Here is a 57,671-nt window from a genome sequence, read left to right on the forward strand (position 1 = left end):
CCTTGCCCGGCAGCGTCTCCGGGTTAATAAGACCATTGATTACGTCCTTTATTTTTCGCCTGGTACAGCGCACTGTCCGCCCGGGCGATCAGCGTCTCCATCGGGACCGTGCCATCGGAATCGACGATCCCGATACTGACGGTCACCACCGACGCCACCTCTGATGCCTCATGAGGAAGCGCCGCCTCGTGAATTTTCTGCTGAATGCGCTCGGCAATCGCGGTGGCATGCACCAGGGGAACCCTAGGCAACGCCACCACAAATTCCTCGCCGCCATAGCGAGCCACCAGATCATCTTCGGCCCGGACCGCCATTTTCAGCACCTGCGCGACAGAAGATAAGCACTCGTCACCAGCCTGATGACCATAGCGATCGTTATAGCGTTTAAAGTAATCGACATCGATCATCATCAGCGACAACGGCGTGTTTTGCTGCCAGATCTCCGCCAGATACGCATTCAGCGCCCGGCGGTTAGCGGTCCCGGTTAATGCATCCTGGTTGGCAATACTTTCCAGCCGCTGAATAAGCTGCATATTTTCCTGATGCGTATCCCAGGCTTCATCGTACCAGCGCTGGAGAATACGTCGTCCATACAGCAAAATCGCCGTAAAGATGGTCCACAGGATCAAAAAGCGAATTTCAGCGTGATAGTGGATCTGAATTCCCGCTAGCAAGGCCGTCCCCCATAGCGGCAGCATAAAAGCGATAATGCCCGGCCAATGGTGATACAACGCAGTGAGGCCAGTGGTCAACAATATAACCAGCAGCGGCCAGGCGAAGGGCAAAGCCCAGAAAAAGATAAAACAGTAATTACTCAGGGACCAGCACAGGCTGAGCACCAGCAGCAGCGCGGTGATGATATTCAGCGTATAACGCCCCTGCGCCAGACGCGGCGTGATGGCAATAATCACTAAAATGGCCGAAATAATAATAACCGCAATCAGCGCTATTTCGATATAAGGAATAACCGCCTGGTGAGTCAGGAGCTTCTTATCAAAATAGGTAAAAATAAAGTTGCGGGAGAAAATCATTAACGCAAACGCGATATTTACAAAAGCCAGCCAGGGCAGACTCATTGACAGCGCATGGCGCTGGACATCATCTCTGGTGGCCCACAACGCGGTTCGCTGCTGCCGGGCGCGCTCTCGCTTATTTGTTAACATCTTATCTCCCTGGTGACCTGCATGACCATAGGCGCAGCCCCTGCTTGTCTATATGATAAACTATGTTTCCGGGAATGTCTGTCCGCGCGCTGTCTCCCCTGCCCCGGCCTCTTAAGCTGATTTTCAGCTAATGTCAGTAGAAATTGGTATGCTCCGTTCACGATGTGTAAACGGCAAAAAAAAGCAAGCATTATCAATGCGAATTCTGTCATCTTTTCTTTAAAAAAGAGTTAACTAGCCGTCATAAAATTGCAGTATTTTGCTTGAAAAAAAAGCAGTGTTAGTACAATCTGAAATCGCTCATTGGTGAGTTAAAACAAGAGCATGATGATAGCAAGATAAACAATGGAGTCTAAAAATATGAAATATGCAGCTTTAGTGGCAGGTGCGGCATTGTTTTTAACGGCGAACGCCTTCTCCGCTGAGATTTTATCGAAAGAAGCTTTTGATAAGGTCCATACGCAATACACCAAGATCGGCACCATTTCTTCTACCGGCCAGACCGCACCGAGCGACGCTCGTGAAGAGCTGATTAAAAAAGCTGATGAAAAAGGCGCGGATGTTATCGTGCTCTCTTCCGGGAACACGGATAAAAAACTGCACATTTCCGCTAATATCTATAAGAAGAAATAACTAATCTTATCTCTCAAGAAACACTACCCTGTTTCCGGGGTAGTGTTTCTTGTTTATGCAAAGCCATAATTTATTTTTATCCCGCCGTGATTTTTTCTGCCTGAAAACCGCCGTCATCCCCCTGCTGATTTCCAGCCCTAAGGCTGTAGCCACATCAAGGTCTTAGCTCTTTGCGTCAAGTACAATCCGCACGCTATACGCTATGCTTTAACGGAAACTGAAAACGTAGTTCGCTTATAAGGAAATCATCATGCGCTACAAACTTCTTGCAGCACTTCTCCCTTGCGCGCTGGCGCTCAGCGCCTGTACGACCGTCACCCCGGCCTATAAAGATAATGGCACCCGCAGCGGCCCTTGTGTCGAAGGCGGCCCTGACGACGTAGCGCAAAAATTCTACGACATTCAGATCCAGAACCGTACTCAGGATGCGGCGGCGCTGCGCCCCTATCTCAGCGACGGCCTGGCGAAGTTACTCAATGACGCCCGTCAGGATCCGGCCAACAGCAAGCTGCTGCAGGCTAACCCGTTCTCCAGCAGCAGCACCCCCGCGGACAGCGCCGTCGTCGCCAGCGCCTCAACCATCCCTAATCGCGATGCGCGCAACATTCCGCTGCGCGTGGAGCTGAAACAGGGAACCCAGAACTGGAAAGACGAAGTGCTGATGATCCAGGAAGGCCAGTGCTGGGCCGTCGATGACGTTCGCTATCTCGGCAACAACAGCCACGCGCCGGCCGGAACGTTGCGACAGAGTCTGGAGAAACGCTAGTTCGGGAGTTGAAGCGACGCCGCTGAAACGATAACCCCGGTAAAATGTCGGTATTCGCCCCGAGAATGCCGACATTTACGCCCCCCTCACCCACCAGGCAATATTTTGTGCTAACTTTAAAGCTAAACGTGGTTTAGATTTAACTTTTAACGCATAAATATTGCATAACTATTCTGCCAAAGGTACTATTTGCGGCCTCAATAGCTATTCGTATCAGACTGCCCAGATGAGTATTAAACTAAACGGCATTAATTGCTTCTACGGCGCGCACCAGGCGCTGTTCGACATCACGCTGGATTGCCCGCAGGGGGAAACGCTGGTGCTGCTCGGCCCCAGCGGTGCCGGGAAGAGCTCGCTGCTGCGCGTACTCAACCTGCTGGAGATGCCGCGTTCCGGTTCGTTAACCATCGCCGGTAACCATTTCGACTTCACCAGAGCGCCGTCCGATAAAGCGATTCGCGAACTGCGGCAGAACGTCGGCATGGTTTTTCAGCAGTACAACCTGTGGCCGCACCTGACGGTACAGCAGAACCTGATCGAAGCCCCCTGTCGCGTACTGGGGTTAAGCAAGGATCAGGCGCTGGCTCGCGCCGAGAAGCTGCTGGAGCGCCTGCGTCTGAAGCCCTACAGCGATCGTTACCCGCTGCATTTATCCGGCGGCCAGCAGCAGCGTGTGGCGATCGCCCGCGCGCTCATGATGGAGCCGCAGGTTCTGCTGTTCGATGAGCCTACCGCGGCGCTCGACCCGGAAATCACCGCCCAGATCGTTAGCATCATCCGCGAGCTGGCTGAAACCGGCATCACCCAAGTTATCGTCACCCATGAAGTTGAAGTGGCGCGCAAGACGGCCAGCCGGGTGGTGTATATGGAAAATGGCCATGTCGTCGAGCAAGGGGATGCCTCCTGCTTCACGCATCCGCAAACTGACGCGTTTAAAAACTATCTTTCACATTGATGTTTTTCGGGGAAATGACGATGAAAAAAGTACTGATTGCCGCCCTGCTCGCAGGCATGAGCCTCTCCGCTTCCGCCGCGCAGACCATTCGTTTCGCCACCGAGGCCTCCTACCCTCCGTTTGAGCTGGTGGACGCCAACAACCAGATCGTCGGTTTCGATGTGGATCTGGCTAACGCGCTGTGTAAAGAGATCGATGCCACCTGTACCTTCACCAACCAGGCCTTTGACAGCCTGATCCCGGGGCTGAAATTCCGCCGTTTCGACGCGGTCATGGCCGGGATGGACATCACGCCTGAGCGTGAAAAGCAGGTACTGTTCTCCACCCCGTATTATGACAACTCGGCGCTGTTCGTCGGTCAGCAGGGCAAGTTCACCAGCATTGATCAGCTGAAGGGCAAAAAAGTGGGCGTACAGAACGGTACCACGCACCAGAAATTTATCACCGATAAACATCCGGAAATCACTACCGTCCCTTACGACAGCTACCAGAATGCGAAGCTGGATCTGCAGAACGGTCGTATTGACGCGGTCTTTGGTGATACCGCCGTGGTCACCGAATGGCTGAAGAGCAATCCGAAGCTGGCGGCCGTGGGCGATAAAGTGACCGACAAAGCCTATTTCGGCACCGGGCTGGGCATTGCCGTGCGTCAGGGCAACACCGACCTGCAGCAGAAATTTAACGCTGCGCTGGAAAAAGTGAAGAAAGACGGCACTTACCAGACCATCTATAACAAATGGTTCCAGAAGTAAGACTGAATGAACGAAATTTTTCCATTAGCAAGCGCCGCCGGGATGACCGTCGGCCTTGCCGTTTGCGCGCTCGCCATCGGCCTCGTCCTGGCGATGCTCTTCGCGGTACTGGAGTCAGTGAAATGGCGCCCGGTAGCCTGGCTTGCAACCGGCATTGTGACCATCCTGCGCGGACTACCTGAAATTCTGGTGGTGCTGTTTATCTATTTTGGCTCGTCCCAGCTGCTGCTGACGCTCTCTGACGGTTTTACCATCCCGCTCGGGTTCATCCAGATCCCGGTGCAGATGCAGATTGAGAACTTTGACGTCAGTCCGTTCCTCTGCGGGGCGATCGCCTTGTCGCTGCTGTATGCCGCCTACGCCTCGCAAACGCTGCGCGGCGCGCTGAAAGCCGTTCCGCAGGGTCAGTGGGAGTCCGGCCAGGCGCTCGGGCTGTCGAAAGCGGCCATTTTCTTCCGCCTGGTGATGCCTCAGATGTGGCGCCATGCGCTGCCCGGTCTCGGCAACCAGTGGCTGGTGCTGCTGAAGGACACCGCGCTGGTGAGCCTTATCAGCGTCAACGATCTGATGCTGCAGACTAAAAGCATCGCCACCCGCACTCAGGAGCCCTTTAACTGGTATATCATTGCCGCGGCAATCTATCTCGTCATCACCCTGTTGAGTCAATACATCCTTAAGCGGATTGACCAGCGTGCGACGCGCTTCGAACGGAGACCAGGCTGATGCTCGACTACTTACCCGAACTGCTGAAAGGACTGCATACCAGCCTGACGCTGACCGTGGCGTCGATTATCGTGGCGCTGATCCTGTCGCTGATCTTTACCATTATCCTGACGCTGAAGACGCCGGGGCTGGTGTGGATAGTGCGCGGCTACATCACCCTGTTTACCGGTACGCCGCTGCTGGTGCAGATCTTCCTGATCTACTACGGCCCAGGACAGTTTCCTTCGCTACAGGAATATCCCTGGCTCTGGCACCTTATCTCCGAGCCGTGGCTGTGCGCCCTGATCGCCCTGTCGCTCAACAGCGCCGCCTATACCACCCAGCTGTTTTATGGCGCCATCCGGGCGATCCCCGACGGGCAATGGCAGTCGTGCAGCGCGCTGGGGATGAGTAAAAAGGATACCCTGGCGATCCTGCTGCCGTATGCCTTTAAGCGCGCGCTGTCGTCCTATTCCAACGAAGTGGTGCTGGTCTTTAAGAGTACCTCTCTGGCCTACACCATCACCCTGATGGAAGTGATGGGCCACGGCCAGCTGCTGTACGGACGGACCTACGACGTGATGGTGTTCGGCGCCGCCGGGATTATCTATCTCATCGTCAACGGGCTGCTGACGCTGCTGATGCGGCTGGTGGAGCGCAAAGCGCTAGCCTTCGAGCGGCGTAATTAGCGCCTGGCGTATTTTGCATAATAAGTGAACAACAAGACGGACAAGTCTAATACCTGTCCGTCTTTTTTTATATCAAATAAAATACTTAATCATTTTTATTGCATACAAATTCATTTAATGGCATTGTCACCCTATGCCGCAGACACGGCGAATAATCATAAGATTGACAGACGGGAGTTCCACGATGAAAAAGTTAGTTCTGGCTGCACTGCTCACCACGTTCACCTTCGGCGCCGCCGCCGCGGAGAAAATCAGCTTCGGCGTGTCCGCGACCTATCCGCCGTTTGAATCGATGGACGCTAATAACCAGATTGTCGGCTTTGATATCGATCTGGCCCATGCGCTGTGCAAACAAATGCAGGCAGAATGCACCTTTACCAACCACGCGTTTGACAGCCTGATCCCGGCGCTGAAGTTTAAGAAGTATGACGCGGTGATTTCCGGAATGGATATTACGCCGGAGCGCAGCAAGCAGGTCGCCTTCACCGACCCGTACTACGCCAACTCCGCGCTGGTGATCGCCAAAAAAGACGCATTCCACTCGTTCGATGATTTGAAAGGCAAACGGATCGGCATGGAAAACGGCACCACCCACCAGAAATATCTGCAGGATAAACATCCTGAGGTGAAGACCGTCGCCTATGACAGCTACCAGAACGCGATTATCGATCTGAAAAATGGCCGTATCGACGGCGTGTTCGGCGACACGGCGGTGGTCAACGAGTGGCTGAAAACTAACCCGCAGCTGGGGGCAGCCACGCCGAAAGTGACCGACCCGCAATACTTCGGCACCGGCCTTGGGATTGCCGTGCGCCCGGATAACAAGGCGCTGCTGGAGAAACTGAACGCGGCGCTGAAGGCGATTAAAGCCGACGGTACCTACCAGAAAATCAGCAACCAGTGGTTCCCGGAGTAACTTTTTTGCCGGGTGGCGCTGCGCTGACCCGGCCTACACTTTCCCCGTAGCCGGGTAAGGCGTAGCCGCCACCCGGCAATTTCTCAAAGTGGCACGAAGAACCTGAACCGCGCCCCGCTTACCGACTCCACCAGCCTGATCCCGCCCCCGTGCAGCTCCAGCATTCGTTTCACAATCAGCAGCCCTAACCCGCCGCGATCCTCCCGCGACGCCTGGGCAGACAACGCCGACGGCCGCTGGAACAGATCGTCGCGCAGCGCGGCATCGACGCCCGTTCCGTTGTCAGCCACTTCGACCTGGATCTGTTGATTCTCCTGCCAGACCGCCAGACGAATCTCCCCGCCGACGGGAGTATGCCGCATGGCGTTGTCGAGCAGATTGGTCACCACCCTCTCAATCATCGACACATCGGCGTTAACCAGCGGCAGCGGCCCCGGCACATCAATTTGCAGGTTCACCTCGCGCGTGCGGGCGGTTAATTCAAACTTCTGCGCCACGTCGGAAATCAGCTCCCCCATCGCGAAACGCTCGCGCTGCGGCTTAATGCCCCCGTGCTCCAGTCGCGCCAGCTCAAACAGCTGCTGCGAAAGATGGCGCACTTTGTTGCCCTGGCGCAGGGCGATGGTGAGATACTGCCTGCGCTCCTCGGCGGTCAGCCGTTCGTCCTTCAGGGTCAGCGTTTCCAGATACCCCAGCAGCGAGGTGAGCGGCGTACGTAAATCGTGGGAAATATTGGCCACAAATTCGCGGCGCTGGCGGTCGCTGTCGGCCAGCCGATCCCACTGACCGGCTATCTGCCGGGCAAGGTCAATAAAGCGATTTTCGAGCACCGCCACCTCGTTACCGGGATGGGGCTCCGGCGTGCGGGCCGCCAGGGTTTTGATGGCGCTGATGCTGTCCCGATCGTTCGCCGCCACCTGGGCGGTGAGCTGGCGGACCGGCCGGGTCACCCAGAACCATGCCAGGCCTCCCGCCAGCAGGCCAAACAGAGTCACCAGCAGCAGGGTCCACAGAACAATGCTCCACAGCGTTTTTTGCCAGGCGTCGGCCGCCAGCTGATTAAAGGTCTCCCCCTGCAAAATGATATACAGGTAACCGCGCAGCTGGCCGTCGACGCGCAGCGGGGCGGCGCTGAAGACTTTTCGCCCGTCAAGGCTGCGGGGATCGTCGCCATACACCGGCGACGTACTGCCGGTGAGAAAAACCTGCACCGGCGCCATGTCGATCCGCTGGCGTTGGATATGTCCCGGCGGCGCCGCATCGGCCAACAGGTCGCCATCCGGCGACAGCAGATAGAGCTCCACGCTGGGATTAAAGGTCATCAGACGGTCAAACAGCGACTTCAGGGTTTGCCGGTTGACCTCGCCGTGGGCGTCCAGCAGCGGTTCGCGGGCCACAATTTGCTGAGCCAGCCCGGCGGAGAGGCGCTGCACCATGGCGTTGCCATACTGCGCGCTGCTATGTAACTGAACGACGCACACCGCCGCCGCGCACAGTATCAGCAGGGAGACCACCACCAGCGCCAGCCGCTGGCTGAGGCTCAGGCGGCGGATCACGGGGCGGCCTCTTGCGTCACCGGGGCGAACTTATAGCCTTTGCCCCAGACGGTCAGAATGATGTCCGGCTCGGCCGGGTCACGTTCGATTTTGCTGCGCAGGCGGTTGATATGGGTATTGACCGTGTGCTCATAGCCCTCGTGCTGATATCCCCAGACCTGCTCCAGCAGCGCCAGCCGCGAAAACACCTCCCCGGGATGGCGGGCAAAGTAATACAGCAGCTCGAATTCGCGCGGCGTGAGGTCCACCAACTCGCCGCGCAGCCTCACTTCGCGGGACAGCGGATCGATGCTCAGACCATGGCAGGACAGGCGCCCGGCGTCCATCAACAGGTTCTGCCCCATCGCCTCCTGGCGACGAAACAGCGCTTTAACGCGGGCGATAAGCTCCAGCAACGAAAAGGGTTTCGCCAGATAGTCGTCGGCGCCCATCTCCAGGCCCAGCACGCGGTGCATTTCGCTGGTGCGAGCGCTGATGATGATCACCGGCAGATAGCGGGTCATCTGGCGGATACGCCGGCAGATCTCCAGGCCATCGACGCCGGGCAGCATCAAATCGAGGATCACCGCATCCCAGACCCGCGTTTCCAGCCGGGCGAGAGCCTGGCCGCCGTCGGCCTCATGCACAATCTGATAGCCCTCATCCTGAAGATTGAGCCGCAGCAGCGTGGCAATATCCTCATCATCTTCCACCAGCAGAATGGTTTTGGCCATTAGATTCCCCCCACCAATAACAAAACATGCTGCGTCAAGCTTACCCGATCTCTGCGACGCAAAGCCTTCACATTTTGTTTAAACTTCGCGGACCAGCAGGGTCAGCACTTCGTAGTGGGCGGTGTGGGGGAACATATCAAATAGCTGGACCCGCTCGACGCGATAGCCGCTAAGAAGAGCAATGTCGGTCGCCATGGTGCGGGCGTTACAGCTGGAATAGATAATATAGGGCGGCGCCATGCGGCTTAAATAGTCGCACAGTTCGGCGCCAATGCCGCGACGCGGCGGGTTGACCAGCACCAGCTGCGGGATATCCGCTTCATGCGTGGCGAACTGCGTGGAGTCCAGCGCCTGAAAATGCAGATTGCTGAGCCCCAGCTGCGCGGCAGACTGCCTGGCGCAGGCGATCGCCTCCGGGGCAATCTCTATACCGGTCAGGCGCATCGCCGGCGTCGCGCAGTGCAGGCCAAAACCCCCGACGCCGCAAAACAGATCCCACATATGCTGGACCGGCAGCGCGCGCACCCAGTCGCGGGCGGTGGCGTACAGCCGGCTGGCTACCGTCGGGTTAGTTTGAAAGAAGCTTTGCGGACGGATCCACAGCGGCACCTCATTAAAGACCTCCCCCAGCGCCTGCTGTTCAGTGAAGAAGATCTCCTGCTCGCCTTCCATAATAGCCATATGCACTGGCTGGATATTCGCCGTGATCACCTTAAGCTGCGGCAACTGTGCCTGTAACCAGGGCAGCGCGGCGCGCAGCTGGGCCAACTTGGCCTCTGAGCGCAGCACGAAGCGCAGCATCATCTCCCCTTGCTGGCTGGCGGTTAGCAGCAGATATTTCAGCTCCCCGCGCTTGCGCGCGACGTTGTAGGGGGTTAACCCGGCGCGGGCGATAAAGGGCTTCAGGACGGCAAACACCGGCGCAAACTCGGCGGGATAGAGCGGGCAGTCGGTGAGATCCACCGGGGTGCCGTCGCGGTGCAGCATCCCCAGCAGCGGACGCTCAACGCTGCCGCTGACCACCATTTTGGCCTTGTTACGGAATGCCGCCTCCGGCCCGCTGACCGGCTCGCCCCAGTCGGCGACGGGGATCGCTGCCAGCAGCGTGCGCAGGTCGGCCATTTTATCGGCGAGCTGTTGCGGAACCGACCGTTCCAGCCATTGACAGGAGCGGCAGCGGCCGGCGTCGTAGAGTGCGCAATGCATAATTGACCTTCAAAATTCCAGGGGCGGGGATTGTATCACCGTTATTGCAGGCGGAAAAACCGGCGGCAGTTCGCAGGCACAAACAGCAGCGTCAGGACCAGCAGATCCGGCAGTTTTTGCATCACCAGCGAGTGGAAGATCTCCCGTTTGGATTCGCCGGGAATGCTGAACAACTCCGGATACCCGTAACCCAGCGACGCCGCCCACAGGTAGCCGGCGGCTATCATCTGCGTCAGCAGATAGACCCAGCGCGCCCAGTTGCGCCCTTTCACCAGCGAGAAGGCGCACCAGATTTCGATAAACACCAGCGCCAGGCTGCCGAGGAAGACCAGCGTCAGGTTCCAGGTCTGGACGCTACGGTGTATGAATTCGTTCAGCCCCTGCAGGCCCAACAGATTGAGGATCATCAGCAGATCCAAACCGCGAATCAAAATAATCGCAAAGGCCGCCACCTGCACCAGCGCAGGGACGTTAAGGCGGGCATGCGATGAGCGAGTTTTCGTAAACAATCCCAACGTAATGTCTTCCATGAAAACGGCGCCACAGGGTGGCGCCGACCGGAGGCTGCTGTACCGATTTTAGGTGGTTCAGCCTTGTCTTGCACGCTGGATATCGCGCACTCGCTGCTTTTCTGCGCGGGCCATCAAATACCAGGCGATAAAACCAACAATACCGACCACGCCGAGGATGAGCGTCGCCAGGGCGTTGATCTCCGGGTTGACCCCCATGCGCACGCTGGAGAAGACCAGCATCGGCAAGGTCGTGGCCCCGGGACCGGAGACAAAGCTGGCGATCACCAGGTCATCCAGCGACAGCGTGAAGGCCAGCAGCCAGCCGGAGATCACCGCCGGCATAATCATCGGCAGCGTGATGACGAAGAAGACCTTCAGCGGAGCGGCGCCCAGATCCATCGCCGCCTCTTCGATCGAGTGGTCCAGCTCACGCAGGCGCGAGGAGATCACCACCGCCACGTAGGCGGTACAGAAGGTGACGTGCGCCAGCCAGATGGTCAACATCCCGCGATCCGACGGCCAGCCGATGGCGTGACCCAGCGCCACGAACAGCAGCAGCAGCGAGAGCCCGGTGATCACGTCCGGCATGACCAGCGGCGCGGTGATCATAAACGCGAAGCCGTTGGAGCCGCGAAAACGCCCAAAGCGCACCATCACCACCGCGGCGATGGTGCCCAGGATCGCCGCCGCCGTCGCCGCGCAGGCGGCGATAGTCAAGCTCAGCCCCACCGCGCTCATCATCGCGTCATCGTGGAACAGTTCGCTATACCAGCGCGTCGACCACCCGGCCCAGACCGTCACCAGCTTCGAGCTGTTGAACGAGTAGATCACCAGCATCAGCATCGGGGCATAAAGGAAGGTGAATCCGAGCACGAGGATCAGAATGCGCCACGGCGAGCGTACTACAGGCAAGTCGTTCATCCCTGCTCCCCCATCTGTTTTTGCTGGTGCTTGTGGAACCACATGATCGGCACAATCAGCAACAGCAGCATAACAATCGCCACCGCCGAGGCGACCGGCCAGTCGCGGTTGTTAAAGAACTCCTGCCACAGCACGCGGCCAATCATAATGCTGTCCGGCCCGCCCAGCAGCTCCGGGATCACGAACTCCCCCACCGCCGGGATAAACACCAGCATGGAGCCAGCGATAATCCCCCCTTTGGTGAGCGGAACGATCACCTGAAAGAAGGTCTTCAGGGGCCGGGCGCCGAGGTCCAGCGAGGCCTCCACCAGCGAATAGTCGATGCGGGTCAGCGCGGTATAGATAGGCAGCACCATAAACGGCAGATAGGCATAGACGATACCGATATACACCGCCAGGTTGGTGTGCAGGATCTCCAGCGGCTGATCGATAACCCCTAGCCACAGCAGGAAGTTATTCAACACCCCGTTGCTCTTCAACAGCCCCATCCAGGCATAGACGCGGATCAAAAACGACGTCCACGACGGAAGGATCACCAGCAGCAGCAGAATATTGCGCGTCGATGGCTTGCTGTGCGCCACCGCCCAGGCCAGCGGATAGCCCAGCAGCAGGCAGCAGAGCGTCGAGATGCCCGCCACCTGCAGCGACTGGAGATAAGCCTCGAAATAGAGCGGATCGTCGGTCAGCTGCAGGAAGTTGGCAAAGTTAAGCGTCAGCGTCAGCTGGCCATCCGCCCACTCCATCAGATCGGTGTAGGGAGGGATCGCCCGCGCCATCTCGGCAAGACTTATCTTGAACACGATCAGGAACGGCAGCATAAACAGCAGGATCAGCCACAGATAGGGCAGCGCGATCACCAGCTTGCGGCCATGTGCCATCTGCAGGCGCGCCGCCCACAGCGCGAAGCCGCCCGGTTTTTTCGCCCCTGACGGGGATTCAACGGTACTCATCGCCCTCTCCTTACACCGTCAGTACAACGCAGCTGTCCGCATCCCAGCATAAACGCACCTCGTCACCCCAGGTGGGCGTCCCTTTCCGATGGCGGTGCTCATTCTGCAGCTGGGCGCTGATCATCTGCCCGCTTTGCAGGCGCACATGATAGATAGAGAGATCCCCCAGATAGGCGATATGAATCACCTCGCCGACGGCAAAATTGTAGCCATCCGCCGGCGGCTCATCGCACAGCATGATCTTCTCCGGACGCAGCGCCACCCATACCGGCACGTTGTCCACCACCGAGGCGTCGGGGTCAACCTTCAGCGGATGCACCAGGCCCGGCGAGCTCAGCACCAGGCCATCTTCGAGGCGCTCTTTCACCAGTCCTTCAAAGACGTTCACCGAGCCGATGAACTCGGCGCTGTAGCGGGTGGTCGGGTGTTCGTAAATCTCTTCCGGTTCGCCAATCTGCACAAACTTGCCGCGGTTCATGATGGCGATACGGCCCGCCATGGTCATGGCCTCTTCCTGATCGTGGGTCACCATCACGCAGGTCACGCCAACGCGCTCAAGAATATCCACCACCTCCAGCTGCATGCGATCGCGCAGCTTTTTATCCAGCGCCCCCATCGGTTCGTCGAGCAGCAGCAGCTTAGGTCGTTTCGCCAGACTGCGCGCCAGCGCGACACGCTGGCGCTGGCCGCCAGAGAGCTGGTGCGGCTTACGTTTAGCGAACTCCTGCATGTGCACCAGAGCCAGCATCTCCTTCACCCGGGCGGTGATTTCCGCCTTCGGCAGACGATCCTGTTTCAGGCCGAAGGCGATATTCTGCTCAACGGTCATATGGGGAAACAGGGCGTAGGACTGGAACATCATATTGATAGGCCGCTGATAGGGCGGCACGCGCGCCAGATCCACGCCGTCGAGCATAATCTGTCCGGCGGTCGGTTGCTCAAAGCCCGCCAGCATGCGCAGCAGGGTCGATTTCCCGCAGCCTGATGCGCCCAGCAGAGCAAAAATTTCGCCTTTGTAAATAGTGAGACTGACATCGTCGACAGCATGCTGGCCGTCAAACGACTTGGTTAAGTTACGGATTTCCAGCAGCGGGGTCAGCGCTTTGGGGGCTTTCGCCTGTGGGCGGGGCGTTACGTCGTTCAATCGGGTGCTCTCCGGCAAAAAAACGATCACCATATGGTCCGGTGCCATACTTCGTGCTTAACAGTGCATGTGCACCATCCTGGTGCTTCTGCTCGCCGGGCGCGCTGCCATTTCCCGGCGAGTGCCGTTCTGATTCGGCCCGCTTACCGGGCCGTCAGAGTTTATTTACCGCTCTTCACTTTGGTCCACGCGCGGGTACGCACGCGGTCGATCTTCGGATCCTGCACCTTCAGCGTGAACAGTTTGGCGAACACATCCGCTGGCGGATAAATCGCCGGGTTGTTACGGATAGTCTCGCTGACCAGCGGCGTGGAAGCCTTGTTGCCGTTGGCGTAGAACACCTGGTCGCTGATTTTGGCGATCACATCCGGGCGCATCAGATAGTTAAGGAACTGATAGGCCTCATCTTTATTTTTGGCGTCGGCCGGCATGGCAAAGACGTCAAAGAACGCCAGCGCGCCCTCTTTCGGAATAAAGTAAGAGACGTTGACGCCGTTCTTGGCCTCTTTCGCACGGTTTGCCGCCTGCCAGACGTCCCCTGCCCAGCCGATCGCCACGCAGATGTCGCCATTGGCGAGGTCGTTAATATATTGCGAAGAGTGGAAGTAGCGGATGTTCGGCCGCAGCTTCAGCAGCAGATCGGTAGCCGGACCGGTGTAATCATTCGCTTTGCTGCTGTTCGGATCCTTGCCAAGGTAGTTCAGCACAGTGGCGAAAATCTCTTCCGGCGCGTCGAGGAAGGAGACGCCGCAGCTTTTCAGTTTTTCAAGATTCTCCGGCTTCAGCACCAGATCCCAGCTGTCCACCGGCGCATCTTTGCCGAGGACGGCTTTCACTTTATCCACGTTATAGCCAATGCCCGTCGTCGCCCACAGGTAAGGCATAGCGTATTTATTATCCGGGTCATGCTTGGCGACCAGCTTCAGCACTTCGGGATCAAGGTTCTTCCAGTTCGGCAGCTTGCTCTTATCCAGCGGCTGGAACACCCCCGCCGCCAGCTGGCGCTCAAGGAAGCTTGCCGACGGCACCACCAGATCGAAACCGGTGCTGCCGGCCATTAATTTGCCTTCCAGCACTTCATTGGAATCAAAAACGTCATACACGACTTTAATCCCGGTCTCTTTTTCGAAATTGGCCACAGTGTCCGGCGCAATATAATCAGACCAGTTATAGACATGCAGGGTTTTTTGTTCGGCGGCGAGCGAACCGGCAGAGACGGCCATCAGCGCACCCGTAACCAGACCTGTTAACCATTTTTTACCAAAGGCGGTCATATCTCTTTTCCTTCTCAACGCCCGTTAACTTACGGGCTCAAATATACGCATTTCTACGCATGCAAAAATCATGCATATTTTTTCATTGCCTGAGAAAAGGAGAGCGGATCTCTCCCGGAGTGGTTGCTCGCAACTGGAAGCATCGCCAGAATAACTGTAGCCAGAATAAGAGGCTATAGCCCAGGTAAAAAAACGCCTTTTATCAAATTTTTATGCAGTAACGGTCTACGTGATAAGCCAAAACGGCCTGAATGGCGGTGAATAATGCTTTAAAGAAAGGTTAAATACAGAATAAAAGCGGGTAATACGCAGCCGCTGCGGTAGTGGCTGCGCTAATTTTAGGCAGGTTTAGTGAAGAAAATGGTATTGCACGTTTTCCGCGGCCGGCTCTTCTTCTTCGCCTTTGTACAGCAGCTGATTGGCGCCGGCTTCGAGGATCACCATCGAGATCTGCTCCTCGCTTTGGCGGAAGAACCAGGCGAACTGCTCCATGGTCACCCCAGGACCGATAGACAGCGACTGGCAGACCACCAGCTTGGGCAAATTATCGTCCTGAATGTCGATAAACGCCTTCACGGTTAACGAGCTGGCGTTGATGGCCGAGAGATCCGCTGACAGCGCCAACAGAGCAGTCGGCTTCACCTCCGCCAGGGCGGAAAAGAGCACCACGTTGTCCACCAGGTCAATTTTGGCATCAAAAATACCGTCGAAATTCTGCATATGCGGCAGGTGCAATGCCTGGCAGGAATCGCACTCAAAAAAGCTGATGCCGATCTCATCCAGCCAGCGACGTAGCGTATCCAGACCCGGTACGACCAGTGAATCCATAGTGCCTGTGACCTCTTACAGTGGAAAAACGACGCCATAGCTTACGCAAAAAAAGCGCCGCATACCATGACAGTCTTGCATCCGGCGGTTAGCCGCCTATTTTCAAACAGAATTCCGGTGTCGCCTGGCGCTCGATCCAGGAGATCATCCTGCTGGCGATGTCCACACCGGAGGTGGTTTCCACCCCTTCCAGCCCGGGCGAGGCATTTACCTCCATCACCAGCGGCCCGCGGGTGGCGCGTAAAATATCGACACCGGCGACGTCCAGCCCCAGGGTTTGCGTCGCCTTGATGGCGATGGCCCGCTCCTCGTCGCTAATCTGCGCCACCGAGGCCATGCCGCCGCGGTGCAGGTTAGAGCGAAAATCGCCCTCTTTCGCCCGCCGTTCGATCGCCGCCACCACCTCATTGCCGACCACCAGGCAGCGAATATCGCAGCCTTTTGCCTCGGCAATGTACTCCTGCACCAGGATGTGGGCGTTCAGCCCGCGAAAGGCGTCTATCACGCTCTCCGCCGCCTGACGGGTCTCCGCCAGCACCACGCCGATCCCCTGGGTGCCCTCCACCAGCTTCACCACCAGCGGCGCGCCGCCGACCATGGCGATCAGATCGCTGGTGTCATCGGGGGAGTGAGCGATGCCGGTCAGCGGCAGATCGATGCCCTGGCGCGCCAGCAGCTGCAGCGAGCGAAGCTTATCGCGAGCGCGGGTAATAGCGACCGATTCGTTCAGCGGATAGCTTCCCAGGAGCTCAAACTGTCGCAGGGCCGCGGTGCCATAGTAAGTGATCGCTGAGCCAATGCGCGGGATCACCGCATCAAAGTGCGGCAGCTGGCGACCTTTGTAGTGGATCGACGAGGCCACCGGACTGACGTTCATATAACAGGAAAGCGGATCGAGGATCTCGACCTGATGCCCGCGCTGTTGCGCCGCTTCGCGCAGGCGTCGACATGAATAAAGCGTTCCATCCCGGGATAATATGGCAATTTTCATCCTGCACCTCTGCAAAAAGACCCGCTCTGGCGGGCCTCAGCTATCGAACACATTTTCACCTTTCCTGCCGCCAGCGGTGGATACCGCCTGGCCGGAGCAGCAGTGTACACGTAATCAGCGCGTTGCCCACCCCTGCTTATGCAGATAGTCGAGAATAAACGGACGACTCTCTTTCACGATAGTGCGACGGATATGATCGCTCCAGGTATCGCGGCGGGCGTTGCTGCCGCGCGACAGATAATAGTGCGCCAACTGGTCGTCATACTCCGCCAACAGCGCGTTATCCAGCGGCTGATAGCGGTTCTCATGCACCAGCATGGCGGCCGGCATCCGCGGCTTGATGTCCGGGTTATCCGCCGGCCAGCCAAGGCAAAGGCCGAACAGCGGCAGGACGTGCTTTGGCAGCTCCAGCAGCTCGGTCACCGCCTCGATGCTGTTGCGCAACCCGCCGATATAGACGCCGCCCAGCCCGAGGGACTCGGCGGCGGTCAGCGCGTTCTGCGCCAGCAGCGCCGTATCGACAACGCCGATCAGCAGCTGTTCCGCCAGCCCCAGCTCCGCCTGCGGGCAGATCTGCAGGTGGCGATTAAAGTCGGCGCAGAAGACCCAAAACTCCGCCGCCTGGGCGACATGCTGCTGGCCGCCAGTCAGCGGGACCAGACGTTCACGCAGGGCCGGGTCAGTAATACGGATGATGGAGGTGCACTGTAAAAAACTCGAGGTAGATGCCGCTTGCGCGCTGGCGATAATCGCCGCGCGCTGTTCGTCGCTCACGGGCGCATCGGTGAAGTGGCGGATAGAACGGTGGCTGCGCAGCAGCTCAATGGTCGGCGTCATTTCGTTTTTCTCTGTCAGACAAGGATTCAGGCTCAGGAGAGTGGGTTAACTGCGGGGCCACGATCTGCGCCATCCGCCACATCACGACGATGGCGGCGGGGATCATCAGCACGATCCCGACAAAGAGCATCACCAGCGCCGCGGTCGGGCTGGCAATGGACGCAGGCAGCTGGACATACTGGTTAAGTGAGAGCCAGGCAAGGGTTAACAGCCCCATCCCGAGGATCTCAACCAGCAGAATGCTTTTCGGCAACGGGGCAAATTTTCGCATCACGCCTCTCCGGTTGATAAACGCAACGCGCCAGCCAATGCCGCCGCGCCGCCGGGTCAGTATACGGGTTTTGATAGTAAGACATTTATCAAACATAGCCGTAAACCATCGAAGCAAAAGGCAGAACCTGCTTTCCCTCACCGACCAATGCAGGCATCATAAGCGCCATTCGCCATCCGGCTGAGGTTTAAGGAGAGAAGCAATGTTTACCGTTATTTTTGGTCGTCCAGGCTGCCCTTACTGTGTTCGCGCCAAAGAGCTGGCCGAAAAACTGACCAACGAGCGTGATGATTTTAACTACCGTTACGTGGATATTCACGCCGAAGGCATCAGCAAAGCTGACCTGGAAAAAACCGTCGGCAAACCGGTTGAAACCGTACCGCAGATTTTCGTCGACCAGAAACACATCGGCGGTTGCACCGATTTCGAAGCCTGGGCGAAAGAGAACCTTGGCCTGTTTGCCTGAGTAAATTTATTTGCTCGATGAATGACTGCGCCAGGTATCAAGCCAGGCGCAGATAAACAAAAAGCACAACGCCCCCAGCGCACACCAGAACACCGCGCTCAGTACCCACGCCATCTCCTGCCAGAACGTCCGGTGCGTGACGAAAAACAGCCGCATCGTCACCATACAGACCGGCGCCGCCAGCATCGCGCCGAGCAAAGGACGCAGCACCCGCCGACCGGGAGAGAGACAGCTCGCCGCCGCTCCTGGCAGCAAAAAGAAGAGCAGGCCCAGCTCCGGGTTGCCGCTGGCGCGAAAGGCCCCTTTCATATGTAACAACAACGATAAGCACACCACAATGAACAGAACGAAGCCACAGATAATGCCGGCCCAACTACGCTCAGATTTCACCGTATCCTCCTGATGTTGCCTCTAACTCACGTCCACGTCGCCCAGTCAGATAAAGCATTTCGGCAATCCATGCCAATAACTCCCCTGCCAGCCTGAAAACGATTGTCACTAGCCGCCGCATCCAGGAAGGATTAAACTAGCGGGTATATTTTTGCTGGTTATAACAGGGTGCCAGAATAGGTTCGCGACAACGCGAACGCCTGAGCAACCTTAGACCAAATAACCATTTCCTTCAACAACTTACTAGTAAACGAGAAGTTGGCTTTCGTGAATATAAACGTCGCAGATTTGTTAAACGGGAATTACATCCTGTTATTATTCGTTGTACTTGCATTAGGACTATGCCTGGGAAAACTGCGTCTCGGCTCAGTACAACTTGGTAATTCCATTGGCGTTTTAGTCGTTTCTCTATTATTAGGTCAGCAGCATTTCGCGATTAACACCGATGCCCTTAATCTCGGCTTTATGCTGTTTATTTTTTGCGTCGGCGTGGAAGCCGGTCCTAACTTTTTTTCGATTTTTTTCCGTGACGGGAAAAACTATCTGATGCTGGCGCTGGTGATGGTCGGCAGCGCGATGCTGATCGCCATGGTGTTGGGTAAAGTGTTCGGCTGGGATATCGGGCTCACCGCCGGTATGCTGGCGGGGGCGATGACCTCCACCCCGGTGCTGGTGGGCGCGGGGGACACTCTGCGCCATTTCGGCCTGCCCAGCGATCAGCTGGCGCAGTCGCTTGACCATCTGAGCCTCGGCTATGCCCTGACCTACCTGGTTGGTCTGGTGAGCCTCATCGTCGGCGCCCGCTATATGCCCAAGCTGCAGCATCAGGATCTGCAGACCAGCGCCCAGCAAATCGCCCGCGAGCGCGGCCTCGATACCGATTCCAAACGTAAAGTTTACCTGCCGGTGATCCGCGCCTATCGCGTCGGCCCGGAACTGGTGGCGTGGGCGGATGGCAAAAATCTGCGCGAGCTGGGCATTTATCGCCAGACCGGCTGCTATATCGAACGCATCCGCCGCAACGGCATTCTGGCCAACCCGGACGGCGACGCGGTGCTGCAGATGGGCGACGATATTGCGCTGGTGGGCTACCCGGACGCGCACGCTCGCCTCGACCCGAGCTTCCGCAACGGTAAAGAGGTGTTCGACCGCGATCTGCTCGACATGCGCATCGTCACCGAAGAGATTGTGGTTAAGAATCACAACGCCGTCGGCCGCCGCCTGGCGCAGCTCAAGCTCACCGACCACGGCTGCTTCCTGAACCGGGTTATTCGCAGCCAGATCGAGATGCCTATCGACGACAACGTGGTGCTGAACAAAGGCGACGTGCTGCAGGTCAGCGGCGACGCCCGCCGCGTGAAGACCGTAGCCGACCGCATCGGCTTTATCTCCATTCACAGCCAGGTGACCGACCTGCTGGCCTTCTGCGCCTTCTTTATCGTCGGCCTGATGATCGGCATGATCACCTTCCAGTTCAGCTCCTTCAGCTTCGGCATCGGCAACGCCGCCGGCCTGCTGTTCGCCGGCATCATGCTTGGCTTCCTGCGCGCCAACCACCCAACCTTCGGCTATATCCCGCAGGGGGCGCTGAACATGGTGAAAGAGTTTGGCCTGATGGTGTTTATGGCCGGGGTCGGGCTCAGCGCCGGGGCCGGGATCAATAACGGGCTGGGCGCCGTCGGCGGCCAGATGCTGGCGGCAGGGCTTATCGTCAGCCTGGTGCCGGTGGTGATCTGCTTCCTGTTCGGCGCCTACGTGCTGCGCATGAACCGGGCGATGCTGTTCGGCGCCATGATGGGGGCCCGCACCTGCGCCCCGGCGATGGAGATCATCAGCGATACCGCGCGCAGCAACATCCCGGCGCTCGGCTATGCGGGCACCTACGCCATCGCCAACGTGCTGCTCACCCTCGCCGGGACGCTCATCGTGATCATCTGGCCAGGGCTACAATAAATTTTTTGCGAAAAAAGCCGCCACAGGCAGAACTTTTTCTCAGGGCATCAGTCATAAGTAATGCCACTGCTTTTCTTTGATGTCCCCATTTTGTGGAGCCCATCAACCCCGCCACTTCGGTTCAAGGTTGATGGGTTTTTTGTTGCCTGCGTTTAGCCATTCCGGGTGAAACGCCGCCTCAGCACTCCTCTTCCTGCGCCCTCTCCCCCGCCAGCTGCCCGACCATCAGGCGGATCGCCGCCTTCGATAGCGGCGCGCGGTCGGTGACAAAGTGCAGGGTCATCCCTTCAATAAAGGCGTCGAGGCCGCGGGCGGTGTCAGGGGCAAACCACTGCTCCAGCGTCTGCTGGCTGCGCCGCATCCAGTTCTGCATCACCGCCTTCAGCGCTGGCTGGCTGCTACAGAACGCATACAGCTGGTACATCAGCTCCATATTGCGCGCCGTGGTCACCTGGGCGCTGAAGATCAGCTCCGCGATGGCATCGCAGGCTTGTTGCCGGTTCGCTACCCCGGCGAAGCTTTGCTGATACTGCGCCGACATCTCGGCGGTAAACAGGCTGAACGCCTCCTCGATCAGCGCCTCGATGCCGCTGAAATAGTAGGTCAGCGACCCCAGCGGCACATTCGCGCAGGTGGCGATTTTACGGTGCGTCACCGCATGGACGCCGTGCGCCGCGATGGTGTCCAGCGTCGCCTGCAGGATGCGCTCGCGGCGCTGCGGATCGTTCGGTCTACGGGCCATGATTTTCCTCTTCCGGTTTATGTACAAATGTACACATGCTTGCTACTGTTGTCTTCATTCTTCTCCTTTAAGGCGTTTACGGATGACGACGCAATCTTCGCGCAGAGCGCTCCAGCTTCGACTGTGGGCGCTGTTTATGTTCTTTTTCATCCCTGGCTTATTAATGGCCTCCTGGGCCACCCGCACGCCGGCGATCCGCGATCTGCTGGCGCTTTCTACCGCAGAGATGGGCGTCGTGCTGTTTGGCCTGTCGGTGGGGTCGATGAGCGGTATTCTCTGCTCGGCGTGGCTGGTGAAGCGCTTTGGCACCCGCAAGGTCATCCGCACCACCATGTCCTTCGCCGTACTCGGCATGCTGGTGCTCAGCCTGGCGCTGTGGCTTGCCTCCGCCCCGCTGTTCGCCTTCGGTCTGGCCATCTTTGGCGCCAGCTTTGGCTCGGCAGAGGTCGCCATTAACGTCGAAGGCGCGGCGGTTGAGCGGGAGATGAATAAAACGGTGCTGCCGATGATGCACGGCTTCTACAGCTTTGGCACCCTGTTCGGCGCCGGGGTGGGCATGGCGGTGACCGGGTTCGGCCTTCCCGCCGCCCCGCATATCCTGGCGGCCGCGCTGGTGGCCATCCTGCCCATCGCCATTGCTATCCGTGCCATTCCGGAGGGTACCGGTAAAAATGCCGCCGAAGCCGCCCACGGCGAGGCGAAAGGTCTGCCGGTATGGCGCGATGCGCAGCTGCTGCTTATCGGGGTTATCGTCCTGGCGATGGCCTTCGCCGAAGGCTCAGCCAATGACTGGCTGCCGCTGCTGATGGTGGACGGCCACGGCTTTAGCCCCACCTCCGGCTCGCTGATCTATGCCGGCTTCACCCTCGGCATGACGCTGGGCCGCTTTACCGGCGGCTGGTTTATCGATCGCTACAGCCGGGTGACGGTGGTTCGTGGCAGCGCGGTGATGGGCGCTCTGGGCATTGGCCTGATTATCTTCGTCGACAACCCCTGGGTGGCGGGCATTTCGGTGCTGCTGTGGGGCATTGGCGCCTCGCTCGGCTTCCCGTTGACCATCTCCGCCGCCAGCGATACCGGTCCGGATGCCCCTAAGCGCGTCAGCGTGGTGGCGATTACCGGGTATCTTGCTTTCCTCGTCGGGCCGCCGCTGCTGGGCTTCCTCGGCGAGCATTTCGGCCTGCGCAGCGCCATGATGGTGGTGCTGGGCCTGGTGATGGTGGCGGCGCTGGTCGCCCGCGCGGTGGCTAAGCCACAGTCTGAACCCGTTATGGAGAACAGCTAATGAGCATCAAACTGATTGCGGTGGATATGGACGGCACCTTTTTAAGCGATGCCAAAACTTACAACCGGCCGCGCTTCCTCGCCCAGTATCAGCGAATGCGCGAGCAAAACATTCGCTTCGTGGTCGCCAGCGGCAACCAGTACTACCAGCTGATCTCCTTCTTCCCGGAGATCGCCCACCAGATCGCCTTCGTGGCGGAAAACGGCGGCTGGGTGGTGAGCGACAATGAAGACGTCTTCAACTGCCAGCTGCCGGTTCACCATTTCAACGCCGTGGTCGACCATCTGCAGACGCTGCCGAATATCGAAATCATCGCATGCGGGAAGCGCAGCGCCTACACCCTCAACCGCTACAACGACGCGCTGAAGACGGTGGCGGCGAAGTATTATCACCGCCTTGAACTGGTGGATGATTTTAACCATCTCGATGACACCATCCTCAAATTTGGTCTCAACGTGCCGGACCGCCTGATCCCGGAAATTCAGCCGAAGCTGCACGCGGCGCTGGGGGACATGGTGACAGCGGTAGCCACCGGCTACGGTAGCATCGACTTAATTATCCCGGGGGTGCACAAAGCCAACGGCCTGCGTATTTTGCAACAGCGCTGGGGTATTGAAGATCACGAGGTGGTAGCGTTCGGCGACAGCGGCAACGATATCGAAATGCTGCAGCACGCCGGATTTGGCTTCGCCATGGCCAACGCCCGGGAAGACGTCAAAGCCGTCGCCCGCTATCACGCGCCGCACAATAACGAAGAGGGTGTTCTGCAGATTATCGATAAGGTATTGGATCGCGAAGCGCCATTCGCCTGATAAGACCCGGATGCGAGCGCATCCGGGTTTTCAACCGGTTATCCCTGCTGCGAATTGCCGACGCTTTTATCTTTCAGGAAGTAGATCATCAGCCCCAGCCACAGTACCCCGCCCAACAGGTTAAACAGGCTGAACAGCCCGTTGCCGCCGAGCTCGTAAGCATGTTTGCTGAGCTCGATGCCGACGGTGAAGATCAGCATCTGCAGCATCCCCATCGCCGCCGAAACCGTGCCTTTGCTCATCTCGCTGGCGAACAGGGTTAAGCGCACCAGGCCGGCGTTCGCCAGGCCAATCCCGAAGGCGTAGAAGCTCAGACCGGCGGTCATCCACAGATAGGCGTGGGAAGAGACCACCGTCGCCACCGCGGAGAGGAGCAGGCCAAACACGATAGGCCAGCCGCCCATGATAATCAGCGAGCGCACGGTACGGCGCGAAGTCAGGCGCGCCAGCACCAGGTTGCCGGCAATCAGCGCGCCGAAAATCGGCACCTGCAGCATGCCATACTCATAGCTTGTCGCCTGTTCGCCGCTGATAATAATCACCGGCGACTGGGCGATCCACGCCAGCAGCGGCAGGCTGACAAAGCCGGTAGCCAGCGCGCCGGCGACGAAGCGCAGGTTCTTTAGCACCAGCCGATAGTCGCGGCCCAGCTCTTTGACCGACAGCTTTTCACCCAGTCGCGTCGCGGTTTCCGGCATCGCCCGCTGCAGGCCGACAAACGAGATAGCCGCCAGCACGGCGAACAGCACGAACATCATCTCCCACGGCAGGATATGCACCCAGGCGGCGCCCACCAGCGGCCCCAGCAGCGGGGCAATCAGCGCCACGTTGGCCATCAGGGCGGTGATTTTAATACACACCGCCTCCTCAAAGGACTCCTGGATCGCCGCGTAGCCGACCGCGCCGATAAAACACAGGCTGATCCCCTGCAGGAAGCGCAGCAGGGTGAACTGTTCAATGGTCTGCGCCAGCAACGTCGCCAGGCAGGTGACGATAAACCACACCACCCCGGTCAACATCACCGGACGGCGGCCAATACGGTCCGACAGCGGCCCCAGCAGCCACTGTAGAAACATGCCGCCGGCCAGATAAGCGGTCATCGAGGTGGGTACCCACTCGTTGCCCACCTGAAACTCCTGAACCACGGCCAGCATACCCGGCTGGATCATATCGTTGCCGATATAGGTGGAAAACTCGTACAGCACCAGACATAGCGGGAACAGCAGCGCCTGCCTTCCGAGGCGGCGACCTGAAAGCGAATAATTTTGCATGAAATCTCTTATCTATCAAAAATCGCGCAAAGTGTAATGAAACTCCCGGCGCGGAGATAGTGAATTGTGGGTGACACCGCACAATATTGCGAGTTGCGCGCCAGCGTCAGGGCTCGCCTTAGCAATTCACTCTGCGTATATATTCCGTTTATGTTTCAGCCATGTGACAAAGGATATACTGACGCTTTTCAGGGGGCTAGCGCCGCACCTCAGAAGGCGACATTTCTTAACAACCTGATATTTAAGACAATACTGCTTTATCTCCGCACCGCTTTTATTTAGGGTAAGCGGCTTATTTGCTATCGGACCAACGAGCCTGGAAGTCTATGCTGGAAAATATTAACTACGCGCTGTTCGCCCTGCTCAACGCGACCCCGGCCTCGCCGCAGTGGGCCATTGAGGTGGCGATTTTCATCGCTAAAGATCTGATTCTGATCGTGCCCCTGCTGGTGGTGACCTTGTGGCTGTGGGGGCCTGCCCAGCGGCAGATGGTGTTTAAGCTGATGCTGGCGCTGAGCATCAGCCTGACCGTCTCATGGGCGATCGGCCACCTCTATCCGCACGATCGGCCGTTTGTCGCTGGCGTGGGCTATAACTTCCTGCACCACGCGGCGGACGATTCCTTCCCCAGCGACCACGGCACCGTCAGCTTTACCTTTGCCCTGGCCTTCCTGTTCTGGCACCGCGTCTGGTCCGGCGCCCTGCTGATGGCCCTTGCCGCCGCCATCGCGTGGTCCCGCGTCTATCTCGGCGTCCACTGGCCGCTGGACATGGTCGGCGGCCTGCTGGCCGGGATGTGCGGCTGCCTTGGCGCGGCGCTAATCTGGCATACTGTCGGCTCGGCGCTGTACCGTCAGCTGCAGCGCCTCTATCGCCTCTGCTTCTCCCTGCCGATCCGCAAAGGCTGGGTGCGCGGCTAAACGCCGACCGTCGCGGCGGCGACCGCGTGACTAACCCGCAAGCGACAGGTAAAATCCCGCTAACGCCCTGCCTCCGCAGGGCGATTTTAGCGCAGAGGGAATATGGAAACTCGCCGTGACGAACGCATCAGTCAGCTCATTCAGGCACTCAAGCGCAGCGATAAGCTGCATCTGAAAGAAGCGGCCTCCCTGCTCGGGGTGTCGGAAATGACCATTCGTCGCGACCTCAACGGCCACAGCGGTCCGGTCGTGCTGCTCGGCGGATACATTGTGCTGGAGCCGCGCAGCGCCACCCATTACCTGCTCAGCGACCAAAAAACCCGGCTGGTCGAGGAAAAACGCCGCGCCGCCCGCCATGCGGCCGCGCTGCTGGAGGCCCATCAGATGGCCTTCTTCGACTGCGGGACCACCACCCCGTGGATCATCGACGCCATTGACGACGCTCTGCCCTTCACCGGCGTCTGCTACTCCCTGAACACCTTTCTGGCCCTGCAGGAAAAGCCCCAGTGCCGCGCGATCCTGTGCGGTGGGGAGTTTCATGCCAGCAACGCGATTTTTATGCCGCTGAGCCTTGAGGATACCCTCAGCCATCTGAGCCCTGACATCGCCTTTTACTCGGCGGCGGGCATTGACTGCGAGCAGGGGGCAACCTGCTATAACCTGGAGGAGCTGCCGGTCAAGCACTGGGCGATGCGACACGCGCGCTACCACGTGCTGGTGGTAGACCACAGCAAGTTTGGCAAAGTGCGTCCGGCGCGCATGGGGGCGTTAGCGAAGTTTGATGTGATCGCCAGCGACATCTGCCCGGATGACGAGCTGGTCGCGCTGGCGAAGGCGCAGCAGATTTCGCTGCTGTACTGAACATGAACGGACCGCGCCCCGCCGGGCGCGGTCATGACATCAGGAGAACCAGCTGCCGAACCAGCCGTGCAATTTCATCAGTACGAAGTCGATCATTCGGCTGAAGAAGCCACCTTCTTTCACCGGCTCCATGACGATCAGCGGGCGCTGCTCGATGGTTTTATCATTCAGCTTAAAGTCGATAGTCCCGACCACCTGCCCCTTCTCCAGCGGCGCGGTAAGCTGCGGCTGGTTTAAGGTGTAGCTGGCTTTCAGGTTTTTCAGCTGCCCCTTCGGCAGGGTGATAGAGCCCGCTTCGCCAGCCCCCAGTTTCGCTTCGCTGCTGTCGCCAAACCACACGCGCTGAGTGACGAAGGTGGCATCCGGTTTAATCGGCGTCACGGTTTCATAGAAGCGGAAGCCCCAGGTCAGCAGTTTTTCTGACTCGTTAAAACGAATGCGGTCGGTTTTGGTCCCCAGCACCACGGCAATCAGACGCATATCGCCCTGCGTGGCCGAAGAAACCAGGTTATAGCCGGCCCCGGCGGTGGTCCCGGTTTTCACGCCATCGGCGTTGAGGTTGGTGCTCCACAGCAGACGGTTACGGTTTGGCTGACGAATTTTATTAAAGGTGAACTCTTTCTCTTTATGTACCGCGTACTCTTCCGGTACATCGTGGATCATCGCTTTGGTCAACAAGGCCATATCGCGAGCGGTACTGAACTGCCCCGGCGCATCAAGGCCGTGAACGGTCATAAAGGTGGTGTTGGTCAGCCCCATTTTTTTGGCGTAGCCGTTCATCAGGCTGACGAAAGCGTCCTGGCTGCCCGCCACGTAGTCCGCAATGGCAATGCTGGCGTCGTTACCGGACTGAATGATGACCCCTTTGTTCAGATCTTCCACGGAAACCTGCATGCCGGGCTTGAGGAACATCACCGATGAGCCGCGCAGCGCCGGGTTGCCGGTCGCCCAGGCATCGCGCCCGACGGTCACCATATCGGTCAGTTTAATTTTTCCCGCTTTTATCGCCTGCCCCACCACGTAGCTGGTCATGATCTTCGTCAGACTGGCCGGGTCGAGTTTTTCATCGGCATTGCCTTCGCTCAGCACCTTCCCGCTGGCGTAGTCCATTAGGATCCAGGCGCGAGCGTCAATCGAAGGGGCGTCGGGGAGTTGTTCTGCAGCCTGCACCGCAGGTGCGACAAGAAATAACAGCGCGCAACCTGCCGCGAGGCCGCGAAGGGAAAAAGCGTCATGCATCATAAGAGCCACCCAAGTATCCTTTCCAAACAAAATATGCCGCGCCACTCTGACCGCGCCGCAGCAACCGGTGAGTAAAGCGTACAAATGACCTTAAAGAAACAGCGAGTTGGTAAAGTTTTTAAAGTTTACGCAATAACATGCCGCCGTGCTTTAATCAGAACAATTTTTTTGATCGTGATTGCCTAAATATTAACTTTATCCCAACATGATCGCCGATCGCGCTGCAACGGCAGTGAAACAAACTCAGGAGCGAAAATGATTACACTGTGGGGACGTAATAATTCGACCAACGTGAAGAAAGTGCGCTGGGTGCTGGAGGAGCTGGATCTGCCGTATGAGCAGATCCTCGCCGGGCTGGAGTTTGGTCTCAATCATGACCCGGAATATCTGGCGATGAACCCCAACGGGCTGGTGCCGCTGTTAAAGGACGATGCCACCGGGGTGGTGTTGTGGGAATCAAATACGATTATTCGCTACCTTGCCGCCCAGTATGGCGTTGACCGTCTGTGGCTGGCCGCGCCGGCGCAGCGCGCGCAAGGCGAAAAGTGGATGGACTGGTCCAACGGCACCCTCTCTCCCGCCCATCGCCCGGTGTTAATGGGCCTGGTGAGGACGCCGCCGGAGCAACGCGACCCGGCGGCCATCGCCGCGGGGATCAGCGCCTGCGAAGCGCTATTCGCCATGCTGGATGACGAACTGGCCAAAATGCCGTGGCTCTCTGGCGAGCAGTTCGGCCTTGGCGATATTGCCGTCGCCCCCTTCGTCTACAACCTGTTGTCGATCCTCGACAGCTGGCAACCGCGGCCCCATCTGCAGCGCTGGTATCAGCAGATTAGCCAGCGTCCCGCCTGGCGCGAAGTGGTGCAGATCCCGGTCACCTGACGCTACTTCTCCGGACTCAGCCGCAATAGCTCGCCGTTAGACTCGTCGGTTAACACATACAGATAGCCGTCGGGTCCCACGCGAACGTCGCGGATGCGTTTCCCGCGCGCCTCCAGCAGGCGCCCCTCCTCGCGGACCTGATTGCCGTCCACCGCCAGAACAATCAGCGACGTCTCCTTCAGCGCGCCGATAAACAGCTTATGTTGCCACTGGGGAAAGGTCTGCGCCGCGTAGAAGGCCATCCCGCTTACCCCGGGCGAGACCGGCCAGACATACAGGGGAGGCTCGGTTCCCGGAACCGTTTTGCCCCTGGCCTCCGGAATGGGCAGGCCGCTGTAGTTAATGCCGTGCGTCGCCAGCGGCCAGCCGTAGTTTTTTCCCGCCTGCGGGATATTAATTTCATCCCCGCCGCGCGGGCCGTGCTCGTTCAGCCACAGCGCCCCGCTCCACGGATTTATCGCCATCCCCTGTGGGTTGCGGATGCCGTAGGCCCAGATCTCCGGCCTCACGTCGGCCCGGCCAACAAAGGGATTATCCGGCGGCACACCCCCGTTCTCCGTCAGGCGGACCACTTTTCCCTGCAGCTTGTCGAGATCCTGAGCGGTGGGACGCTGATTGTTCTCCCCGAGGCCAACAAAGAGATGCCCTTTGCCGTCAAACACCAGCCGGCCGCCAAAATGATTGCCGACGGAGAGTTTCGGCTGCTGGCGAAACACCACGGTGAAATTCGTCAGTTGAGTGGCATCCTGGCTCAACTGCCCGTAGCCCACCGCGGTGCCCGCTTTGCCGCTGGCGTCGCTTTCCGCATAGCTTAGCCACACCCGCCGCGACTGCGCGAAATCCGGGGCCAGCGCCACGTCCAGTAAGCCCCCCTGGCCGTTGGCCCACACCTGCGGCACGCCGGCTATCGGCGCCGACAGGCCTTTACCCGGCTGCCAGCGCTTGAGCTCGCCGCCACGCAGGGTAATCAACATGCCCTGGTCGCCGGGGAGAAATGCCAGGCTCCACGGATGGGCCAGCCGGTTCTGCAATACCTCCACCCGCGCCGCGGCCTGGCTCAGGGCCGGCAGCGACAGGGCGCTCAATAGCAACAGCAGCGGGATCGGACGCATGGCATTTTCCTTTCGTCAGCTCTGCGCTAAAGGGTAGCCAGCGGGGAAATTTGCGCGGGGATTTTTACATAACCTTTAACAGGGGAAGCATCCACTTCCCCTGGGTTTCAGCCGATCAGGCATGAGGAATTGGCGACAATTTATTCAATTTATGAATATTTGAAGTCAATCCTGTCAGACAGCGTTCTAGCTTCTCTACGTTAACAGCGATGTACAGCGGACAATCATGATGCCCGCTCATCAGGCATACTGCAGCGGCGGCGACGGACTCGCCGGCCAAACGAAGGGCATCCTTTTCCTCCGGTGAAATGACATGCTGCAGGCGCGGCGCCTGGGCACGCATTTCACGGCAAAGCTCAAACAAATTTTCACGCAGATGGTCATTTTCGCTGACTGACATGTAGCCTTTGGCCTTCCGCAGCTGCAGATAGGCGTCAATATCGATATTGGCGTTAATGAGCTTCTGCAAAAGGTGGCGGTATAGTCTGTCAACGGTCATCACGGTTCCTCCTCTGTCGTCCTTTACCCTATCCATAATACGGTTATTTTTTGTACAAAATGATGCGCCAGGTCAATTATTCCCAAGACTTTAACACCCTTTACAATTTGACAACCTTGCCGCTTTGTCAGGTCTACAACAAAAATAATGTCACACGATCACATTTAATTTCGCAAAGAAACAAAATCGCCATCATCGCCACAAGTGGCCCAAATAGTGCTGCAACGATCACATTATATCGCAGACGCTATTGCACGATCGTAAGACAGAATGCCATAACAAATCATTAATGTAATACGTATAACATTTAATAAAAACAGCGACCGCGGCCGCGGTTAGCTGATAATCTCTCTGCCCGTTTGCAAGGAACTGAACCATGACGCCCGGTAAAAGAAACTACCTTCTGTTGAGTCTATTCGATTTCCTCTACCTGTTCGCCTGGTCGTCGACCATGGCTTTCTTTGTCATTTGGACCACCCAGCATCTTGGCATCAGCGCCACGAAGACCGGCCTGCTCTACTCGGTCAACGCCTTTATCGCCCTGCTGATGCAACCTTTCTTCGGCTTTATCTCCGACAAGTTCGGCCTGAAAAAACGGCTTATCTGGCTGCTGGTCGCCCTGCTCCTGCCGGTGGGCCCCTTCTTTATCTATGTTTACGCGCCGCTGCTGGTGCACAATTTCTGGTTCGGCGCGCTGCTGGGGGGGATCTATCTGGGGATCATCTTTAACTCCGGCTGCGGGGTGATCGACTCTTACATCGATAAGATTTCCCGTCGCTACCAGTTCGAATACGGTCGGGTGCGGATGTGGGGCTCGTTAGGCTGGGCAGCGGCGGCCTGGATTGTGGGTAAATATATCGACAGCAATCCTAATCTGGCCTTCTGGCTCGCCAGCCTCGCCATCGTCATCGCCGCCATCTGCTTTATGCTGACCAAAATCGAATTAACCGACGCTGATGTAGCGCGAAGCGAATCGCTGAAGGTCTCCCATGCCCTCGAGCTGGCGAAGAATGGTCAGTTCTGGATGCTGCTGCTCTTTACCCTGTTCGTCACGCAGATTTATGACACCTACGATCAGCAGTTTGCCCAGTACTTCTCGCAACAATTCCCGACGCCGGAGGAAGGCAACCGCTGGTATGGGATCCTCGCCTCCATTCAGGTGTGCGGCGAAACGCTGTTCTTATGCCTGATGCCGTGGTTTGTTAACCGGACCGGCGCCAAGTGGGCGCTGATCATTGCCGGGCTGATCATGTCGGTACGTATTGTTGGTTCGGCGGTGCCTCTTGGCCCGGTGTGGATTGGCGCAGTAAAAATGATGCATGCCCTGGAGAAACCGTTAATTCTGGTGTCGGTCTTTAAATTCATCGCCGCCAACTTCGACCACAAGCTCTCTTCGACAGTCTATTTACTGGTGCTGTTTGTCGCCTCGATCGCCACCGCCATTTACTCCCCGCTGGCTGGCTATCTGTACGATACCATTGGCTTCGCCGACACCTATCTGATCCTCGGCGGCATCGCCGGGCTCTTTACTTTGATCTCTGTCTTCACGCTGCAGGATAAGCGCGAGCCGAAAAAGCCCGGCGCCGCCCCCTCCGGAGCCGTCACCCCGGCGCAATAAGTCTCTGCCCGGCAGCAACGCCGGGCGTGAATCGTCGCCTGCGCGCACGGCTTGCCGGAAGCGTTTCCCGCCCCTCTGCTCCGGGGCGTGCGGGATCCGCTTTAGCGGCAGGGGCATGAAAGGCAGGGCTGGGTGCGCTTTTTCACCATTAACCGTGACGGAGCTATACTCTTTTTCGCAAAGATCTGTAGAATTCCTGCCCTGACCATTCCAATAATTGAACACTTTTTAAGCTATGAGCAATGTCACGCACCAGCCGAAAATCGGCTTCGTCTCCCTGGGCTGCCCGAAAAACCTCGTGGACTCAGAGCGTATCCTGACCGAACTGCGTACCGAAGGTTATGACGTCGTTCCTACCTACGACAACGCCGATATGGTGATCGTTAATACCTGCGGCTTTATCGACAGCGCTGTGCAGGAATCGCTGGAAGCGATCGGCGAAGCGTTGAAAGAGAACGGCAAAGTGATCGTCACCGGCTGTCTCGGCGCAAAAGAGGATCAGATCCGTGAAGTGCACCCGAAGGTGCTGGAGATCACCGGTCCGCACAGCTATGAGCAGGTGCTGGAGCACGTCCACCACTATACGCCAAAGCCGAAGCACAACCCGTTCCTGAGCCTGGTGCCGGAACAGGGCGTTAAGCTGACGCCGCGCCACTACGCCTACTTAAAAATTTCTGAAGGCTGCAACCATCGCTGCACCTTCTGCATTATTCCGTCCATGCGCGGCGACCTAGTGAGCCGTCCGATTGGCGAAGTGCTGGCGGAAGCCAAACGCCTCGCTGACGCTGGCGTGAAAGAGCTGCTGGTGATTTCGCAGGACACCTCCGCCTACGGCGTCGACGTCAAGCACCGCACCGGTTTCCACAACGGTATGCCGGTGAAGACCAGCATGGTCAGCCTGTGCGAAGAGCTGGCGAAGCTCGGCATCTGGGTGCGCCTGCACTATGTCTACCCGTACCCGCACGTTGACGATGTGATCCCGCTGATGGCAGAAGGCAAAATTCTGCCGTACCTCGATATTCCGCTGCAGCACGCCAGCCCGCGCATCCTGAAGCTGATGAAGCGTCCAGGTTCCGCGGACCGTCAGCTGGCGCGCATCAAGCAGTGGCGTGAAATCTGCCCTGATCTGACCCTGCGCTCCACCTTTATCGTGGGCTTCCCGGGGGAAACGGAAGAAGATTTCCAGATGCTGCTCGACTTCCTGAAAGAGGCGCGTCTCGACCGCGTCGGCTGCTTCAAGTACAGCCCGGTTGAAGGCGCCACCGCCAATGAGCTGGCGGACCAGGTGCCGGAAGAGGTGAAAGAGGAGCGCTGGAACCGCTTTATGCAGCTGCAGCAGCAGATCTCTGCCGAGCGTCTGCAGGAAAAAGTGGGTCGCGAAATCCTGGTGCTGGTGGATGAAGTTGATGAAGAAGGCGCCATTGGCCGCAGCATGGCCGACGCCCCGGAAATCGACGGCGCGGTCTACCTGAACGGCGAAACCGGCGTCAAGCCGGGTGACGTGGTGCGGGTGAAAGTCGAGCACGCCGACGAATACGACCTGTGGGGAACCCGGGTCTAGTCCAGCTTCCCGGATAGCGGCTTAGCGCATTCCCCGGCCTACGGGGTCCTCCCGTAGGCTCCCCCCCCCCCAGGCCCGCGCAAGCGCAGCGCTGCCGGGCAAGCGTTGATGACCTTCCAGGCAACCCTGTTGCGCCGTTATTTTGCCGGGTGGCGCTACGCTTACCCGGCCTACGTTCGTACGACCTGTCGTTAATTTATTCACCATTGTTGCTGAAACTGCCGGGGCTGGCGGCCTCAACATCGCTGAGACGTTCCCGGAAGGCCGGGGCAGCCAACATGGATGCGGGCTGAGGGCCGTGTTTTGCACGGACGCTGCCTCGGCCCGACCCGCAGCCTGCAGGGATAAGTCGAAGGCACCACGCAGTGGCGATGTTGCTGGCCGGAGCCCGGGGTACAGGGGCGGCGGCGACTGGCCGCCCCCTGTGCGCTCCCTGCGCCAAGCCAGACATAACGCAGAAAATTAACCGGGAGCGCAATGTGCGCTGAAGCCACAAATAATATAAAGCACCGCACGGCGGTGCTTTCCCTCACCCTACCCCTTTAACTTCGGATCCAGCGCATCGCGCAGGCCATCCCCCAGCAGATTAAACGCCAGCACGGTCACGAAAATCGCCACCGCCGGAAACAGCGCCACGTGCGGGGACATCACCATATCCGCCCGCGCCTCGTTGAGCATCGCGCCCCACTCCGGCGTGGGCGGCTGCGCGCCGAGACCGAGAAACGACAGACTGGCCGCCGAAATAATCGATACCCCAATGCGCATGGTGAAATAAACCACGATCGACGACACCGTCCCCGGCAGGATGTGGTGGAAGAGGATGGTGGCATCGCTGGCGCCAATGCTGCGCGCCGATTCAATAAAGGTCTGCTGCTTTAATACCAGGGTGTTGCCCCGCACCAGCCGGGCGAAAGCCGGGACCGAGAAGATCGCCACGGCGATAATCACGTTGGCCATCCCGCTGCCCATGACGGCGACCACCGCGATCGCCAGCAGGATCCCCGGAAAGGCGAACAGCACGTCGCACAGACGCATAATCAGCCGGTCCCACCAGCCCTCATAGTAGCCGGCCAGCAGCCCAAGCACCGTGCCGATGGCCGCGCCAATCAGCACCGCCAGCACCCCGGCGGCCAGCGAGATCTGCGCCCCCACCAGCACCCGGCTGAAAATATCGCGCCCCAAAGAGTCGACACCGAACCAGTGCACCAGCGAAGGCCCCTCGTTAAGCCGGTCGTAGTCGAAATAATTTTCCGCATCGTACGGCGCTATCCATGGGGCGACGATGGCCACCGCAATCAGCAACAGCACGAAAATACCGGCGCCCATGGCCACCGGCTGACGCCGAAAGCGCCGCCAGAACTCATGCCAGGGGGTATGGATTTCGCCGGGCCTGATGCCCGGCATGGCGTTCAGCGCCGCCTGCCTTCTCCAGTTAAGCAATCGCACCTTACTTATACCTGATAGCCGGGTTTATGGCCGCGTACAGCACATCCACCACTAAATTGATAAGAATAAACTCCAGCGAAAAGAGCAGCACTTCCGCCTGAATCACCGGGTAATCGCGCATTTCTACCGAATCGACCAGCAGTCGCCCCAGCCCGGGCCAGTTGAAGACCTTCTCCACGACGATCGAGCCGCCGAGCAGGAAACCGAACTGCAGCCCCATCATGGTGACCACCGGGATCATCGCATTGCGCAGACCATGCTTGAGCACCACCCGCGTTTCGCTCACCCCTTTCGCCCGGGCGGTACGCATATAGTCTTCATGCAGCACATCGACGAACGACGCGCGGGTAAAGCGCGCCATCACCGCCGCCACCGCCGCGCCGAGGGTCAGCGACGGCAAAATATAGTGCCGCCAGCTGTCGGCGCCCACCGTCGGCAGCCAGCCCAGCTCAACCGAAAACACCTGCATCAGCAGCATGCCGAGGGCAAAGGCCGGAAACGAAATACCGCTCACCGCCAGCGCCATTCCCAGACGGTCAGGCCAGCGATTGCGCCACACCGCCGCCGCGATCCCCGCCGCCATGCCAAACAGCACCGCCCAGCTCATGCTGGCCAGCGTCAGCCACAGGGTGGGCATAAAGCGGCTGGCTATCTCACTGGCAACGGGACGCCGCGAGGCCATGGACATGCCAAAATCGCCGCGCAGCACGTTGGTGATGTAGTGCCAGAACTGGACGTGCAGCGGCTGGTCAAGCCCCAGCTGCTGGCGCACCATCGCCACCACCTGGGCATCGGCCTCTGGTCCGGCAATCAGCCGCGCCGGGTCGCCGGGCAGCATATGGACGAAGAGAAACACCAGCACCGCGACGATTAGCAGGGTGGGGATCAGCCCCAGCAGGCGCTTAATCACATAGTTGAGCATCGTACCTCCACAACCCGCCCCGCGGAAAAACCGCCCTCCGCCCACTAGCGCCGGAGGGCATCATCTCGACCTTCACGGTGTTAAATCTGCCTGTTCGAAGCTGAAGCCGGTGTCCGGCTGGATATAGAAGCCGGTGAGGTTCTTGCTGTGGGCGGAGACCAGTTTCTCCACCACCAGCGGCACCCACGGCGACTCTTTCCAGATAATATCCTGCGCCGCTTTATAGAGTTTGGTTTTCTCTTGCGGATCGGTGGTTTTCAGCGCCTCGCTCAGCGCGCTATCCACCTGCGGGTTGCTGTAAAAAGCGGTGTTGAACAGGGTCGGCGGCCAGTTTTGGGAAGCAAACAGAGGCGACAGCGCCCAGTCGGCTTCGCCAGTGGAGGCGGACCAGCCGGTATAGAACATCCGTACCCCGCTCTCTTTCTGCCCTTTACCTTCCACTTCCGCCGCCCGCTGACCGGCGTCCATCGCCGTCACCTGCGCCTTTATGCCCACCTGCGCCAACTGCTGCTGGGTAAACTGCAGCACTTTCTGCGCGGTGCTGTGGTTATGTGACGACCACAGCGTAGTGCTAAACCCGTTGGGGTAGCCGGCCTCTTTTAGCAGCTGGCGCGCTTTCGCCGGATCGTAAGGCCACGCGGGGTAGCTCTGAGCGTAGGCAATCGATGGCGGCACCACGCCGGTCGCCGGGGTGGCATAGCCGGCAAACGCCACCTTGACCAGCGCCTGGCGGTTGATGGCGTAGTTGATCGCTTCGCGCACCTTCGGATTATCGAACGGTTTCTGCGTCACGTTCATGCTGATGTAACGCTGCATGATCGACGGACTGGCCACCAGCTCCAGTTTGCTGTTTTTCGCCAGCAGCGGCGCCTGCTCGTAGGGGATCGGGAAGGCAAACTGCGCCTCGCCGGTCTGCAGCATCGCCGCCCGGGTATTGTTATCGACCACCGGTCGCCAGGTAATGGAATCCAGCTTCGGCAGCCCCGGCTGCCAGTAGCCATCGAACTTGCTGACCTTCACGAAGTCGGTCTGGTTCCAGGTATCGAGCTTATACGGCCCGGTGCCCACCGGGTGGAAGCCGATATCCTTGCCATATTTTTTCAGCGCCGTCGGCGAAATCATCGCCGTCGCCGGATGGGCGAGAATATTAATAAACGCCGAGAACGGCTGTTTGAGGGTGATTTTCACCGTGGTCGGATCAACCGCCTCGGTGCTGGCGATATTTTTATACAGGTTATAGCGCTTGAGATGGTTTTCCGGGTTGCTGGCGCGGTCGAGGTTAACCTTGACCGCCTCGGCGTTAAAGTCGGTGCCATCCTGGAATTTCACCCCGCTGTGCAGCTTGATGGTGTACACCAGGCCATCCGGCGACACGGTGTAGCTCTCGGCAAGGACATTTTGCAGCTTCATCTCTTTATCAAGGCCGAACAGGCCTTGATAAAAGGACTTCGCCACCGCCTGCGACAGAGTATCGTTAGCATCATAGGGGTCGAGCGTCGTGAAGTTAGACCCGACCGCCACCACCACATCTTTGGCGGCAAAAGCGGGGGCGCTCGCCAGGGCCGCCGCGATACTCAGCGCTAGCCACCATTTGCGTGAAACAGGTTGTGTCATCGTGTTCTCCTGAAAAGGTGCGTTATGTGTTGTTATGTTCTGCCCAGCACGTCGGCGGCGTCGCGGGCGACAAAGTGGCCCGGCCCAACTTGCTGCAATGGCGGGCTGGCGATCTCCTCGCCCCGCTTATAGATATTGCCCGGGACGTCATCAGACAGCAGGACCCGCTGCGGATGACGGTAGGCCGGGTCGGCCACCGGTACGGCAGCCATGAGCTTACGGGTATAGGGGTGCTGCGGGTTTTCAAACACTGCGCGGCGCGGGCCGATTTCGACTATCCGGCCGCGATACATCACCGCCACGCGGTGGCTGATGCGCTCCACCACCGCCATATCATGGGAAATAAACAGAAACGCGATGCCCATCTCGCGCTGCAGGTCGAGCATCAGATTGATAATCTGCGCACGAATGGAGACATCCAGGGCCGACACCGACTCATCGGCAATCACCACCTTCGGATTCAGCGCCAGCGCGCGGGCAATGCAGATCCGCTGCCGCTGGCCGCCGGAAAAGGCGTGGGGGTAGCGCCAGGCATGCTCCGGCTGCAGCCCCACGCGCTTCAGCAGCCAGGCGACCCGCTCGCGCGCCGCCTCCCTGTCCAGCAGGCCATGCACCCGCAGCGGCTCCATAATCGAATCGCCGACCGTCTGGCGCGGATCGAGCGAGGCGTAAGGATCCTGAAAAATAAACTGAATATTGCGCCGCAGGGACTGCAGCTTGCTGCCGGAGAGGGTATCGATCCGCTGACCGTCGAAGGTAATGGTGCCGCCCTGGGTCTCAACCAGCCTCAGCAGCGCCCGGCCGGTGGTCGACTTGCCGCAGCCGGACTCCCCCACCAGAGAGAGGGTCTCTCCCGGCCAGAGATCAAAACTCACCTTCTCCACCGCATGCACTTCGCGCGTCACGCGATTGAGCAGCCCGCCGCGCACCGGGAAACGGGCCACCAGATCGCGCACCTGCAGAATCGGCTCCCCCGCCACCACCGTGTCTGGCGTTTCTGTCTCCGCCAGCGGCTGCCCCGGCAGCGGAAAGCGGCGCGGCAGATCCCGACCGCGCATCTCCCCCAGCCGGGGGACCGCCGCCAGCAGCGACTGCGTATAAGGGTGCTGCGGTGAACGGAAAATCTCCTCGACGCTGCCGGTCTCCACCGCCTCGCCGCGATACATGACCAGCACCCGATCGGCGATATCGGCCACCACCCCCATGTCATGGGTGATAAAGATTACCCCCATCGCCATCTCCTTTTGCAGGACGGCGATAAGTTGCAAAATTTGCGCCTGAATAGTGACATCCAGCGCCGTGGTCGGCTCGTCGGCAATCAGCACCGCCGGCCGACAGGAGAGCGCCATGGCGATCATCACCCGCTGGCGCATGCCGCCGGAGAGCTGGTGCGGATAGCGTGAGAGCATCTCTTCCGCCTGGGGAATACGCACCTGGTCGAGCATCTTTTTTGCCGCGCGCAGCGCCTCTTCGCGCCCCAGCCCCTGGTGCAGACGCAGGGATTCGGCGATCTGCTCGCCGATGGTGAACACCGGGTTCAGCGAAGTCATCGGCTCCTGAAATATCATCGCCAGGTCCGCGCCGCGTACCCGGCGCATTTCGGCCTCCGATTGCTCATTGAGCGCGATCACCTGCCGGTTGCGCCGTCGCAGCCACAGCCCCTCGCTGCTCACCTCGCTGCTGGCGGCGTCAAGCAGACGCATCAGCGCCAGAGCGGTGACCGATTTTCCCGAACCAGACTCCCCGACAATCGCCAGCGTCTCGCCGCGGCGAAGGCTGAAGGAAAGCTGACGCACGGCCTGCACCTCTGGCGCATCCTGCTGGCGAAACGCCACGTTCAGGTTGCGCACCACCAGTACTTCGCAGGTATCCGTTTCGTGAGTTTGCGGCACTCTCCCTCTCCCTTGTTCTATTCGCGATAAATGCCAATGGTCGGCGTATCGCCGGCATAGCACCAGGCGCGGTACATGCCTTCGCTGTTAAACGGTAAAACGACGTTGCCTTCGCGATCGACGGCAATCAGTCCGCCGCTGCCGCCGAGGGCCGGCAGCTTCTCCATCACCACCCGCTCGCAGGCAGAATAGAGACTGAGCTGACCGTACTCCATCAGGGCGGCGATATCGTAGGCCGCCAGAGTACGCATAAAGACTTCGCCGGTGCCGGTGCAGGAGACCGCCACGCTGGCGTTGTTGGCGTAGCACCCCGCGCCCGGCAGCGGGCTGTCGCCAACGCGTCCGGGCAGTTTGTTGGTCATGCCGCCGGTGGAGGTCGCCGCCGCCAGATTGCCGGCCAGATCGAGCGCCACCGCCCCGACGGTGCCCATTTTCTGGCGTTCGTCGAGCGGAGCGGCATGGTGGTCAAGGATGATCTCCCCACCCGCTTTCGCCTCCTGCAGCTGCAGCAGGCGCTCGGGGGTGGAAAAGAGATCGTTATCGACGCGCGCCATTCCGTGGGAGAAGGCGAAATTTTCCGCCCCCTCGCCGATCAGCAGCACGTGCGGGCTCTTCTCCAGCACCAGACGCGCCGCCAGCACCGGATTACGTAAATGTTTGACCCCGGCCACCGCCCCCGCCTGCAGGCTGTAGCCGTCCATCACGCAGGCGTCCAGTTCGTGGGTTTGATCGTGGGTAAATACCGAGCCGATCCCGGCGTTAAACAGCGGACACTCCTCCAGCAGACGGACGGCCTCGGTCACGGCATCCAGCGCACTGGCGCCCGCAGCCAACATTTTCTGTCCGCTTTCGACGATAGCCGACAGCGCCGCCACGTACTCCCGCTCCCGCTCCGGCGTCATCTGCGCGCGAGAAATCGCCCCTGCGCCGCCGTGAATTGCTATAACCGCCTTGCCCATTTCGCCAGTCCTTAACGATGAAGTGGATAGCCCCCGCCCTGTCGTAGCGCGTCGCGGCGCCGGTCACGTCAGGAATAAGGGTATTGATATCATTATATTGCTGAATGTCTTATACAATTTTTGAATATAGAAAGAGCGGCGGGCGATGTAAAGCCTCGTACCCAGGTGGCATACAGCCCGCGCCGCTTTTCTGCCATAATAGGCGTTTTCGCCGTTTTGCCCGCAGGAGTGACCCATGGATTTTACCGCCGGACTGATGCCGCTCGACACAGCCCTCACCCAGATGCTCGATCGTATTACGCCGCTGAGCGCCACGGAAACTGTACCGCTGTTGCAGGCCTTCGCGCGCGTTACCGCCCATGACATTATCTCCCCGCTGGATGTCCCCGGCTTTGATAACGCGGCGATGGATGGCTATGCCGTCCGGTTGAGCGACCTTCGCGACGGCGCGGCCCTGCCGGTCGCCGGGAAGGCCTTCGCCGGCCAGCCGTTTCACGACGCCTGGCCCACCGGCACCTGTATCCGCATTATGACCGGCGCGCCGGTGCCTGCAGGCTGCGACGCGGTAGTCATGCAGGAAGAGACTGAACAGACCGACGCCGGCGTGCGCTTTACCGCGCCGGTGAAAGCCGGGCAGCATATTCGCCGCCGCGGAGAAGATATCGCCCATGGCGCGGTGGTCTTCCCGGCGGGAACGCCGCTGACGGTAGCCGAGCTGCCGGTGCTGGCCTCGCTGGGCATTGCCGACGTCGAGGTGGTGCGCAAGGTTCGCGTCGCGGTCTTCTCGACCGGCGATGAGCTGCAGCTGCCGGGTCAACCGCTCGGCGACGGCCAGATTTACGATACCAACCGCCTGGCGGTGCATCTGATGCTCGAACAGCTGGGCTGCGAGGTCATTAACCTCGGCATTATTCCTGACGATCCGGCGCAACTGCGTGAGGCCTTTATCGCCGCCGACCAGCAGGCCGACGTGGTCATCAGCTCCGGGGGCGTCTCGGTGGGCGAAGCCGACTACACCAAAACCATTCTTGAAGAGCTGGGGGAGATCGGCTTCTGGAAGCTGGCGATCAAGCCGGGCAAACCCTTCGCCTTCGGCAAGCTCAGCAGCAGCTGGTTCTGCGGCCTGCCGGGCAACCCGGTTTCCGCCACCGTCACCTTCTGTCAGCTGGTGCAGCCGCTGCTGGCGAAGCTCTCGGGCAAGTACGGCCCGCTTCAGGCAACTCGCCTGCGGGTACGCGCCGCCACACGACTGAAAAAGTCGCCGGGCCGCCTCGATTTTCAACGCGGTATTCTGCAGCGCAACCCGGACGGCGAGCTGGTGGTGACCACCACCGGCCATCAGGGCTCGCACATATTTAGTTCCTTCAGCCTCGGCAACTGCTTTATCGTGCTGGAGCGCGAGCGCGGCCACGTTGAAGCGGGCGAATGGGTCGAGGTCGAACCGTTCAGCCATCTGTTTGGGGGGCTGTAATGGCCGTGGAGCTGAGCGATGAAGAGATGCTGCGCTATAACCGGCAGATTGTTTTGCGCGGTTTTGATTTTGACGGCCAGGAGCGGCTAAAGGCCGCTCGGGTGCTGGTGGTCGGCCTCGGCGGGCTTGGCTGCGCCGCCGCGCAGTATCTGGCCGCCGCCGGGGTGGGGCAGCTCACCCTGCTCGATTTCGACACCGTCTCGCTCTCCAATCTGCAGCGCCAGACGCTGCACAGCGATGCCACCCTCGGCCAGCCTAAGGTGGATTCCGCCCGCGAGGCGCTGGCGCGCATTAATCCGCACGTTCATCTGGTGCCGCTCAATGCCTTACTGGATGAACCGGCGCTGGCGGCGCAGATTGCCGGGCACGATCTGGTGCTCGACTGCACCGACAACGTCGCCATCCGTAACCAGCTCAACGCCGGCTGCTTCCGCCACCAAACCCCGCTGGTTTCCGGGGCGGCGATCCGCATGGAGGGGCAGATCAGCGTCTTCACCTATCAGCAGGGCGAACCCTGCTACCGCTGCCTGAGCCGCCTGTTTGGCGAAAATGCCCTCACCTGCGTCGAAGCCGGCGTGATGGCCCCGCTGGTGGGCACTATCGGTTCCCTGCAGGCGATGGAGGCCATTAAGCTGCTGACCGGCTACGGCACGCCCGCCAGCGGAAAAATCGTGATGTACGACGCCATGACCTGCCAGTTTCGTGAAATGAAGCTGATGCGCCACCCGCAGTGCGAGGTATGCGGTACGCGCTAACGTTCAACCACCGGCGAGGATCGTCGCCGGTGAGGTTGTGACCTCTGCCGTTATTCTATCCCCTGGCGATTATCTCCATCCCGCTTGTTGATTTGCATCAATATAACTTTCATTCGAAGGTGTTTTTATATTCATACGCAAACTAGAGGGTAAGCCATGATCTTCAATATCCAGCGCTATTCCACCCATGACGGCCCAGGGATCCGCACCGTCGTCTTCCTGAAAGGCTGCTCGCTGGGCTGCCGCTGGTGCCAGAATCCGGAGAGCCGCGCCCGCAGCGAAGACCTGCTGTATGACCCGCGCCTGTGCCTTGCCGGCTGCGAGCTGTGCCAGCCGGCGGCGCCGGCGGTTATCACCCGCACCCTCGATGGCCTGATCATTCACCGGCAACACGTTAACGACAGCCATATCGCCGCGCTGCGCGACTGCTGCCCCACCACCGCGCTCACGGTGTGCGGCGAAGAGAAGAGCGTCGAGGAGATCATGGCGACGGTGCTGCGTGATAAACCCTTTTACGATCGCAGTGGCGGCGGCATCACCCTTTCCGGCGGCGAACCCTTTATGAATCCGGACCTGGCGCGGGCGCTGTTCGAGGCCAGCCATCAGGCAGGGATCCATACTGCTGTGGAAACCTGCCTGCACGTCCCCTGGAAATACATTGAACCGGCTTTACCCTTCGTCGACCTGTTTCTCGCCGACCTGAAGCATGTCGACGAGGCCGTTTTCCGGCAGTGGACCGATGGTAGCGCCCGCCGGGTGCTGGACAACCTGCAGCGTCTGGCGCAGGCGGGGAAAAACATGATCATTCGCGTGCCGTTAATCCAGGGATTCAACGCCAGCGAAGCCGACATCACCGCCATCACTGATTTTGCCGCCGACCGCCTGCGGGTCAGCGAAATCCATTTCCTGCCCTACCACACGCTGGGAATGAATAAATACCAGTTACTCAGTCAGCCCTACACCGCACCGGATAAACCGCTGGATGCTCCCGAGCTGCTCGCCTTTGCGCAGGATTATGCGCGGAGCAAGGGGCTAACGGCGATCTTACGAGGATAACCTTATGACGACTCTGAAACTCAACACCCTCAGCGCCCGCATCCAGGCCCATAAAATGGCGCTGGTGCATATTGTCAAGCCACCGGTCTGTACCGAACGCGCCCGCCACTACACCGAGATGTATCAGCAGCATCTTGATAAGCCAATCCCGGTGCGTCGTGCCCTGGCGCTGGCGCATCACCTTGCCGAGCGCACCATCTGGATCAAGCACGATGAGCTGATCGTCGGCAACCAGGCCAGCGAAGTGCGCGCCGCGCCGATCTTCCCGGAATACACCGTCAGCTGGATCGAGAAAGAGATCGACGATCTTGCCGACCGCCCCGGCGCCGGCTTCGCGGTCAGCGAAGAGAACAAGCGCGTGCTGCATGAAGTGTGCCCGTGGTGGCGCGGCCAGACCGTACAGGACCGCTGCTACGGCATGTTTACCGATGAGCAGAAAGCGCTGCTCGCCACCGGCATTATTAAGGCAGAGGGCAATATGACCTCCGGCGACGCCCACCTGGCGGTCAACTACCCGCTGCTGCTGGAGAAAGGCCTGGACGGCCTGCGTGCAAAAGTCGCCGAACGCCGGTCGCGCATCAATCTGACGGTGCTGGAAGACCTGCACGGCGAACAATTCCTGAAAGCGATTGATATTGTGCTGGCGGCGGTCAGCGACCACAGCAAACGCTTCGCCGCGCTGGCGCGCGAGATGGCGACGGCAGAATCCCGTGACGCACGCCGCGAGGAGCTGCTGACGATTGCCGAAAACTGCGACATCATCGCCCATGAGCCGCCGAAGACCTTCTGGCAGGCGCTGCAGCTGTGCTACTTCATTCAGCTGATCCTGCAGATTGAATCCAATGGCCACTCGGTCTCGTTTGGCCGCATGGACCAGTACCTCTATCCGTACTACCGCCGCGACGTTGAGCTGCAGCAATCGTTGGATCGCGAACAGGCCATTGAGCTGCTGCACAGCTGCTGGCTGAAGCTGCTGGAGGTTAACAAGATCCGCTCCGGCTCGCACTCCAAGGCCTCGGCCGGCAGCCCGCTGTATCAGAACGTCACCATCGGCGGCCAGAACCTGGTGGATGGCCAGCCGCAGGACGCGGTCAACCCGCTGTCGTATGCCATCCTGGAATCCTGCGGTCGTCTGCGTTCCACCCAGCCGAACCTCAGCGTGCGCTACCACGCCGGAATGAGCAACGATTTCCTCGACGCCTGCGTCCAGGTGATCCGTTGCGGCTTCGGTATGCCAGCGTTTAATAACGACGAAATCGTGATCCCGGAATTTATCAAGCTGGGTATTGAGCCGCAGGACGCCTACGATTATGCGGCCATCGGCTGTATCGAAACCGCGGTCGGCGGCAAATGGGGCTATCGCTGCACCGGCATGAGCTTTATCAACTTCGCGCGGGTGATGCTGGCGACGCTGGAAGGCGGCCGCGATGCCACCAGCGGCCAGGTGTTTCTGCCGCAGGAGCACGCCCTGTCGAAAGGCAACTTCGCTAACTTCGACGAGGTGCTGGCCGACTGGGACCGCCAGATCCGCTACTACACCCGTAAGTCGATTGAGATTGAGTACGTGGTCGATACCATGCTGGAAGAGAACGTCCACGATATTCTCTGTTCGGCGCTGGTGGACGACTGCATCGAACGGGCGAAGAGTATCAAGCAAGGCGGCGCGAAATATGACTGGGTGTCCGGTCTGCAGGTGGGCATCGCCAACCTCGGCAACAGCCTGGCGGCGGTGAAAAAGCTGGTCTTCGATCAGGGCGTTATCGGCCAGCAGGAGCTGGCGAAGGCGCTGGCGGAAGATTTCGACGGCCTGACCCACGAGCAGCTGCGCCAGCGGTTGATCAACGGCGCGCCGAAGTACGGTAACGATGATGACAGCGTGGACACGTTGCTGGCGCGGGCCTACCAGACCTATATCGACGAGCTGAAGCAGTATCACAACCCGCGCTATGGCCGCGGCCCGATCGGCGGCAACTATTACGCCGGCACGTCGTCTATCTCCGCCAACGTGCCGTTCGGCGCGCAGACCATGGCGACGCCGGATGGCCGTAAAGCGCACACCCCGCTGGCGGAAGGGGCCAGCCCGGCCTCCGGAACCGACCATCTGGGGCCGACGGCGGTCATCAGTTCGGTGGGTAAACTGCCCACCGGGGCGATCCTCGGCGGCGTGCTGCTTAACCAGAAGCTGAATCCGTCCACCCTGGAGAACGAGTCCGATAAGCAGAAGCTGATGGTGCTGCTGCGCACCTTCTTCGAGGTGCATAAAGGCTGGCATATCCAGTACAACATTGTCTCGCGCGACACGCTGCTGGAGGCGAAGAAACACCCCGACCAGTACCGCGATTTGGTGGTGCGCGTCGCCGGGTACTCGGCGTTCTTTACCGCCCTGTCGCCGGATACCCAGGACGATATCATCGCCCGTACCGAGCATACGCTCTAACCCCTCAGGCCCGCTGGCGCGACGCTTAGCGGGCCTTCCCTGTCCTGCAGGCCGGGAAAGGCAACGCCGCCTCCCGGCATTTTCTGAATGCATGAACTTTCATTCGAAATAAATTTGTGCTCCCCATCACATTGTAATTAGAATGTTACTGGTCGAAGTTAAGCCAGGAGCACCCCCTTATGACCGTTAAAGTTATCGTCACCGATATGGACGGAACTTTTCTCAATGACGCCAAAACCTACGATCGCGCACGGTTTCTGGCGCAATTCGCCCAGCTGCAGCAGCGCGGCATTGAATTCGTTGTCGCCAGCGGCAACCAGTACTATCAGCTGATCTCCTTCTTCCCGGAGATCCGCGAGCAGATCTCGTTCGTCGCCGAAAACGGCGCGCTGGTCTTTGCGCATGGTAAGCAGCTGTTCCACGGCGAACTGACCCGCCACGAATCGCAGGTGGTGATTGGCGAACTACTCAAAGATCCGCAGCTAAACTTCGTTGCCTGCGGCCTGCAGAGCGCTTACGTCAGCGATAACGCCCCGGATGCCTTCGTCGACCTGATGTCAAAGCACTACCACCGTCTGCAGCGGGTAAGCGACTATCACGCCATCGACGATACGCTGTTCAAATTCTCTCTGAACCTGCCGGACAGTGAGATCCCGCAGCTGATCGATAAACTGCACGTGTCGCTCGAGGGCATTATGAAGCCGGTCACCAGCGGCTTTGGCTTTGTCGATCTGATTATTCCCGGCCTGCATAAAGCCAACGGCATCAGCCGCCTGCTCAAGCGCTGGAACCTGTCGCCGCAGCAGTGCGTGGCCATCGGCGACAGCGGCAACGACGCCGAAATGCTGAAGCTGGTGAAATACGCTTTCGCCATGGGTAACGCCGCCGACAGCATTAAGGCTATCGCCGGATACGCGACCGACGATAATAACCATGACGGCGCGCTGAACGTCATTCAGGCCGTCCTCGATAACAGCGCTCCCTTCAACGATTGACCTCTCTCCGGGGCTGCGCGCCCCGGCTTGTCCATTTTGTGCGCCGCAGCAAGATTTTAAACTTGCATTAACTCCATTTTAACTTAAATTAACGTTTGTAAGATTTAATACTTTCGAATGAAAGATACAGCGAGGTTATTATGGCTGCTCTCCCGACCCACGAAACACTCCCCGCCGACCACAAAGCGGCGATTCGCCAGATGAAGCAGGCGCTGCGGGCGCAAATCGGCGACGTCCAGGCGGTGTTCGATAAGCTCTCAGCGCGCATCAGCGAGCGCCTGCAGGAAATTGAGACGCTGAAAGCCGCAGGCCAGGAGGTCTGGCCAACCATTCCGTTCCGCGATATCGCCGAGGGAACCGTGAGCGATGCCCAGCGCGCGGCCATTAAGCGTCGGGGCTGCGCGGTGATCAAAGGCCACTTTCCGCGCGAACAGGCGCTGGCCTGGGATACCGCGATGCTGGAATATCTGGATCTGAACCATTTCGACGAGGTCTACAAAGGGCCAGGCGACAGCTTCTTCGGTACGCTGGAGGCTTCGCGGCCGGAAATCTATCCCATCTACTGGTCGCCCTCGCAAATGCAGGCCCGCCAGAGCGATGAAATGGCCGCGGCGCAGTCCTTCCTCAACCGCCTGTGGCGCTTTGAGCAGGACGGCAAGCGCTGGTTCGATCCGGACGTCAGCGTCATTTACCCTGACCGCATTCGCCGCCGTCCGCCGGGAACCACCTCGAAGGGGCTGGGCGCGCATACCGATTCCGGTGCGCTGGAGCGCTGGCTGCTCCCCGCCTACCAGCAGGTCTTCGCCAACGTGTTTAACGGTCATGTCGACGCTTACGATCCGTGGGACGCCGCGCACCGTACGGAAGTGGAAGAGTACACCGTCGACAACACCACCAAATGCTCAGTGTTCCGCACTTTCCAGGGCTGGACCGCGCTGTCGGACATGATCCCGGGTCAGGGGCTACTGCACGTGGTGCCGATCCCCGAGGCGATGGCTTATGTTCTGCTGCGCCCACTGCTTGACGATGTGCCGGAAGATGAGCTGTGCGGCGTCGCGCCGGGCAGAGTACTGCCGATCTCTGAGCAGTGGCACCCGCTGCTGATCAAAGCCCTCAGTTCGATTCCGGCGCTGAACGCTGGCGATTCCGTCTGGTGGCACTGCGACGTCATTCACTCGGTGGCGCCGGTGGAAAATCAGCAGGGCTGGGGCAATGTGATGTACATTCCGGCAGCGCCGATGTGCGAAAAGAACCTCGCCTACGCGCAGAAAGTGAAAATTGCTCTGGAAAAAGGGGCCTCGCCGGGGGATTTCCCGCGCGAGGACTATGAGGCCAGCTGGCAGGGGCGCTTCACTCTGGAAGATCTGAACATCCACGGCAAGCGGGCGCTGGGTATCCCGGTTTAATCGTCATACAGCCCCTGCGGCTCCACGGCGGTATGGCCTTTGCCCGGCCGGATCCGCCGTACCGAATCGCGCACCACCAGCGTGCCGTGCAGCAGCAGCGAACCGTGCGGCGCCTCCGGGCGCAGCAGGCGCTGCTGCAGGAGATGCACCGCCTCGCTGCCCAGTTCATCCCGCGGCACATGCACCGCGGTCAGCGGCACCTCCTGGATCGCCGCCAGATTAAACCCGTCGATGCTCATCACCGAGACATCCTGCGGCACCCGCAGGCCGCGCTTTTGCAATGCGCTGACCGTGCCGGCGGCCATGAAATCGCCGCCCACCAGGAAGGCGGTGGGCAACGGCCTGCCCTGTAAGCCATCAAGCCAGGCCCCCACCTGCTCTTCGGTCTCTCTGGCGCTAAAGTTGGCGACGCTGATGAGATCCCGGCTGGCGGTAAAGCGCAAATTGCGCGCGCGCCACGCCTCCTCGATCCCCCCCAGCCGCAGCTCCATGGTATAGCGGCGCAAACACATGACGTTCATCACCACCCGATGCCCCATATCAAACAGATAGCGGGCGGCGCACTGGCCAATCAAACGATGATCGGGGGCAATGGACGGCAACCGCATCCCTTCATCCCGACAGTTGATCAAGACGCAGGGTTTACCCAGATCCGCCGCCAGGCCATGAATATGCGGATCGTCGATCCCCAGCAGCACCGCGGCCTGGGTTTCCGCTTCGTTCATGCGGGCAAGAAACAGATTGGCGTCGCTGTCGTTTTCGTCCAGCGCGCAGTAGCGCAGGCGCACTTCATGCGCCGCCAGCGCGTTATTGATGCTCTGAATCACCCGGTAGTAGAAGATATCCGACCGCTCATCGAAGGCGCGCTGCGGGGCAAACACCAGCAGATTATTGAGCAGCAGACGCCCGGCGGCCAGCCCCTGCATGACCCCCAGCTCGCGGGCGCACTCCAGCACCGCCCGGCGCGCCTTGTCGCTGGTATTCGCCTTTCCGGCCAGGACGCGCGAAACGGTACTGGCCGACAGCCCAGTGCGGGCAGCGATTTCGGCGACGCGCAGCTTTTTATCCATTTTGTGATCCAGCTCCGATTGGAAAATGAAAGAATTTTCATAATCGCCAAAGCGCTCCCTGTAAGCAAATGACAGCGCAAAATTTGAGATCCCGGTCATTTCATGAAAAAACTTGCATAAATAGCACTTTGCCCGCCGTTTTTTCTCCCTTAGCCTGAATTGGTCCAACATCTCCCATACTAGTTATACCAATGATGTTGAGATAAAAAAAATAGACTATTCAAATAGTTAATAACACTACGTGGCCACTCAAGGATTGAGGTCGTCACTTTCCCCCTACTAACGTCATGTGGAGTGTGCTATGAGTCAAGGCCTCAACAATGATATCGCGGTCAGCAAAACGCGCCGGGTGGTAAAAAACCTGCGCTGGTGGGTGCTGGTCCTGTTTTTACTTGGCGTCACCGTCAACTACATCACACGCAACTCGCTGGGGATTATCGCCCCGGAACTGAAAGCGACGCTCGGCATTACCACCGAACAATATTCCTGGATCGTCGGCGCGTTTCAGCTGGCTTACACGATTTTCCAGCCGCTCTGTGGCTGGCTTATCGACGTCATCGGCCTGAAGCTCGGGTTTATGATCTGCGCCACCTTGTGGGCGCTGGCCTGTATCGCCCACGCCGGGGCCGGCAGCTGGCTGCACCTGGCGATATTGCGCTTCTTTATGGGCGGGGCCGAGGCGGCCGCCACCCCGGCCAACGCCAAGACCATCGGCGAGTGGTTCCCGAAGTCTGAACGGCCAATCGCCGCCGGCTGGGCTGGCGTCGGGTTCTCTATCGGCGCAATGCTCGCCCCGCCGATCATCTACTTCGCCCACGCTTCCTTCGGCTGGCAGGGGGCGTTTATGTTTACCGGCGCGCTGGCCCTGCTGTGGGTGGTGCTGTGGTGGGCCTTCTATCAGAACCCGGAAAAGCACCCCAACCTCAGCAAAAGCGAGCTGGAGTACATCAAGCAGGATAACGAAGCGCCACCGGTGAAACAGCCCTTCTTTACCGCACTCAAAACCGTCTCGAAGAATAAACGTTTCTACGGGATCGCCATTCCCGCGTTTATGGCCGAGCCCGCCTGGGCGGTGCTGAGCTTCTGGGTACCGCTGTACCTGGCCAAAGAGCACGGCATGGATCTCAAGCAGATCGCCATGTTCGCCTGGCTGCCTTTCCTCGCCGCCGACCTCGGCAGCGTGGTCAGCGGCTACCTCACCCGCCTGTACGTTCGCTGGTTCGGCTGTACGCGAGTCAACTCAGTGATCGCCAGCTCGGTGACCGGCGCATTTCTGATGATCTCCCTGGCCCTCGTCGCTATCACTCGCGATCCCTATATCACCATCGTCCTGATCTCCATTGGCGGCTTCGGACATCAGATCATCTCCTGCATGCTCAGCGCGCTGGTGGTGGAGTCGTTCGACAAGGGACAAATGGCGACGGTAAACGGTATGCGCGGATCCGCGGCGTGGATCGCCAGCTTCCTGTTTTCGTTATTAATCGGGGTGACCGCCGACAAAATTGGCTTCAACCCGCTGTTCATCGCCATGGGGTTCTTTGACCTGATTGGCGCCGTTTTCCTGGTGGCATTTATTGCTGAACGTCGCGCTAAACGCGCCTGAGAGTGGATGTAAGATATGAAAACGTTGAAACACTGGAGTTTACATCAACAGCTGGAGCATCACGTTGAACTGACGGTCGATGGCCAGCACACCCTGTGCCTGTACGTACTGGAAGAGAATTTATTCCGCGTGCTGCTGAAACGCCAGGGCCAGCTGGCGCTGGATCGCACCTGGAGTATCGCTCCGCAGCAGGATGTGCCGTGGGAAGGCCGCGCCCGGGATGACCTCAGCGGTTTTAGTCTCCCGGCCTGGCAGCTGACACAGGAGGCCGATACGCTGACCATCGCCACCCGCCAGCTGCGCGTCACCGTCCATCAGCCGCTGTGGCTGGAGTGGAGCTATCGCGACGACGCCGGGGAATGGCAGCAGCTTGCTAACGACCGCCCCACCAGCGCCTATCTGGCCAATGCCCACGGCGACGGCGTCGCCCACTATCTGAGCCGCCGGAAAGACGAGCGTTTCTATGGTCTGGGCGAAAAGGCCGGCGATCTGCAGCGCACCGGTAAGCGTTATGAGATGCGCAACCTCGACGCCATGGGCTACAACGCCGCCAGCACCGACCCGCTGTATAAACATATTCCGTTCACCATCACCCAGCGCAGCGACGTCAGCTATGGTCTGTTTTACGACAACCTGAGCAGCTGCTGGCTGGATTTGGGTAACGAAATCGACAACTACCACACCGCCTACCGCCGCTGGCAGGCGGAAGCCGGCGATATCGATTACTACCTGTTCACCGGTAAACAGGTGCTGGATGTCACCAAAGCCTTTGTACGTCTGACCGGTAAAACCCTGTTCGGGCCAAAATGGAGCCTCGGCTACAGCGGCTCGACCATGCACTACACCGACGCGCCGGATGCGCAAAATCAGCTGATGAACTTCATCCGCCTGTGCGATGAGCACGCTATTCCGTGCGATTCGTTCCAGCTCTCATCCGGCTATACCTCGATTAACGGCAAGCGCTACGTCTTTAACTGGAACTACGACAAGGTGCCGCAGCCAAAAGTGATGAGCCAGTCGTTTCACGACGCCGGGCTGAAGCTGGCCGCCAATATCAAACCCTGCCTGCTGCAGGACCATCCGCGCTATGGCGAGGTGGCGGAGCGCGGCCTTTTCGTTCGCGATTCGCAAACCGACGCGCCGGAGCGCTCCAGCTTCTGGGACGATGAAGGATCGCACCTCGACTTCACCAATCCGCAAACCGTGGCCTGGTGGCAGGAAGGGGTCACCAGCCAGCTGCTGGAGATGGGCATAGATTCGACCTGGAACGATAATAACGAGTATGAGGTGTGGGACGGCGAAGCGCGCTGCTACGGCTTTGGCCGCGAAATCGCCATCAAGCATATTCGCCCGGTGATGCCGCTGCTGATGATGCGCGCCTCGATGGAAGCCCAGCAGCGCTTTGCGCCGGAAAAGCGCCCGTATCTCATCTCTCGCTCCGGCTGCGCCGGTATGCAGCGCTACGTCCAGACCTGGAGCGGCGATAACCGCACCAACTGGGATACGCTGCGCTATAACATCCGCATGGGGCTGGGCATGAGCCTTTCCGGGCTGTTTAACGTCGGTCACGACGTCGGCGGTTTCTCCGGCGATAAACCGGAGCCGGAGCTGTTTGTGCGCTGGGTACAAAACGGCGTGATGCACCCGCGCTTTACCATTCACTCATGGAATGACGACCAGACGGTCAACGAAGCCTGGATGTATCCGGCCGTTACCCCGGCCATTCGTTCCGCGATTGAGCTGCGCTACCGCCTGCTGCCCTATCTGTATACCCTGCTGTGGCAGGCGCATGCTGACGACGAACCGATGCTGCGCCCGACCTTCCTCGATCATCAACACGACGCGCAGACCTTCGCCGAATGCGATGACTTCCTGCTGGGGCGCGACCTGCTGGTGGCCAGCGTGGTCGAGCCTGACGCCCGTCAGCGTGAGGTGTGGCTGCCGGATAATCAGGCCGGCTGGTACGATTTCTACAGCCACCAGTGGTTCGCCGGCGGCCAGTGGGTCACCCTCGACGCGCCGCTGGAAAAGCTGCCGCTGCTGGTCCGCGCCGGGGCCGGTCTGCCGCTCAGCGAGCGCATCCGTCATGTTGCGGCGCAACAGGACGATCGTCGCGAACTGCAGCTGTTCCCGCTGAAAGGCGTCGGGACCTCTTCGGGTCTGCTGTTTGAGGATGACGGCGAAAGCTGGGGCTATAAACATGGCGATGCGCTATGGCTGGAGTGGGAAATGGCGTGCGACAGCAGCACCATCAACCTGAAGGTCAACGCCCGCGGCAACTATCGCCCGGCGTGGAAAGCGCTGAAGCTGTCATTACCGGCAGGAGAAAAACGCAAACTGCTGGTGAATGGCGTTGAAGGAGCGGAGTGGAGGCGCTAAGCGATATGCCGGGCGGCGGCTTACGCCTTGCCCGGCCTGGATTTAATGATGTTCCCGGATTGCGCTACGCTAATCCGGGCTACAAACGGGTGGCCTCAAAACCCCCGGTGGCGCTACCGCTTACCGGGGCTACAGCACTGTGCGGTTTGGTAGCCCCGGTAACGGACAGTTCCAGTAACCATGGGTACAAGATAGGGCTCTTAAGCTCACAATAGCACCGACCGTAGGCCGGATAAGGCGCAGCCGCCATCCGGCGCGAAAGTGGCTCTTTACCCGCGGTTATTGCCCGGCGGCGCTACGCTTGCACGGGCCTACAGATCCCATGCCAGGCGTAGCCCGGGTAAGGCATAGCCGCTACCCGGGTAACGAAGAGGGATTACTCGATACCTTTGCTGCGCAGGTAGTCTTCGTAGTTGCCGCTGAAGTCGATCACCCGTTCCGGGGTAATCTCCAGCACGCGGGTGGCCAGCGAGCTGACGAACTCACGGTCGTGGGAGACGAATATCAGGGTACCCTGATACATCTCCAGCGCCATGTTCAGCGATTCGATGGATTCCATATCCAGGTGGTTGGTCGGTTCGTCCATGATCAGGATGTTTGGCTTCTGCATCATCAGCTTACCAAACAGCATCCGCCCCTTCTCACCACCGGACAGTACTTTCGCCGGCTTCTTGATGTCATCCTGGCTAAACAGCAGTCGACCAAGGATACTGCGCACCGCCTGCTCGTCGTCGCCTTCCTGTTTCCACTGGCTCATCCACTCGAAGACCGTCAGGTCGTTTTCGAACTCGTATTCATGATCCTGCGCGTAGTAGCCAAGTTGCGCGTTTTCAGACCATTTCACGGTGCCGTTATCGGGCTGCAGTTCGCCCACCAGGGTTTTCAGCATCGTGGATTTACCCACGCCGTTGGCGCCCAGAATGGCAATCTTCTCGCCCACTTCCAGCAGCAGGTTGACGTTTTTGAACAGCGGACCTTCTTCAAAGCCTTTGGTGAGGGCTTCCACTTCCAGCGCGTTACGGAACAGTTTCTTGTCCTGCTCAAAGCGGATAAACGGGTTCTGACGGCTGGAGGCTTTAACCTCTTCCAGCTTGATCTTGTCAATCTGACGCGCGCGCGAGGTGGCCTGACGCGATTTAGAGGCGTTGGCGCTGAAGCGGCTAACAAAGGACTGCAGGTCGGCAATCTGCGCTTTTTTCTTGGCGTTGTCCGCCAGCAGACGCTCACGCGCCTGGGTGGCCGCCGTCATGTATTCGTCGTAGTTGCCCGGATAGACGCGCAGCTCGCCGTAGTCCAGATCCGCCATGTGCGTACAGACCATGTTCAGGAAGTGACGGTCGTGCGAGATGATAATCATCGTGCTGTCGCGGTCGTTCAGCGTCTGCTCCAGCCAGCGAATGGTGTCGATGTCCAGGTTGTTGGTCGGTTCGTCGAGCAACAGAATGTCCGGGTTAGAGAACAGCGCCTGCGCCAACAGGACGCGCAGCTTCCAGCCCGGGGCGACTTCGCTCATCGGGCCGTAATGTTGTTCAACCGGAATGCCCACGCCCAGCAGCAGTTCGCCCGCGCGCGCTTCAGCAGAGTAGCCGTCCATTTCGCCATATTTAACTTCCAGGTCGGCCACTTTATAGCCATCTTCTTCGCTCATCTCAGCGAGGGCGTAGATGCGATCGCGCTCCTGCTTCACTTCCCACAGCTCGCTGTGGCCCATGATCACCGTATCCAGCACGGTGAACGCTTCAAAGGCGAACTGATCCTGACGCAGCTTACCGATGCGCTCGTTCGGGTCGAGAGAAACGTTGCCCAGCGTCGGTTCGAGATCGCCGCCGAGGATCTTCATAAAGGTCGATTTACCGCTGCCGTTGGCGCCGATCAGACCATAACGGTTGCCGCCGCCAAATTTAACGGAGATATTTTCGAACAGCGGCTTACTGCCAAACTGCATGGTAACGTTGCTGGATACTAGCACGGGGATATCCTGAAAAAAGAGTATGAGGGGTGTGATACAGCAGACATTATGCCAGTAAATGACGCACTTTTCACGGTCTGCGGTAAATTCCGCCGCGGCGCTTGTGCTATGGTCTTTGTCAGATGCGCCAGAGACCTGCGCGCAAACCGTTATTCTGTACGTGATGATGAGGAGTCCCATGACCACCAGCCTACCGCGACATCCGGCCTTTTTATCCCTGCAGGGCGGCATCAATTTTCGCGACCTGGGCGGCCAGCGCACCGCCGACGGACGCCGGGTACGCAGCGGCAAACTGCTGCGCTCCGGCGCGCTAAACCGGCTTACGGCTGAGGATCTCAACCACCTGGATACCCTGCCGCTCAGCCGGGTGCTCGACTACCGCGACCCCGGTGAAGTGCAGCGCACCCCGGACAAACTGAGCCCACTCACCCACTATCTCAACGCGCCGGCCAATCCGCCGCTCGGCGAGGTCAATGCGAAGGTCACCGAGCTGAATGCCGCCACCCTTAATGCGCTGAACGGCGAGCAGTTTATGCTGCAACTCTATCGCCAGCTGCCGTTTAACAACCCGGCCTATCGCCAGCTCGCCGCGTGGCTGACGACCCCTTTCGACGGCGCCTTGCTGCAACATTGCGCGGTCGGTAAAGATCGCACCGGCGTCGGCTGCGCGTTAACCCTGTTCGCCGTCGGATGCGACAGCGAGACGGTGATGGAGGAGTATCTCCTCACCCATGGCATGCTGACGCAGGTGGAGGCCTGGATGCTGGAGATGCTCGGCAACGACCTGACGGCCCAGGGGCGCCAGAGCCTGGCGGACATCCTGACGGTGAAAGAGTCCTATCTCGCCGCCGCGCTGTCGGCCATTCAGCAGCGCTATGGCAATGTCGACGTCTGGCTGGCGGAAGAGTATCAGCTCACCGCCCCGGCCCGCGTCGCGCTGCAGGCCCGGCTGCTGGAAGACTAACCCCTGTCGCCCCGAACGCCAGGGCGCGGCAGCCGAGGCGACAGGGAAAAAAATGTGATTTCGTACACATCTGATTTACCTGTTCAGCGGAATGCACATATAATGCGCTCCCATCTACTGTCTCAATCATTAACAAAGGCCTGTGTGGCGTTGATTTCGCACACGACATTAAAAACTATGAAATTATCTACACTCTTAGCGGCAGCCTTCGCCATCGTAGGCTTTTGCAATACAGCGTCTGCTGTCACCTATCCTTTGCCAACCGATGGCAGCCGTTTGGTTGGTCAGAACCAGGTCATCACCATTCCGGATGATAACAAGCAGCCGCTGGAATACTTCGCGGCCAAATATCAGATGGGGCTTTCCAACATGCTGGAAGCCAACCCGGGGGTGGATACCTATCTGCCGAAGGGCGGTAGCGTCCTGAACATCCCTCAGCAGCTGATCCTGCCGGATACCGTGCATGAAGGGATCATCATCAACAGCGCGGAAATGCGTCTGTACTACTACCCGAAAGGCACCAATACCGTGATCGTTCTGCCGATCGGCATCGGCCAGTTGGGTAAAGATACGCCAATCAACTGGACCACCAAAGTCGAACGTAAGAAGGCCGGTCCGACCTGGACGCCGACCGCCAAGATGCATGCGGAATACGCTGCCGCCGGCAACCCGCTGCCTGCCGTCGTACCGGCCGGTCCGGATAACCCGATGGGTCTGTACGCGCTGTATATCGGCCGCCTGTACGCCATCCACGGTACCAACGCTAACTTCGGTATCGGCCTGCGCGTGAGCCACGGCTGCGTGCGTCTGCGCAACGATGACATCAAATTCCTGTTTGAGAACGTGCCGGTCGGCACCCGCGTGCAGTTTATCGATGAGCCGGTAAAAGCCACCACCGAGCCGGACGGCAGCCGTTACATCGAGGTTCATAACCCGCTGTCGACCACCGAAGCCCAGTTCCAGGGCGGCGAGATCGTGCCGATCACCCTGACTCAGCCGGTACAGGCGATCACCAGCCAGGCTGATGTCGATCAGAGCGTGGTTGAGCAGGCTATCCAGAACCGCTCCGGTATGCCGGTGCGTCTGAACTAAGTTCAGCATGACAGCAAAAACGGCGGGCCTGATGCCCGCCGTTTTTTTATCTGTATTGTCTCTGGCTGCGGCTGGCTAAACCTGACAACACCGTGGCCCTGCTGAGCGCTGCGCCGGCAGGGTCCCCCGGTCTAGCCGTTATTCACCAGAATAATCCCGCCGTGGTCGTATCGATAGTGGCAGTGGGCGTACTCCAGCGGCGTGCCGTCTTCCAGATAGATAACCTGTTCCACCTCCAGCACCGGATC

General features: G+C 59.3%; 52 protein-coding genes and 1 pseudogene (1 of these 53 only partly in view). 26 read left to right on the plus strand and 27 right to left on the minus strand.

All coding sequences use genetic code 11. The annotated features are described in order from the left end of the window. Positions 1-23 precede the first annotated feature (23 nt). A complete protein-coding gene (locus GT756_RS03940) occupies positions 24-1,163 on the minus strand; it encodes a GGDEF domain-containing protein (protein WP_004201344.1) in 1,140 nt (379 codons plus the stop codon). Between the two features lie 360 nt (positions 1,164-1,523). Here GT756_RS03940 and yahO point away from each other — a divergent pair, with 360 nt between their 5' ends. The 7 genes from yahO (at position 1,524) to artJ (ending at position 6,576) form a co-directional block, all read left to right on the plus strand. Then, entirely contained in the window at positions 1,524-1,796 is a 273-nt protein-coding gene (yahO, locus tag GT756_RS03945; protein ID WP_004201342.1) for a DUF1471 family periplasmic protein YahO, read from the plus strand. A 250-nt stretch (positions 1,797-2,046) separates the two neighbouring features. Then, positions 2,047-2,562, plus strand: a complete 516-nt coding sequence (locus GT756_RS03950) for a lipoprotein (RefSeq protein WP_094311332.1) — start codon at positions 2,047-2,049, stop codon at positions 2,560-2,562. A 226-nt stretch (positions 2,563-2,788) separates the two neighbouring features. Continuing rightward, positions 2,789-3,517 (plus strand): arginine ABC transporter ATP-binding protein ArtP, encoded by a 729-nt coding sequence (artP, locus tag GT756_RS03955; protein WP_004201340.1) that lies wholly within the window; start codon positions 2,789-2,791, stop codon positions 3,515-3,517. Positions 3,518-3,537: 20 nt separating this feature from the next. Continuing rightward, positions 3,538-4,269 carry an arginine ABC transporter substrate-binding protein ArtI gene (gene artI, locus GT756_RS03960; RefSeq protein ID WP_002896390.1) on the plus strand — a complete coding sequence of 244 codons (732 nt, stop codon included), beginning with the start codon at positions 3,538-3,540 and terminating at the stop codon, positions 4,267-4,269. 6 nt (positions 4,270-4,275) lie between these two features. Continuing rightward, entirely contained in the window at positions 4,276-4,992 is a 717-nt protein-coding gene (gene artQ / locus GT756_RS03965) for an arginine ABC transporter permease ArtQ (RefSeq protein ID WP_004201339.1), read from the plus strand. Further along, entirely contained in the window at positions 4,992-5,660 is a 669-nt protein-coding gene (gene artM, locus GT756_RS03970) for an arginine ABC transporter permease ArtM (RefSeq protein WP_004201338.1), read from the plus strand. Before artQ ends, artM begins: the two co-directional genes overlap by 1 nt. A 184-nt stretch (positions 5,661-5,844) precedes the next feature. Continuing rightward, positions 5,845-6,576 carry an arginine ABC transporter substrate-binding protein ArtJ gene (gene artJ, locus GT756_RS03975; protein WP_004201336.1) on the plus strand — a complete coding sequence of 244 codons (732 nt, stop codon included), beginning with the start codon at positions 5,845-5,847 and terminating at the stop codon, positions 6,574-6,576. Between the two features lie 83 nt (positions 6,577-6,659). On the opposite strand, the gene GT756_RS03980 is transcribed toward artJ, so the two are convergent. The 12 genes from GT756_RS03980 to GT756_RS04035 all read right to left on the minus strand — a co-directional run bounded on the left by GT756_RS03980 (position 6,660) and on the right by GT756_RS04035 (position 17,779). Next, the gene (locus tag GT756_RS03980) at positions 6,660-8,132 is read right to left on the minus strand and encodes an ATP-binding protein (RefSeq protein WP_004201335.1); all 1,473 of its coding nucleotides are present in this window, start codon (positions 8,130-8,132) and stop codon (positions 6,660-6,662) included. Continuing rightward, entirely contained in the window at positions 8,129-8,845 is a 717-nt protein-coding gene (locus tag GT756_RS03985; RefSeq protein WP_017899419.1) for a response regulator transcription factor, read from the minus strand. The genes GT756_RS03980 and GT756_RS03985 overlap by 4 nt, the downstream gene beginning before the upstream one ends. Before the next feature lie 78 nt (positions 8,846-8,923). Then, entirely contained in the window at positions 8,924-10,051 is a 1,128-nt protein-coding gene (rlmC, locus tag GT756_RS03990; protein WP_017899418.1) for a 23S rRNA (uracil(747)-C(5))-methyltransferase RlmC, read from the minus strand. Between the two features lie 41 nt (positions 10,052-10,092). Next, entirely contained in the window at positions 10,093-10,581 is a 489-nt protein-coding gene (locus tag GT756_RS03995) for a YbjO family protein (protein ID WP_004201332.1), read from the minus strand. Positions 10,582-10,638: 57 nt separating this feature from the next. After that, on the minus strand, positions 10,639-11,484 hold the full coding sequence (gene potI / locus GT756_RS04000; RefSeq protein ID WP_002896372.1) for a putrescine ABC transporter permease PotI: 846 nt from the start codon (positions 11,482-11,484) through the stop codon (positions 10,639-10,641). Beyond that, positions 11,481-12,434 (minus strand): putrescine ABC transporter permease PotH, encoded by a 954-nt coding sequence (gene potH, locus GT756_RS04005; protein ID WP_004201331.1) that lies wholly within the window; start codon positions 12,432-12,434, stop codon positions 11,481-11,483. The genes potI and potH overlap by 4 nt, the downstream gene beginning before the upstream one ends. A 10-nt stretch (positions 12,435-12,444) precedes the next feature. Then, positions 12,445-13,578, minus strand: coding sequence for a putrescine ABC transporter ATP-binding subunit PotG (gene potG, locus GT756_RS04010; protein WP_160124646.1), 1,134 nt, complete (start codon positions 13,576-13,578; stop codon positions 12,445-12,447). Positions 13,579-13,739: 161 nt separating this feature from the next. Beyond that, the gene (gene potF, locus GT756_RS04015; RefSeq protein WP_004201329.1) at positions 13,740-14,852 is read right to left on the minus strand and encodes a spermidine/putrescine ABC transporter substrate-binding protein PotF; all 1,113 of its coding nucleotides are present in this window, start codon (positions 14,850-14,852) and stop codon (positions 13,740-13,742) included. A gap of 348 nt (positions 14,853-15,200) precedes the next feature. Beyond that, a complete protein-coding gene (locus GT756_RS04020; protein ID WP_017899416.1) occupies positions 15,201-15,680 on the minus strand; it encodes a YbjN domain-containing protein in 480 nt (159 codons plus the stop codon). 88 nt (positions 15,681-15,768) lie between these two features. Further along, positions 15,769-16,671: a 30S ribosomal protein S6--L-glutamate ligase gene (gene rimK, locus GT756_RS04025; RefSeq protein ID WP_160124563.1), complete on the minus strand. Its 903-nt coding sequence runs from the start codon at positions 16,669-16,671 to the stop codon at positions 15,769-15,771. Positions 16,672-16,785: 114 nt separating this feature from the next. Beyond that, positions 16,786-17,508 carry a nitroreductase NfsA gene (gene nfsA / locus GT756_RS04030; RefSeq protein WP_004201327.1) on the minus strand — a complete coding sequence of 241 codons (723 nt, stop codon included), beginning with the start codon at positions 17,506-17,508 and terminating at the stop codon, positions 16,786-16,788. Continuing rightward, positions 17,492-17,779 (minus strand): YbjC family protein, encoded by a 288-nt coding sequence (locus tag GT756_RS04035; protein WP_032455809.1) that lies wholly within the window; start codon positions 17,777-17,779, stop codon positions 17,492-17,494. The genes nfsA and GT756_RS04035 overlap by 17 nt, the downstream gene beginning before the upstream one ends. Positions 17,780-17,981: 202 nt before the next feature. Here GT756_RS04035 and GT756_RS04040 point away from each other — a divergent pair, with 202 nt between their 5' ends. Further along, complete coding sequence (locus GT756_RS04040; RefSeq protein WP_002896352.1) at positions 17,982-18,245, plus strand: GrxA family glutaredoxin; 264 nt, start codon at positions 17,982-17,984, stop codon at positions 18,243-18,245. 6 nt (positions 18,246-18,251) lie between these two features. Here the strand turns inward: GT756_RS04040 and ybjM are convergent, their stop codons facing one another. Then, positions 18,252-18,635, minus strand: a complete 384-nt coding sequence (ybjM, locus tag GT756_RS04045; RefSeq protein WP_004201325.1) for an inner membrane protein YbjM — start codon at positions 18,633-18,635, stop codon at positions 18,252-18,254. 267 nt (positions 18,636-18,902) lie between these two features. Between ybjM and GT756_RS04050 the strand changes: the two genes are divergently transcribed. Continuing rightward, positions 18,903-20,588, plus strand: a complete 1,686-nt coding sequence (locus GT756_RS04050) for an aspartate:alanine antiporter (RefSeq protein WP_004179131.1) — start codon at positions 18,903-18,905, stop codon at positions 20,586-20,588. A gap of 178 nt (positions 20,589-20,766) precedes the next feature. Here GT756_RS04050 and GT756_RS04055 read toward each other — a convergent pair whose 3' ends face one another. Next, entirely contained in the window at positions 20,767-21,330 is a 564-nt protein-coding gene (locus GT756_RS04055) for a TetR/AcrR family transcriptional regulator (protein WP_064178105.1), read from the minus strand. Between the two features lie 82 nt (positions 21,331-21,412). Here GT756_RS04055 and GT756_RS04060 point away from each other — a divergent pair, with 82 nt between their 5' ends. Then, positions 21,413-22,615, plus strand: coding sequence for an MFS transporter (locus GT756_RS04060; protein WP_017900139.1), 1,203 nt, complete (start codon positions 21,413-21,415; stop codon positions 22,613-22,615). After that, positions 22,615-23,427 (plus strand): Cof-type HAD-IIB family hydrolase, encoded by an 813-nt coding sequence (locus GT756_RS04065; protein WP_017900140.1) that lies wholly within the window; start codon positions 22,615-22,617, stop codon positions 23,425-23,427. The genes GT756_RS04060 and GT756_RS04065 overlap by 1 nt, the downstream gene beginning before the upstream one ends. 38 nt (positions 23,428-23,465) lie before the next feature. Here GT756_RS04065 and kdeA read toward each other — a convergent pair whose 3' ends face one another. Continuing rightward, positions 23,466-24,698, minus strand: a complete 1,233-nt coding sequence (kdeA, locus tag GT756_RS04070; RefSeq protein ID WP_043522168.1) for a multidrug efflux MFS transporter KdeA — start codon at positions 24,696-24,698, stop codon at positions 23,466-23,468. Positions 24,699-25,024: 326 nt separating this feature from the next. Between kdeA and ybjG the strand changes: the two genes are divergently transcribed. Then, entirely contained in the window at positions 25,025-25,618 is a 594-nt protein-coding gene (gene ybjG / locus GT756_RS04075) for an undecaprenyl-diphosphate phosphatase (protein WP_004201292.1), read from the plus strand. Between the two features lie 102 nt (positions 25,619-25,720). Continuing rightward, on the plus strand, positions 25,721-26,479 hold the full coding sequence (deoR, locus tag GT756_RS04080; protein ID WP_094311334.1) for a DNA-binding transcriptional repressor DeoR: 759 nt from the start codon (positions 25,721-25,723) through the stop codon (positions 26,477-26,479). Between the two features lie 39 nt (positions 26,480-26,518). On the opposite strand, the gene dacC is transcribed toward deoR, so the two are convergent. Beyond that, the gene (gene dacC / locus GT756_RS04085) at positions 26,519-27,721 is read right to left on the minus strand and encodes a serine-type D-Ala-D-Ala carboxypeptidase (protein WP_004201290.1); all 1,203 of its coding nucleotides are present in this window, start codon (positions 27,719-27,721) and stop codon (positions 26,519-26,521) included. A gap of 255 nt (positions 27,722-27,976) precedes the next feature. Here dacC and GT756_RS04090 point away from each other — a divergent pair, with 255 nt between their 5' ends. Then, positions 27,977-28,603: a glutathione S-transferase family protein gene (locus tag GT756_RS04090; protein ID WP_017900142.1), complete on the plus strand. Its 627-nt coding sequence runs from the start codon at positions 27,977-27,979 to the stop codon at positions 28,601-28,603. Positions 28,604-28,605: 2 nt separating this feature from the next. Here the strand turns inward: GT756_RS04090 and GT756_RS04095 are convergent, their stop codons facing one another. Together GT756_RS04095 and bssR are read right to left on the minus strand one after the other, a co-directional pair. After that, positions 28,606-29,715 carry a PQQ-dependent sugar dehydrogenase gene (locus GT756_RS04095; RefSeq protein ID WP_064150408.1) on the minus strand — a complete coding sequence of 370 codons (1,110 nt, stop codon included), beginning with the start codon at positions 29,713-29,715 and terminating at the stop codon, positions 28,606-28,608. Between the two features lie 115 nt (positions 29,716-29,830). Beyond that, positions 29,831-30,214 (minus strand): biofilm formation regulator BssR, encoded by a 384-nt coding sequence (gene bssR, locus GT756_RS04100; RefSeq protein WP_004201285.1) that lies wholly within the window; start codon positions 30,212-30,214, stop codon positions 29,831-29,833. A 376-nt stretch (positions 30,215-30,590) separates the two neighbouring features. Between bssR and GT756_RS04105 the strand changes: the two genes are divergently transcribed. Further along, the gene (locus tag GT756_RS04105; protein WP_049116963.1) at positions 30,591-31,832 is read left to right on the plus strand and encodes an oligosaccharide MFS transporter; all 1,242 of its coding nucleotides are present in this window, start codon (positions 30,591-30,593) and stop codon (positions 31,830-31,832) included. 235 nt (positions 31,833-32,067) lie between these two features. Next, a complete protein-coding gene (gene rimO / locus GT756_RS04110; protein ID WP_048294427.1) occupies positions 32,068-33,393 on the plus strand; it encodes a 30S ribosomal protein S12 methylthiotransferase RimO in 1,326 nt (441 codons plus the stop codon). 534 nt (positions 33,394-33,927) lie between these two features. On the opposite strand, the gene gsiD is transcribed toward rimO, so the two are convergent. The 5 genes from gsiD to iaaA form a co-directional block, all read right to left on the minus strand. Continuing rightward, positions 33,928-34,839 (minus strand): glutathione ABC transporter permease GsiD, encoded by a 912-nt coding sequence (gene gsiD, locus GT756_RS04115; RefSeq protein ID WP_064189334.1) that lies wholly within the window; start codon positions 34,837-34,839, stop codon positions 33,928-33,930. A 1-nt stretch (position 34,840) separates the two neighbouring features. Further along, entirely contained in the window at positions 34,841-35,761 is a 921-nt protein-coding gene (gene gsiC / locus GT756_RS04120) for a glutathione ABC transporter permease GsiC (protein ID WP_004886274.1), read from the minus strand. Positions 35,762-35,833: 72 nt separating this feature from the next. Beyond that, on the minus strand, positions 35,834-37,375 hold the full coding sequence (gsiB, locus tag GT756_RS04125) for a glutathione ABC transporter substrate-binding protein GsiB (RefSeq protein ID WP_160124564.1): 1,542 nt from the start codon (positions 37,373-37,375) through the stop codon (positions 35,834-35,836). Between the two features lie 32 nt (positions 37,376-37,407). Further along, entirely contained in the window at positions 37,408-39,267 is a 1,860-nt protein-coding gene (gene gsiA / locus GT756_RS04130; RefSeq protein WP_017900145.1) for a glutathione ABC transporter ATP-binding protein GsiA, read from the minus strand. A gap of 17 nt (positions 39,268-39,284) precedes the next feature. Then, positions 39,285-40,226 (minus strand): beta-aspartyl-peptidase, encoded by a 942-nt coding sequence (iaaA, locus tag GT756_RS04135; protein ID WP_023320035.1) that lies wholly within the window; start codon positions 40,224-40,226, stop codon positions 39,285-39,287. A gap of 235 nt (positions 40,227-40,461) precedes the next feature. On the opposite strand from iaaA, the gene moeA reads away from it, so the two are divergent. The 6 genes from moeA to GT756_RS04165 all read left to right on the plus strand — a co-directional run bounded on the left by moeA (position 40,462) and on the right by GT756_RS04165 (position 48,346). Then, positions 40,462-41,697 (plus strand): molybdopterin molybdotransferase MoeA, encoded by a 1,236-nt coding sequence (gene moeA, locus GT756_RS04140; protein ID WP_017900147.1) that lies wholly within the window; start codon positions 40,462-40,464, stop codon positions 41,695-41,697. Further along, positions 41,697-42,452, plus strand: a complete 756-nt coding sequence (gene moeB / locus GT756_RS04145; protein WP_032455761.1) for a molybdopterin-synthase adenylyltransferase MoeB — start codon at positions 41,697-41,699, stop codon at positions 42,450-42,452. Before moeA ends, moeB begins: the two co-directional genes overlap by 1 nt. A 156-nt stretch (positions 42,453-42,608) precedes the next feature. Then, on the plus strand, positions 42,609-43,508 hold the full coding sequence (locus GT756_RS04150; RefSeq protein WP_160124565.1) for a glycyl-radical enzyme activating protein: 900 nt from the start codon (positions 42,609-42,611) through the stop codon (positions 43,506-43,508). 4 nt (positions 43,509-43,512) lie between these two features. After that, positions 43,513-45,945 (plus strand): formate C-acetyltransferase/glycerol dehydratase family glycyl radical enzyme, encoded by a 2,433-nt coding sequence (locus GT756_RS04155; protein WP_004886253.1) that lies wholly within the window; start codon positions 43,513-43,515, stop codon positions 45,943-45,945. 179 nt (positions 45,946-46,124) lie between these two features. Then, positions 46,125-46,940, plus strand: coding sequence for a Cof-type HAD-IIB family hydrolase (locus tag GT756_RS04160; RefSeq protein WP_049092576.1), 816 nt, complete (start codon positions 46,125-46,127; stop codon positions 46,938-46,940). A 140-nt stretch (positions 46,941-47,080) separates the two neighbouring features. Next, positions 47,081-48,346, plus strand: coding sequence for a DUF1479 domain-containing protein (locus GT756_RS04165; RefSeq protein WP_017900150.1), 1,266 nt, complete (start codon positions 47,081-47,083; stop codon positions 48,344-48,346). Here GT756_RS04165 and GT756_RS04170 read toward each other — a convergent pair. Then, positions 48,343-49,416: a LacI family DNA-binding transcriptional regulator gene (locus GT756_RS04170; RefSeq protein WP_004886244.1), complete on the minus strand. Its 1,074-nt coding sequence runs from the start codon at positions 49,414-49,416 to the stop codon at positions 48,343-48,345. The two genes, GT756_RS04165 and GT756_RS04170, sit on opposite strands and share 4 nt — an antisense overlap. Before the next feature lie 301 nt (positions 49,417-49,717). Here GT756_RS04170 and GT756_RS04175 point away from each other — a divergent pair, with 301 nt between their 5' ends. Both GT756_RS04175 and GT756_RS04180 read left to right on the plus strand, forming a co-directional pair. Then, positions 49,718-51,019 carry an MFS transporter gene (locus tag GT756_RS04175; protein ID WP_004886240.1) on the plus strand — a complete coding sequence of 434 codons (1,302 nt, stop codon included), beginning with the start codon at positions 49,718-49,720 and terminating at the stop codon, positions 51,017-51,019. Between the two features lie 15 nt (positions 51,020-51,034). Beyond that, the gene (locus tag GT756_RS04180) at positions 51,035-53,398 is read left to right on the plus strand and encodes a glycoside hydrolase family 31 protein (RefSeq protein WP_126494570.1); all 2,364 of its coding nucleotides are present in this window, start codon (positions 51,035-51,037) and stop codon (positions 53,396-53,398) included. 376 nt (positions 53,399-53,774) lie between these two features. Here GT756_RS04180 and GT756_RS04185 read toward each other — a convergent pair whose 3' ends face one another. Continuing rightward, positions 53,775-55,367 carry an ABC-F family ATPase gene (locus GT756_RS04185; RefSeq protein WP_004886235.1) on the minus strand — a complete coding sequence of 531 codons (1,593 nt, stop codon included), beginning with the start codon at positions 55,365-55,367 and terminating at the stop codon, positions 53,775-53,777. Between the two features lie 48 nt (positions 55,368-55,415). Here GT756_RS04185 and GT756_RS04190 point away from each other — a divergent pair. Together GT756_RS04190 and ldtB are read left to right on the plus strand one after the other, a co-directional pair. Then, positions 55,416-56,331: pseudogene (locus GT756_RS04190) on the plus strand (tyrosine-protein phosphatase). A gap of 177 nt (positions 56,332-56,508) precedes the next feature. Then, positions 56,509-57,423 carry a L,D-transpeptidase gene (ldtB, locus tag GT756_RS04195; RefSeq protein WP_126494574.1) on the plus strand — a complete coding sequence of 305 codons (915 nt, stop codon included), beginning with the start codon at positions 56,509-56,511 and terminating at the stop codon, positions 57,421-57,423. Between the two features lie 131 nt (positions 57,424-57,554). Here the strand turns inward: ldtB and GT756_RS04200 are convergent, their stop codons facing one another. Next, a protein-coding gene (locus GT756_RS04200) for a GntR family transcriptional regulator (protein ID WP_004886227.1) crosses the window boundary here: on the minus strand, positions 57,555-57,671 show its end. It continues 600 nt past the right edge of the window; the window shows 117 of its 717 coding nt (coding positions 601-717); its start codon lies off the right edge, out of view; it ends in the stop codon at positions 57,555-57,557.

It is taken from the genome of Klebsiella sp. Q2 (assembly GCF_009900705.1).
In the GTDB taxonomy this organism is placed as follows: Bacteria; Pseudomonadota; Gammaproteobacteria; order Enterobacterales; family Enterobacteriaceae; genus Klebsiella; species Klebsiella quasipneumoniae.

What these genes read in the sequence shown, in the direction of transcription:
- potH (WP_004201331.1), bottom strand. Translation starts at nt 12,434, where the DNA reads ATGAGTACCGTTGAATCCCCGTCAGGGGCGAAAAAACCGGGCGGCTTC.
- rlmC (WP_017899418.1), bottom strand. Translation starts at nt 10,051, where the DNA reads ATGCATTGCGCACTCTACGACGCCGGCCGCTGCCGCTCCTGTCAATGG.
- GT756_RS04060 (WP_017900139.1), top strand. Translation starts at nt 21,413, where the DNA reads ATGACGACGCAATCTTCGCGCAGAGCGCTCCAGCTTCGACTGTGGGCG.
- moeA (WP_017900147.1), top strand. Translation starts at nt 40,462, where the DNA reads ATGGATTTTACCGCCGGACTGATGCCGCTCGACACAGCCCTCACCCAG.
- GT756_RS03950 (WP_094311332.1), top strand. Translation starts at nt 2,047, where the DNA reads ATGCGCTACAAACTTCTTGCAGCACTTCTCCCTTGCGCGCTGGCGCTC.
- artJ (WP_004201336.1), top strand. Translation starts at nt 5,845, where the DNA reads ATGAAAAAGTTAGTTCTGGCTGCACTGCTCACCACGTTCACCTTCGGC.
- GT756_RS04155 (WP_004886253.1), top strand. Translation starts at nt 43,513, where the DNA reads ATGACGACTCTGAAACTCAACACCCTCAGCGCCCGCATCCAGGCCCAT.
- GT756_RS04020 (WP_017899416.1), bottom strand. Translation starts at nt 15,680, where the DNA reads ATGGATTCACTGGTCGTACCGGGTCTGGATACGCTACGTCGCTGGCTG.
- artM (WP_004201338.1), top strand. Translation starts at nt 4,992, where the DNA reads ATGCTCGACTACTTACCCGAACTGCTGAAAGGACTGCATACCAGCCTG.
- GT756_RS04055 (WP_064178105.1), bottom strand. Translation starts at nt 21,330, where the DNA reads ATGGCCCGTAGACCGAACGATCCGCAGCGCCGCGAGCGCATCCTGCAG.
- GT756_RS04040 (WP_002896352.1), top strand. Translation starts at nt 17,982, where the DNA reads ATGTTTACCGTTATTTTTGGTCGTCCAGGCTGCCCTTACTGTGTTCGC.
- GT756_RS04105 (WP_049116963.1), top strand. Translation starts at nt 30,591, where the DNA reads ATGACGCCCGGTAAAAGAAACTACCTTCTGTTGAGTCTATTCGATTTC.
- rimK (WP_160124563.1), bottom strand. Translation starts at nt 16,671, where the DNA reads ATGAAAATTGCCATATTATCCCGGGATGGAACGCTTTATTCATGTCGA.
- GT756_RS04165 (WP_017900150.1), top strand. Translation starts at nt 47,081, where the DNA reads ATGGCTGCTCTCCCGACCCACGAAACACTCCCCGCCGACCACAAAGCG.
- bssR (WP_004201285.1), bottom strand. Translation starts at nt 30,214, where the DNA reads ATGACCGTTGACAGACTATACCGCCACCTTTTGCAGAAGCTCATTAAC.
- artQ (WP_004201339.1), top strand. Translation starts at nt 4,276, where the DNA reads ATGAACGAAATTTTTCCATTAGCAAGCGCCGCCGGGATGACCGTCGGC.
- iaaA (WP_023320035.1), bottom strand. Translation starts at nt 40,226, where the DNA reads ATGGGCAAGGCGGTTATAGCAATTCACGGCGGCGCAGGGGCGATTTCT.
- GT756_RS04180 (WP_126494570.1), top strand. Translation starts at nt 51,035, where the DNA reads ATGAAAACGTTGAAACACTGGAGTTTACATCAACAGCTGGAGCATCAC.
- GT756_RS04150 (WP_160124565.1), top strand. Translation starts at nt 42,609, where the DNA reads ATGATCTTCAATATCCAGCGCTATTCCACCCATGACGGCCCAGGGATC.
- nfsA (WP_004201327.1), bottom strand. Translation starts at nt 17,508, where the DNA reads ATGACGCCGACCATTGAGCTGCTGCGCAGCCACCGTTCTATCCGCCAC.
- potF (WP_004201329.1), bottom strand. Translation starts at nt 14,852, where the DNA reads ATGACCGCCTTTGGTAAAAAATGGTTAACAGGTCTGGTTACGGGTGCG.
- ldtB (WP_126494574.1), top strand. Translation starts at nt 56,509, where the DNA reads ATGAAATTATCTACACTCTTAGCGGCAGCCTTCGCCATCGTAGGCTTT.
- potI (WP_002896372.1), bottom strand. Translation starts at nt 11,484, where the DNA reads ATGAACGACTTGCCTGTAGTACGCTCGCCGTGGCGCATTCTGATCCTC.
- GT756_RS03985 (WP_017899419.1), bottom strand. Translation starts at nt 8,845, where the DNA reads ATGGCCAAAACCATTCTGCTGGTGGAAGATGATGAGGATATTGCCACG.
- GT756_RS03995 (WP_004201332.1), bottom strand. Translation starts at nt 10,581, where the DNA reads ATGGAAGACATTACGTTGGGATTGTTTACGAAAACTCGCTCATCGCAT.
- yahO (WP_004201342.1), top strand. Translation starts at nt 1,524, where the DNA reads ATGAAATATGCAGCTTTAGTGGCAGGTGCGGCATTGTTTTTAACGGCG.
- artP (WP_004201340.1), top strand. Translation starts at nt 2,789, where the DNA reads ATGAGTATTAAACTAAACGGCATTAATTGCTTCTACGGCGCGCACCAG.
- GT756_RS04175 (WP_004886240.1), top strand. Translation starts at nt 49,718, where the DNA reads ATGAGTCAAGGCCTCAACAATGATATCGCGGTCAGCAAAACGCGCCGG.
- kdeA (WP_043522168.1), bottom strand. Translation starts at nt 24,698, where the DNA reads ATGCAAAATTATTCGCTTTCAGGTCGCCGCCTCGGAAGGCAGGCGCTG.
- gsiC (WP_004886274.1), bottom strand. Translation starts at nt 35,761, where the DNA reads ATGCTCAACTATGTGATTAAGCGCCTGCTGGGGCTGATCCCCACCCTG.
- GT756_RS04065 (WP_017900140.1), top strand. Translation starts at nt 22,615, where the DNA reads ATGAGCATCAAACTGATTGCGGTGGATATGGACGGCACCTTTTTAAGC.
- GT756_RS04160 (WP_049092576.1), top strand. Translation starts at nt 46,125, where the DNA reads ATGACCGTTAAAGTTATCGTCACCGATATGGACGGAACTTTTCTCAAT.
- dacC (WP_004201290.1), bottom strand. Translation starts at nt 27,721, where the DNA reads ATGATGCATGACGCTTTTTCCCTTCGCGGCCTCGCGGCAGGTTGCGCG.
- moeB (WP_032455761.1), top strand. Translation starts at nt 41,697, where the DNA reads ATGGCCGTGGAGCTGAGCGATGAAGAGATGCTGCGCTATAACCGGCAG.
- GT756_RS04090 (WP_017900142.1), top strand. Translation starts at nt 27,977, where the DNA reads ATGATTACACTGTGGGGACGTAATAATTCGACCAACGTGAAGAAAGTG.
- gsiB (WP_160124564.1), bottom strand. Translation starts at nt 37,375, where the DNA reads ATGACACAACCTGTTTCACGCAAATGGTGGCTAGCGCTGAGTATCGCG.
- GT756_RS03940 (WP_004201344.1), bottom strand. Translation starts at nt 1,163, where the DNA reads ATGTTAACAAATAAGCGAGAGCGCGCCCGGCAGCAGCGAACCGCGTTG.
- GT756_RS04170 (WP_004886244.1), bottom strand. Translation starts at nt 49,416, where the DNA reads ATGGATAAAAAGCTGCGCGTCGCCGAAATCGCTGCCCGCACTGGGCTG.
- artI (WP_002896390.1), top strand. Translation starts at nt 3,538, where the DNA reads ATGAAAAAAGTACTGATTGCCGCCCTGCTCGCAGGCATGAGCCTCTCC.
- GT756_RS04095 (WP_064150408.1), bottom strand. Translation starts at nt 29,715, where the DNA reads ATGCGTCCGATCCCGCTGCTGTTGCTATTGAGCGCCCTGTCGCTGCCG.
- GT756_RS04035 (WP_032455809.1), bottom strand. Translation starts at nt 17,779, where the DNA reads ATGCGAAAATTTGCCCCGTTGCCGAAAAGCATTCTGCTGGTTGAGATC.
- rimO (WP_048294427.1), top strand. Translation starts at nt 32,068, where the DNA reads ATGAGCAATGTCACGCACCAGCCGAAAATCGGCTTCGTCTCCCTGGGC.
- ybjG (WP_004201292.1), top strand. Translation starts at nt 25,025, where the DNA reads ATGCTGGAAAATATTAACTACGCGCTGTTCGCCCTGCTCAACGCGACC.
- deoR (WP_094311334.1), top strand. Translation starts at nt 25,721, where the DNA reads ATGGAAACTCGCCGTGACGAACGCATCAGTCAGCTCATTCAGGCACTC.